At 43.3% G+C, this 57,671-nt stretch carries 52 protein-coding genes (2 of these 52 cut by a window edge); 29 read left to right on the top strand and 23 right to left on the bottom strand.

Features of this window, described 5'->3' with window-relative positions; genetic code table 11:
* From ACP8HI_RS21060 to ACP8HI_RS21050, 3 genes are all read left to right on the top strand, one after another.
* On the top strand, positions 1 to 66 hold the 3' end of the coding sequence (locus ACP8HI_RS21060) for a carbohydrate ABC transporter permease (RefSeq protein ID WP_438348106.1). The gene continues 780 nt to the left of window position 1, outside the view; 66 of the gene's 846 nt are visible here — the last part of the coding sequence; the start codon falls outside the window, past its left edge; it ends in the stop codon at positions 64 to 66.
* A gap of 30 nt (positions 67 to 96) precedes the next feature.
* Positions 97 to 1,287 (top strand): MFS transporter, encoded by a 1,191-nt coding sequence (locus tag ACP8HI_RS21055; protein ID WP_438348105.1) that lies wholly within the window; start codon positions 97 to 99, stop codon positions 1,285 to 1,287.
* A gap of 235 nt (positions 1,288 to 1,522) precedes the next feature.
* Entirely contained in the window at positions 1,523 to 2,572 is a 1,050-nt protein-coding gene (locus tag ACP8HI_RS21050) for an HD-GYP domain-containing protein (protein ID WP_438348104.1), read from the top strand.
* Positions 2,573 to 2,708: 136 nt separating this feature from the next.
* On the opposite strand, the gene ACP8HI_RS21045 is transcribed toward ACP8HI_RS21050, so the two are convergent.
* The 5 genes from ACP8HI_RS21045 to ACP8HI_RS21025 all read right to left on the bottom strand — a co-directional run bounded on the left by ACP8HI_RS21045 (position 2,709) and on the right by ACP8HI_RS21025 (position 9,474).
* A complete protein-coding gene (locus ACP8HI_RS21045; RefSeq protein WP_438348103.1) occupies positions 2,709 to 4,307 on the bottom strand; it encodes a response regulator transcription factor in 1,599 nt (532 codons plus the stop codon).
* A complete protein-coding gene (locus ACP8HI_RS21040; protein ID WP_438348102.1) occupies positions 4,304 to 6,016 on the bottom strand; it encodes a sensor histidine kinase in 1,713 nt (570 codons plus the stop codon). The genes ACP8HI_RS21045 and ACP8HI_RS21040 overlap by 4 nt, the downstream gene beginning before the upstream one ends.
* A 134-nt stretch (positions 6,017 to 6,150) precedes the next feature.
* Positions 6,151 to 7,038, bottom strand: a complete 888-nt coding sequence (locus ACP8HI_RS21035) for a carbohydrate ABC transporter permease (RefSeq protein WP_438348101.1) — start codon at positions 7,036 to 7,038, stop codon at positions 6,151 to 6,153.
* Positions 7,039 to 7,056: 18 nt separating this feature from the next.
* The gene (locus ACP8HI_RS21030; protein WP_438348100.1) at positions 7,057 to 8,004 is read right to left on the bottom strand and encodes an ABC transporter permease; all 948 of its coding nucleotides are present in this window, start codon (positions 8,002 to 8,004) and stop codon (positions 7,057 to 7,059) included.
* An 87-nt stretch (positions 8,005 to 8,091) separates the two neighbouring features.
* Complete coding sequence (locus tag ACP8HI_RS21025; RefSeq protein WP_438348099.1) at positions 8,092 to 9,474, bottom strand: ABC transporter substrate-binding protein; 1,383 nt, start codon at positions 9,472 to 9,474, stop codon at positions 8,092 to 8,094.
* Between the two features lie 371 nt (positions 9,475 to 9,845).
* On the opposite strand from ACP8HI_RS21025, the gene ACP8HI_RS21020 reads away from it, so the two are divergent.
* The 15 genes from ACP8HI_RS21020 to ACP8HI_RS20950 all read left to right on the top strand — a co-directional run bounded on the left by ACP8HI_RS21020 (position 9,846) and on the right by ACP8HI_RS20950 (position 27,295).
* Positions 9,846 to 10,604: a sugar phosphate isomerase/epimerase family protein gene (locus ACP8HI_RS21020; protein ID WP_438348098.1), complete on the top strand. Its 759-nt coding sequence runs from the start codon at positions 9,846 to 9,848 to the stop codon at positions 10,602 to 10,604.
* A 229-nt stretch (positions 10,605 to 10,833) separates the two neighbouring features.
* The gene (locus ACP8HI_RS21015) at positions 10,834 to 12,630 is read left to right on the top strand and encodes a sensor histidine kinase (RefSeq protein ID WP_438348097.1); all 1,797 of its coding nucleotides are present in this window, start codon (positions 10,834 to 10,836) and stop codon (positions 12,628 to 12,630) included.
* 17 nt (positions 12,631 to 12,647) lie between these two features.
* A complete protein-coding gene (locus ACP8HI_RS21010; protein WP_438348096.1) occupies positions 12,648 to 14,192 on the top strand; it encodes a response regulator transcription factor in 1,545 nt (514 codons plus the stop codon).
* 104 nt (positions 14,193 to 14,296) lie between these two features.
* Entirely contained in the window at positions 14,297 to 15,619 is a 1,323-nt protein-coding gene (locus tag ACP8HI_RS21005; protein ID WP_438348095.1) for an extracellular solute-binding protein, read from the top strand.
* Positions 15,620 to 15,658: 39 nt separating this feature from the next.
* Positions 15,659 to 16,534 carry a carbohydrate ABC transporter permease gene (locus ACP8HI_RS21000; RefSeq protein ID WP_438348094.1) on the top strand — a complete coding sequence of 292 codons (876 nt, stop codon included), beginning with the start codon at positions 15,659 to 15,661 and terminating at the stop codon, positions 16,532 to 16,534.
* 54 nt (positions 16,535 to 16,588) lie between these two features.
* The gene (locus ACP8HI_RS20995; RefSeq protein WP_438351929.1) at positions 16,589 to 17,434 is read left to right on the top strand and encodes a carbohydrate ABC transporter permease; all 846 of its coding nucleotides are present in this window, start codon (positions 16,589 to 16,591) and stop codon (positions 17,432 to 17,434) included.
* A 398-nt stretch (positions 17,435 to 17,832) separates the two neighbouring features.
* Positions 17,833 to 18,024 (top strand): hypothetical protein, encoded by a 192-nt coding sequence (locus ACP8HI_RS20990; protein WP_438348093.1) that lies wholly within the window; start codon positions 17,833 to 17,835, stop codon positions 18,022 to 18,024.
* Between the two features lie 139 nt (positions 18,025 to 18,163).
* Complete coding sequence (locus ACP8HI_RS20985; protein ID WP_438348092.1) at positions 18,164 to 18,733, top strand: RNA polymerase sigma factor; 570 nt, start codon at positions 18,164 to 18,166, stop codon at positions 18,731 to 18,733.
* Positions 18,705 to 19,838, top strand: coding sequence for a DUF4179 domain-containing protein (locus tag ACP8HI_RS20980; RefSeq protein ID WP_438348091.1), 1,134 nt, complete (start codon positions 18,705 to 18,707; stop codon positions 19,836 to 19,838). The genes ACP8HI_RS20985 and ACP8HI_RS20980 overlap by 29 nt, the downstream gene beginning before the upstream one ends.
* A gap of 718 nt (positions 19,839 to 20,556) precedes the next feature.
* Positions 20,557 to 22,302: a fibronectin type III domain-containing protein gene (locus ACP8HI_RS20975; protein WP_438348090.1), complete on the top strand. Its 1,746-nt coding sequence runs from the start codon at positions 20,557 to 20,559 to the stop codon at positions 22,300 to 22,302.
* 141 nt (positions 22,303 to 22,443) lie between these two features.
* Positions 22,444 to 23,268 carry a protein-glutamine gamma-glutamyltransferase gene (locus ACP8HI_RS20970; protein WP_438348089.1) on the top strand — a complete coding sequence of 275 codons (825 nt, stop codon included), beginning with the start codon at positions 22,444 to 22,446 and terminating at the stop codon, positions 23,266 to 23,268.
* A 186-nt stretch (positions 23,269 to 23,454) separates the two neighbouring features.
* Positions 23,455 to 24,459, top strand: a complete 1,005-nt coding sequence (locus tag ACP8HI_RS20965) for a sulfonate ABC transporter substrate-binding protein (RefSeq protein ID WP_438348088.1) — start codon at positions 23,455 to 23,457, stop codon at positions 24,457 to 24,459.
* A gap of 25 nt (positions 24,460 to 24,484) precedes the next feature.
* Positions 24,485 to 25,627: an FMNH2-dependent alkanesulfonate monooxygenase gene (gene ssuD / locus ACP8HI_RS20960; RefSeq protein ID WP_438348087.1), complete on the top strand. Its 1,143-nt coding sequence runs from the start codon at positions 24,485 to 24,487 to the stop codon at positions 25,625 to 25,627.
* Positions 25,628 to 25,646: 19 nt separating this feature from the next.
* The gene (gene ssuC, locus ACP8HI_RS20955) at positions 25,647 to 26,447 is read left to right on the top strand and encodes an aliphatic sulfonate ABC transporter permease SsuC (protein WP_438348086.1); all 801 of its coding nucleotides are present in this window, start codon (positions 25,647 to 25,649) and stop codon (positions 26,445 to 26,447) included.
* A complete protein-coding gene (locus ACP8HI_RS20950; RefSeq protein ID WP_438348085.1) occupies positions 26,399 to 27,295 on the top strand; it encodes an ATP-binding cassette domain-containing protein in 897 nt (298 codons plus the stop codon). The genes ssuC and ACP8HI_RS20950 overlap by 49 nt, the downstream gene beginning before the upstream one ends.
* Positions 27,296 to 27,647: 352 nt before the next feature.
* Here the strand turns inward: ACP8HI_RS20950 and ACP8HI_RS20945 are convergent, their stop codons facing one another.
* The 6 genes from ACP8HI_RS20945 to ACP8HI_RS20920 all read right to left on the bottom strand — a co-directional run bounded on the left by ACP8HI_RS20945 (position 27,648) and on the right by ACP8HI_RS20920 (position 36,377).
* Positions 27,648 to 28,445, bottom strand: coding sequence for a hypothetical protein (locus tag ACP8HI_RS20945; protein ID WP_438348084.1), 798 nt, complete (start codon positions 28,443 to 28,445; stop codon positions 27,648 to 27,650).
* A gap of 105 nt (positions 28,446 to 28,550) precedes the next feature.
* Positions 28,551 to 31,496, bottom strand: a complete 2,946-nt coding sequence (locus ACP8HI_RS20940) for a DEAD/DEAH box helicase (protein WP_438348083.1) — start codon at positions 31,494 to 31,496, stop codon at positions 28,551 to 28,553.
* Positions 31,493 to 33,142, bottom strand: a complete 1,650-nt coding sequence (locus ACP8HI_RS20935) for an SWIM zinc finger family protein (RefSeq protein WP_438348082.1) — start codon at positions 33,140 to 33,142, stop codon at positions 31,493 to 31,495. Before ACP8HI_RS20935 ends, ACP8HI_RS20940 begins: the two co-directional genes overlap by 4 nt.
* Positions 33,143 to 33,530: 388 nt before the next feature.
* On the bottom strand, positions 33,531 to 34,256 hold the full coding sequence (locus ACP8HI_RS20930; protein ID WP_438348081.1) for a Crp/Fnr family transcriptional regulator: 726 nt from the start codon (positions 34,254 to 34,256) through the stop codon (positions 33,531 to 33,533).
* On the bottom strand, positions 34,231 to 36,144 hold the full coding sequence (locus tag ACP8HI_RS20925; RefSeq protein ID WP_438348080.1) for a heavy metal translocating P-type ATPase: 1,914 nt from the start codon (positions 36,142 to 36,144) through the stop codon (positions 34,231 to 34,233). The genes ACP8HI_RS20930 and ACP8HI_RS20925 overlap by 26 nt, the downstream gene beginning before the upstream one ends.
* A 17-nt stretch (positions 36,145 to 36,161) precedes the next feature.
* Positions 36,162 to 36,377 (bottom strand): heavy-metal-associated domain-containing protein, encoded by a 216-nt coding sequence (locus tag ACP8HI_RS20920; RefSeq protein WP_438348079.1) that lies wholly within the window; start codon positions 36,375 to 36,377, stop codon positions 36,162 to 36,164.
* 187 nt (positions 36,378 to 36,564) lie between these two features.
* On the opposite strand from ACP8HI_RS20920, the gene ACP8HI_RS20915 reads away from it, so the two are divergent.
* The 8 genes from ACP8HI_RS20915 to ACP8HI_RS20880 all read left to right on the top strand — a co-directional run bounded on the left by ACP8HI_RS20915 (position 36,565) and on the right by ACP8HI_RS20880 (position 44,328).
* On the top strand, positions 36,565 to 36,945 hold the full coding sequence (locus ACP8HI_RS20915) for a V4R domain-containing protein (RefSeq protein ID WP_438348078.1): 381 nt from the start codon (positions 36,565 to 36,567) through the stop codon (positions 36,943 to 36,945).
* 355 nt (positions 36,946 to 37,300) lie between these two features.
* A complete protein-coding gene (locus ACP8HI_RS20910; protein WP_438348077.1) occupies positions 37,301 to 38,914 on the top strand; it encodes an ABC transporter substrate-binding protein in 1,614 nt (537 codons plus the stop codon).
* Between the two features lie 69 nt (positions 38,915 to 38,983).
* On the top strand, positions 38,984 to 39,934 hold the full coding sequence (locus tag ACP8HI_RS20905) for an ABC transporter permease (protein WP_438348076.1): 951 nt from the start codon (positions 38,984 to 38,986) through the stop codon (positions 39,932 to 39,934).
* Between the two features lie 4 nt (positions 39,935 to 39,938).
* Positions 39,939 to 40,784 carry an ABC transporter permease gene (locus tag ACP8HI_RS20900; RefSeq protein ID WP_438348075.1) on the top strand — a complete coding sequence of 282 codons (846 nt, stop codon included), beginning with the start codon at positions 39,939 to 39,941 and terminating at the stop codon, positions 40,782 to 40,784.
* A gap of 13 nt (positions 40,785 to 40,797) precedes the next feature.
* Positions 40,798 to 41,814 (top strand): ABC transporter ATP-binding protein, encoded by a 1,017-nt coding sequence (locus tag ACP8HI_RS20895; protein ID WP_438351928.1) that lies wholly within the window; start codon positions 40,798 to 40,800, stop codon positions 41,812 to 41,814.
* Positions 41,811 to 42,809 carry an ABC transporter ATP-binding protein gene (locus ACP8HI_RS20890; protein WP_438348074.1) on the top strand — a complete coding sequence of 333 codons (999 nt, stop codon included), beginning with the start codon at positions 41,811 to 41,813 and terminating at the stop codon, positions 42,807 to 42,809. The genes ACP8HI_RS20895 and ACP8HI_RS20890 overlap by 4 nt, the downstream gene beginning before the upstream one ends.
* A 25-nt stretch (positions 42,810 to 42,834) precedes the next feature.
* A complete protein-coding gene (locus ACP8HI_RS20885; protein WP_438348073.1) occupies positions 42,835 to 43,284 on the top strand; it encodes a hypothetical protein in 450 nt (149 codons plus the stop codon).
* 255 nt (positions 43,285 to 43,539) lie between these two features.
* Positions 43,540 to 44,328: an IclR family transcriptional regulator gene (locus tag ACP8HI_RS20880; RefSeq protein ID WP_438348072.1), complete on the top strand. Its 789-nt coding sequence runs from the start codon at positions 43,540 to 43,542 to the stop codon at positions 44,326 to 44,328.
* Between the two features lie 196 nt (positions 44,329 to 44,524).
* Here ACP8HI_RS20880 and ACP8HI_RS20875 read toward each other — a convergent pair whose 3' ends face one another.
* The 7 genes from ACP8HI_RS20875 to ACP8HI_RS20845 all read right to left on the bottom strand — a co-directional run bounded on the left by ACP8HI_RS20875 (position 44,525) and on the right by ACP8HI_RS20845 (position 50,995).
* Positions 44,525 to 45,757: a Zn-dependent hydrolase gene (locus ACP8HI_RS20875; protein WP_438348071.1), complete on the bottom strand. Its 1,233-nt coding sequence runs from the start codon at positions 45,755 to 45,757 to the stop codon at positions 44,525 to 44,527.
* A complete protein-coding gene (locus ACP8HI_RS20870) occupies positions 45,747 to 46,292 on the bottom strand; it encodes an L-2-amino-thiazoline-4-carboxylic acid hydrolase (RefSeq protein WP_438348070.1) in 546 nt (181 codons plus the stop codon). Before ACP8HI_RS20870 ends, ACP8HI_RS20875 begins: the two co-directional genes overlap by 11 nt.
* 22 nt (positions 46,293 to 46,314) lie before the next feature.
* Complete coding sequence (locus ACP8HI_RS20865; RefSeq protein ID WP_438351927.1) at positions 46,315 to 47,022, bottom strand: ABC transporter ATP-binding protein; 708 nt, start codon at positions 47,020 to 47,022, stop codon at positions 46,315 to 46,317.
* A 17-nt stretch (positions 47,023 to 47,039) separates the two neighbouring features.
* Positions 47,040 to 47,816, bottom strand: coding sequence for an ABC transporter ATP-binding protein (locus ACP8HI_RS20860; RefSeq protein WP_438348069.1), 777 nt, complete (start codon positions 47,814 to 47,816; stop codon positions 47,040 to 47,042).
* The gene (locus ACP8HI_RS20855) at positions 47,816 to 48,775 is read right to left on the bottom strand and encodes a branched-chain amino acid ABC transporter permease (RefSeq protein WP_438348068.1); all 960 of its coding nucleotides are present in this window, start codon (positions 48,773 to 48,775) and stop codon (positions 47,816 to 47,818) included. Before ACP8HI_RS20855 ends, ACP8HI_RS20860 begins: the two co-directional genes overlap by 1 nt.
* Positions 48,776 to 48,784: 9 nt before the next feature.
* The gene (locus ACP8HI_RS20850) at positions 48,785 to 49,657 is read right to left on the bottom strand and encodes a branched-chain amino acid ABC transporter permease (RefSeq protein WP_438348067.1); all 873 of its coding nucleotides are present in this window, start codon (positions 49,655 to 49,657) and stop codon (positions 48,785 to 48,787) included.
* 210 nt (positions 49,658 to 49,867) lie between these two features.
* The gene (locus ACP8HI_RS20845) at positions 49,868 to 50,995 is read right to left on the bottom strand and encodes an ABC transporter substrate-binding protein (protein WP_438348066.1); all 1,128 of its coding nucleotides are present in this window, start codon (positions 50,993 to 50,995) and stop codon (positions 49,868 to 49,870) included.
* 361 nt (positions 50,996 to 51,356) lie between these two features.
* Between ACP8HI_RS20845 and ACP8HI_RS20840 the strand changes: the two genes are divergently transcribed.
* Both ACP8HI_RS20840 and ACP8HI_RS20835 read left to right on the top strand, forming a co-directional pair.
* Complete coding sequence (locus ACP8HI_RS20840; RefSeq protein WP_438348065.1) at positions 51,357 to 52,193, top strand: alpha/beta fold hydrolase; 837 nt, start codon at positions 51,357 to 51,359, stop codon at positions 52,191 to 52,193.
* An 87-nt stretch (positions 52,194 to 52,280) separates the two neighbouring features.
* Complete coding sequence (locus ACP8HI_RS20835; protein ID WP_438348064.1) at positions 52,281 to 52,496, top strand: hypothetical protein; 216 nt, start codon at positions 52,281 to 52,283, stop codon at positions 52,494 to 52,496.
* Between the two features lie 71 nt (positions 52,497 to 52,567).
* On the opposite strand, the gene ACP8HI_RS20830 is transcribed toward ACP8HI_RS20835, so the two are convergent.
* The 5 genes from ACP8HI_RS20830 to ACP8HI_RS20810 are packed head-to-tail and all read right to left on the bottom strand — an operon-like array spanning position 52,568 to position 56,603.
* Complete coding sequence (locus ACP8HI_RS20830) at positions 52,568 to 53,119, bottom strand: redoxin domain-containing protein (protein ID WP_438348063.1); 552 nt, start codon at positions 53,117 to 53,119, stop codon at positions 52,568 to 52,570.
* Between the two features lie 11 nt (positions 53,120 to 53,130).
* Positions 53,131 to 53,844 carry an ABC transporter ATP-binding protein gene (locus ACP8HI_RS20825; protein ID WP_438348062.1) on the bottom strand — a complete coding sequence of 238 codons (714 nt, stop codon included), beginning with the start codon at positions 53,842 to 53,844 and terminating at the stop codon, positions 53,131 to 53,133.
* Positions 53,837 to 54,658 carry an ABC transporter permease gene (locus ACP8HI_RS20820; RefSeq protein ID WP_438348061.1) on the bottom strand — a complete coding sequence of 274 codons (822 nt, stop codon included), beginning with the start codon at positions 54,656 to 54,658 and terminating at the stop codon, positions 53,837 to 53,839. The genes ACP8HI_RS20825 and ACP8HI_RS20820 overlap by 8 nt, the downstream gene beginning before the upstream one ends.
* Before the next feature lie 23 nt (positions 54,659 to 54,681).
* Positions 54,682 to 55,230 (bottom strand): nitrous oxide reductase accessory protein NosL, encoded by a 549-nt coding sequence (locus ACP8HI_RS20815; RefSeq protein ID WP_438348060.1) that lies wholly within the window; start codon positions 55,228 to 55,230, stop codon positions 54,682 to 54,684.
* Positions 55,227 to 56,603, bottom strand: a complete 1,377-nt coding sequence (locus tag ACP8HI_RS20810) for a right-handed parallel beta-helix repeat-containing protein (RefSeq protein ID WP_438348059.1) — start codon at positions 56,601 to 56,603, stop codon at positions 55,227 to 55,229. The genes ACP8HI_RS20815 and ACP8HI_RS20810 overlap by 4 nt, the downstream gene beginning before the upstream one ends.
* A gap of 503 nt (positions 56,604 to 57,106) precedes the next feature.
* On the opposite strand from ACP8HI_RS20810, the gene ACP8HI_RS20805 reads away from it, so the two are divergent.
* Positions 57,107 to 57,671: the 5' portion of an SNF2 helicase associated domain-containing protein gene (locus ACP8HI_RS20805; RefSeq protein WP_438348058.1), read on the top strand. The gene runs 2,651 nt beyond the window's last position; 565 of the gene's 3,216 nt are visible here — the first part of the coding sequence; the start codon lies at positions 57,107 to 57,109; its stop codon lies off the right edge, out of view.

The raw sequence follows: 57,671 nt of genomic DNA, 5'->3' as shown, positions 1-57,671 counted from the left end.
CTCATTGTCTATGTCATCTTCCAACGGCAAATTGCAAGTGGAATTACGGCAGGTGCGGTCAAATAAAGTCAGTTATCCAGCAGGAGGATAGAGCATATGTCTACGGATATGCGTAAGCTGCTGATCATGAACACGATCAGTTCGATTATCGCGAGCTATATCGGGATATTCGTCAATTTATTTATTTGGGAGTATAATCATTCGATTGCGGAAGTATCCCTCTACAATATGTCTATGTTCGTTGCTTGGGGAATCTCATTCACGATTGCGGCGAAGTTACTGAATCGGTTCACGATACGTTTACCTTTGGCGGTTTCCGCATTATGTGGAACCGCTGCTTTCATGTATTTATCCATGGCATCGTCCGATAATCGGTTTCTATGGATACTCATATTAGGCATACCTGTCGGTGCAATGTTCGGTTTCTCGCAAGCTTCACAAAGTCTTAGCATCGCATTAAGAGCGAAAGGGAGTGAATATGCACCTTACTTCGCCACATTAATGGTTATCACTCAACTGATATCTGTTGCCGTTCCTTTTGTAGCGGCGAAAGTTATTGATGGGTATGGCTATGCAGGATCGTTCAGCCTGATGCTTATCTTCGTTGCGATGATGCTCATCTTTTCGTTCTTTATGCCACGAATTACGTTGTCTTCTGTAGATGGACAGGGCAACAGATCTCCTCTTGGGAAGTATAGCTTCCGTACGGCATTCGGTCGTCCAGGCTCCAAGTGGATTATACTTTCATTTCTTGCTGCGGGTATATTCATGCAGTTCCAGAATTTATTCTCGTTGCTCTTTACGTTCTCTGTCACACAAGACAAACTTTTGATCGCGTTATTAAATATGGTGTATACGATGTGCTCTTTGCTTGGATTATGGATGTATCGGAGAATAAAAATTGACGAGATGCGTTGGCTGTGGATTGGAATGATACTGATGTCTGTTGGCTTCATCATCGTGTTATTCCAGCATCCAGCAGCTCTTATAATCTCTAACCTACTTACTTCGATCGGTATGTTCTACTTCATGACAGTCTGGAACGCTCAGCAATTCCGATTTATCCAATATGCGAGCCCGATCAGTCAAGCCTCTTTCCTCGTATGGAGGGAAAGCTTGTTGGTAGCCACAAGATGCATCTTGCTCAGTCTGACTTTGCCTTTGAAGGAAATGGGTGGACTGGGGTTCACTCTTATTATTGGAGTGACGGTAGTTTGTGTGCTATTGATACCGTTCTTCCAACAACGAGCTAACCGCGCAGCAGGGATCTCTTCCTCACGTGTTTGATTGTAGGGAGAATTACGAATTCCAAAGCGACGACGCCCCTCTATATTGATCCGTTGCAGATCCATAGCCGAAGGCGGTTGTGGATTTTTTGCCTCTAATTAAATATTGTTAAGTAGTTCTTTTTTAGTAGACATCAATGGTACTATCTAAATATAATAAGATTATCCATAAATTGTGTGCATACGTAGATGAGGACTTTAGGGTTGGAAATACTTGACTTGAGGAAAGGGGGCAAATGACCATTCGAGACATACATTTTCATACGGAATTACTGGGCATGCAATTGAGACGGGATATGTTTAATAAAGCAGGGGTTCTTATAGTGCCTGCATCGACAGTGTTGAATTATACGAAATTAAAAATATTAGAATCACACGGAATATCGCTAGAGGAAAGTGACGTACAGTCCGCTACTTCGTCTGTATCACGGACAGTATTAAAGCAAAATGTACTTATTAACGAAAGTGTTTTACAGATTGAGGAGATTTTTGGGGAGATTCGGCATACGAAGGAAGTATCTCTTTTCGATATTCGCAATAGAATCATTCCAATGATCCATGAAACGACAGAACAACCGAATTTATACGGGTTATTTGCTTCGTTGCAATCTAAGGATGACTACACCTACAGGCATAATATTGGTGTTGGAGTCATTGCTACCATTATTGGGAGATGGCTCGGTCTGAAAGAAACTGAATTGATGGAGTTAACGATGGCCGGAACACTTCATGACGTAGGTAAGGTGAGAATCCCGCTAGAGATTCTGAATAAACCTGGTAAGCTGACAAAGGAAGAGTTTGCCTTGATGAAAAAACATACGATATTTGGTTACGAAATGATCAAAGAAACGCCGGGGACAAACCATAGATTGGCATTAGTTGCCCTTCAACACCACGAAAGACAGAATGGAAGTGGCTATCCATTTGGGATTAGATCAAATAAGATAGATTCTTTTAGCCGAATTGTTGCTGTAGCAGATGTCTTCCATGCGATGACTTCAAGGAGATCATATCGAAAGGAAACTCCCTTTTACGAGACCTTGAAACAAATGTACCAAGATGGCTTTGGTATTCTGGATACCCCAATTATTCATTTGTTTCTGGATAAAATGATGCAGTCGCTCATTGGAAATCAGGTGTTGTTAACGGATGGAAGAACAGGGAGCATTATTATGATTAATCGCCATGATCCGATGCATCCTTTGGTGAAAATTGCAGAAGTATTTCTTGATTTAAGTAGAGAATCTAGCGTGCATATTGAACAGGTCATTATTGAAGGGATATAGTTCGTACAGCCATCGAAATGTGAGATCACACTTACGAGTAACCGATCTCCGGAGTCGCGCCGTATCCACTATGCCCCGTCGCCCGCAGCATCCCCTCACAGCGCAATAGCTGCAAAAGTTATGCAACTAATGTCGCCTACTCCAGATGCTTCCCGTGCTCCTGACGGTATTCTACCGGTGCTAGACCGCAGACCTTTTTAAATACTTGCGAGAAATAAGAAAAGTTAGAATAGCCCACTTTGGAGGCGACGATATGAATCGGAATGTTAGTATTCGATAGAAGCGACTTGGCGATCTCCATCTTTTGCGTGACGATGAAATCGTTTAACGAGATACCCTGTACCTTTTTGAATAAGCGGGAAAGGTATTCTGGATTGAGATAAATGGCCTCGGCAATTTCGGAACGACTAAGGCTTTTCTCGATATTATGGTTGATATAAGCAATGGCCTTTTCAATGGGTGATCGAATTCCCATAAGTTCTGCGGTATTTGCTTCAATATAATCCATGGCGAAATCAATAAGAGAGATCATCTTATCGAGTGAGGAATAGGCTAATATATAATCTTCATAAGAGTATTGATTGAAAAAAATATCCTGCACATTCAATTTCAATGATCCTGCCACACTCAAGAACATCTGGATGAAGTCTTGATGGAATCTTGCTAGAAATTCTGCCGTGATGACACCGAACTGTTTCTGCTGTTGTAGATACTGATGCACTTGAACGCGTACCACGTCACTGCTGCCATGGCGGATCAGCATGGACCAGTGTGCCATATCGGGAACAGTATATATAAATTCCTTGATAGTACTCAGATGTTGAGAAGTATAGACCTTACTGTACCCTGCAACATCATTTTGGCGCATGAAACAGAGTGTTTGATACTGTTGTTTAAGTGCATCTAGAGAACAACGATCTGCGATATAGCAGGACGCGCTAATCTTCAGTTCTTGTGTAATCGCAGCAAGGAATAACTCCATCGTGTGCACTAAGTTTAGATCCACATACTGATTCTCATTGTCTGGATAGATAAGGACCATATAGTTAAGCCGGTCTAGTTGGACAAAGATCATACGGGATTGAAGTTCAAGAGACTGAGAGAGGATCGTCTTCAACTCATATTTAATCCGCGAATTCTCCCATTGATCCTGGCTGTCATCGTATGAGTTCAGTTGAATTAGGATGGGATAGAAATGAGTTTTGGATGATACTTGGATTTGTAGATTTCCCAGATCAATAAGCAGCTGGCTTAAATTGTTACCCGGATTGATCAGAAAACTACGGATATAATGATCCAAGATCGTTTCTTCATTTTGTTGCCAATAGACGCCATATTTATAGACCTGCTGAACTTGAGCAGTGGCTTTTATTTTATCAATAGCACGCTTAATGGAAGCCTGAATATCCTCATATCGCGCAGGCTGTAGAATATAATCAAAGCTTCCAAGCTGAATCGCCTCTTGGGCATATTCAAATTCCGGATGCGAAGAAAGAAAGATGCACTCGTTGGCAGGATAGTTTGCTTTGACCCACTTGAATAGTTCCAGACCATTGTGCATGGGCATATCAATGTCTGATAGCAGTATATGGATAGGATGACGGTAGAATAACGTTTTTGCCTCGTTTGCGCTATAGGCGGGATACACGTTTTCTACATCAAGAGCTTTCCAGTCGATTCCGGCAATGACGCCTTGTACAACATCAATTTGATCATCTACAACGAGAACATTCATTGGGGTTCCTCCTCTTGACTTGGACTTGGATCGATAGGAATGATGATTTCGGCAAGAGCCCCCAAGGGGGTGTTGAAAAAGGCAAGCATCGCTTTTTCGCCATAGAGTATAGTGAGACGATTACGCACATTGGTAACACCAACATGATTCTCCGCATATATCGTACGTTTGCTACCATTTAAATCACGAAGAATATCGTCTTCAAAGCCATCCCCGTTATCCTGAATCGTAATATCGACATAATTCCCATCCTCACTTTGGAGCAGCACAATTTTCACCTGAATTTGGAGCACTTGATGCGGTTTCATCGCATACTTCACTGCATTCTCGACAAAGGATTGAATGGACAGTGGGGGTATCTCGAAATCTAAGAGTGATGGATCCACCGTCCATTCACAAACCGGAGGTACATGAAGTCCCATTTGCTGAATTCGGATATAGTTCATGACATGCTCTTCTTCCTGACGTAACGGAACCAATTGTAGGTTATCTTTAAAATTGTATCGAAGATGATGGGATATTGCTAATATCATTTCCTGAATATTTTCAAACTTTTTACGCTGTGCCATTCCAAAGAGACTCTTTAAGCAATTGAGATAGAAATGAGGTTGGATTTGCAGTTGAAGATATTGCAATTCCGCCTTTTGCCGCTCAATTTCATGTTCATAAGCGATAATTGTCAACTCATTAATCTGTGTTTTCATATCGACAAAGGCTTCGTCTACTTGTTTGAATTCACGAATTCGATATTCTCCCTGAGTACTATCCTCCGAGCCCTTCCCAATGTTGCCAATAAGGCGTTCCATCGGAGATAGGACGGATCTCTGTAGGACAAGAAAGCTTAATGGAACGAGCAGCAGCGCTAGAATAGAGAGTATAAGTAACACGGATTGCATTCCATGAAATTGATTGAATATACCCGTCTGAGGAATCAGAAAAATTAAATTAAGTTCGCTGTTCTCGATCTGCTTTCCAATCGCTAGATAATTGTTCTTGGTACCCGTTACATAAGACTCTGATAAGTTACCTTTAAGATTGATCTCATTGGCGGTAATAAGGTCTCTATTGGTAAGTGGCAGGCCATCTGTCTTGCCATATACGATGAGGGTATCTGAATCGATCAGACCTTCCGGAACAATATGATTGAAATCGACCATCACTGCGGCGAAAATATCGCCCTTCCCAAGAATACGAAATAGGGAGTACTGGCCGTCAATCTCTAACGAGAGCCATCCTTGATTGTAATAGTTCTGGTTCCCCTGTGTCAGGGCACGCATGTAACGGCGAATGGTTTCCTTCGCCTCATAGCTGTATTCATTTGAGAAAATATCACGATAAGTGTTGTTAGAAGCACTATATATGAAAAATGCACCTGCGATATCATAAGAATTAATGGCTGTTATATATTGCTTAATAATTTCATGCGAAGCGATATGCGCTTGCAAGGGATCGGTCGTATTGGACAATGTGAGGTAGTTATAGTCGTTCAGTGCAAGGTTGGAGACAAACGTATCTACGGCTTCTAAATCCTTTTGCATACTCTGAGCATATAAATTAACCGACTGCTGATTGGATGCGACATATTTCTCGTTAATCGTTTGAAAAGAGTTGGCAATATAAAAGAGCAACATACCCATAAGTGGAAATGTTACAAATAGTAAGGCACGAACTACGTTCATTTTAAACGAAGAATTAACCCTTTTTTTCATGAATATTCACCTTTGTTATGTAGTAGCCAGATTATATTATATCATGAGACCGGACTAATACGTAGTTCATACGACAAAAAGGCTTACCACGGATTGGATCCATGGTAAGCCCTTTTATGATAGACGTATTCAAATTATCCCTTAACAGCTCCCACTGTGATCCCTTTAACGAAATACCTTTGGAAGAATGGATAGATAATCAAGATAGGTAATGCACCGACGACAGCAATGGCCATCTTGATTCCAACGCTAGGCATACTCGCAGCGATTTCACTAGCATTACCGCCGGCACCGCCGCTGGCAAGAAATTGAACATCCTGTAGCATGGTATTCAGCATATTCTGTACACTGAACAAGCTAGAATCGGTTAGATAATACAGACCGTTCTTCCAGTCATTCCAGTAGCCGAGTCCGATCAATAACGAAAGTGTAACGACCATGGGCAACGACATCGGGAGAACAAGTTTAAACAGAATATGAAATTCCCCTGCACCGTCCATTCTTCCAGCTTCGATCACTTCTTCAGGAATGTTCGTGCTGAAGTAGGAACGCATCAAGATCACGTAGAACGCATTGAGCAACAGTGCTGGAATGATCAGTGCCCAGATCGTATCTTTAATATGGAGATAACGAGTCCACATAATATAAGTAGGGACAAGACCACCATTGAAGAGCATGGTGAAGAATACAAAGAAAGCAACCTTATTGCGATGAGGTAAATCCGCTCTAGAAAGCGGATAAGCCATCAAAATAGTAAGCAGTAGACTGGTAACCGTACCAAATACCGTTACAAAAACGGTGACGCCATAAGCCCTGATAATCGTTTCAGATTTCTGAAACATGTATTTGTAACTCTCTAGACTGAATTTCTCCGGGAACAGTGAATAACCGTTACGAACTAACGTACCTTCATCTGTAAAGGAAGAAACAACTAACAGTATAAAGGGGAATAGACAAAAGATCATGAAAGCAAACATAAATATATGAGCAGCAATTTGAAATCCTCTAGAATTATCTACCATGAGTGATTCTCCTTTCCATTAGAATAGTGCGTTTTCTTTGCTAAATTTCAGAACGACGCGATTGGCGAGATATACGAGCGTAAATCCAACCAGTGATTGATACACACCAGCTGCAGAAGACATACCGACATCGTTGAGTCTGATTAAGCCGCGATAGACATAGGTATCAATCGTATTCGTAACATCGTACAACGGACCGGAATCCATAGGAACTTGATAGAACAAACCGAAGTCTGAATAGAAGATGGTACCGATCGCAAGTAGAACTAAGGTAATCATCGTAGCCTTCAGGCCTGGAATTGTAATATGAACGATCTGTTTCCAACGGTTCGCACCATCAATGACGGCAGCCTCATAGTAACTACGATCGATACCCACGACGGTTGCGTAGTAGATAATACAGCTATACCCGACCGTCTTCCATACATGAACAGTCGTTAATATATAAGGCCAGTATTTAGGTTCGGTATACCAAGATACCCGATCGATTCCTAAGGGGGCTAGTATACTGTGATTAACAAATCCAGATTCTGAACTGAACATCGCGAATACTAGATAACTGACAACGACCATAGAGATCAGATAAGGGATGAGAATGACCGTCTGATAGCTTTTCTGCCAGAACTTGGACCGAATCTCATTCAGAATAATGGCGATGGCCACACCCAGTATAGTTCCTATAATAATAAAAGCGAGATTATAACCTAAGGTGTTGCGGGTAATAATCCATGCATCTTTTGTCTTAAAGAGATATTCGAAATTACTAAATCCTGCGAAAGGACTATTGATAATGCCTTTATTCCAGTTGATGTTCTTAAAGGCAATGATGATACCTGCCATAGGAATATAGTTATTGATTAATAGATATATAAGACCTGGTAGCATCATGAGATACATCGGGATAAAGCGTTTATAATTATGCTTTATTTTAATTTTTTTCACCTTAGATGCAGCCAAATTAGCCATACTCCCTTCTCTCTCTCATTAAAATGAAACACTTCGCGCAATAAAGATAGCGCGAAAGTGTTCTATTATACAACGAATATTTACTTATTATTGATTAGCAGCCCATGTATCAAGCTGAGCTTGTTTCTCTGCAATGATATCATCGATACCTGCACTTTTAAGTTCTTTAATAAAGATTGGAAGGGTCTTCTCAGGATCAAGAGCACCAGTCATTAGGGCGTCGTGATATTTAGCAACGACGTTAGAAGAAGCTGTAACCTGATTTTTTACAAGGCTGGAATCATAAGTGAAACCAAATGCAGCTGATCTCTTAGCTGTGTTATTGAATTCCTTCTGAACTTCCCAGTAATCTGCAGGGTTTCCGTTCCAAACATGACCAATCGTTTGGTTAGGCCAGATCCATCCACCACTTGGGCGGTAACCAGTTGTTGTTGCATCGACACCTTCTGGATAGTCAATAATAGATTGTCCATTAGAAGCATCGCCGATCTTAGCATAGTGTGTACCCTCGATACCGTAGATTAATAGGTTCGAAATATCGGCATCTGTGTACATCAGATTCAATAGCTTCATCGCAGCTTCTGGCTTTTTAGTACCGTTGCTGATCGCCCAGGAAGCCATTTGGACATCTGAAGTGGTGATGTAGGCAGGAATGATCTCAGATACTACGATCTCCGTACCATAGTTTCTTGACTCCTGAACATCAAATCCAGGTTTTAAATTCATGAACCCACCGTACGCACTTCCGGCCTTCATCATCGTACCCACGTTCTCGGTGTTGTTGATGGCATCACTCATAATTAATCCGGATTTGTACCACTTGTGCATTCTCGTTACAAATTCTTTATAGAATTCAGTCTCATAGAGATTGGTTACTTTTAAATCTTGACCGTAGTCCATCAATACACCCAGGTTCGTCATATCGTCACCTAAGGTATCCCAACCCCAGTTACGAACGAGCTCCCCATTAGAAGGGACAACGGGGATCGTGTGAGGCTCCTTTTCATGAACCGTTGTTAGAGCTGCTTCCAGATGATCCAATGTAGTGATTGCGTTATTATCAATATTGTACTTATCATTCAGGTCTTTACGCATTTCAAAACCATAGGCCTTTGCAAGGTCACGTCCGGTTGTAATTCCGTAGATCTCATCACCAATACGTCCACTTTCGATGTATTCTTCACCAATCTCCTTCACTAAATCTTGACCGTACTTCTCAAGCAGATCGTTTAACGGAATAACTTGTCCGTTGTTCGCCAGAGTGGATAGAGGTGTCATATAAATAGGTAGTAAATCTGCTCCCTGACCAGAAGAAAGCATCATCGTTGTTTGTTGTACATAGTTTCCGTAAGAAACAAAAGTTAATTTCATCTCAATATTGAGTTTTTCTCTTGTGATTTTATTAACCTCTTCTACAACCTTGGCTGTGTCAGCCTTGTCGGAAGACATCATGATTACGTTCAGTGTCACAAGATCTTTCTCCTTGAGACCTCCTGTTGTTTCGACTGAGGAGTTGTTACCTCCAGAAGAACTATTGTTGGACCCTCCGCAAGCAGACAATATTGAAACCATCATTATTGCCGTAAGTAAACATAATAGAGTTTTTTTCATTAACTTAGGAACATCCTTTCCGTAATTGATTTCTCTACATCTTAGCAAAAAGGTTAAACATATATCTGTAAAAATAATGTCATATGCAGTTCAAAAAGTGACCTGTTTTCTATTATCGATCCTTTTTACATAGTTATCCCAAAAAGGAATACGCAAACGAAAATGATTGTGCTATTATAGTGCAAACCCTAATTTTCAGCATAAAACATATATGAATTGAGGCGAAAGTAATGACAAACCCAAAGGTAGCTCTACAATTATTCACATTACGCGATTATGATAAGGATGACTTCTCCGCCAAGCTTAGAAAGGTAAGCGAAGCTGGATATGACGGTGTTGAGTTCGCAGGATTTGCCGATGTTCCGGCAGAGGAAATGAGAGCGATACTGGATGAGAACCATCTAGTAGCTATGGGTAGCCACACTAATGTGGACGAATTATTGAATGATTTCGATGGAGTCATTGCCTATAATAAAGTTATTGGAACTTCATATATCATTATCCCTTACTATAAAATGGAGAGTATAGAGGATAAGGATCAATTGGTTTCTATCGTGAAAGAAATTGGCCCGAAGATTCAAGAAGCTGGCATGAACCTTCTCTATCACAACCATTATCATGAATTGAATCATGACTTTGGCGACAAGACGATTCTTGAGATGCTTAAAGAGGAAGCTAACGAAGGTGAATTGAACTTTGAGATTGATATGTTCTGGACGACTCACGCAGATCATAATCCTGCGGAACTGTTGAATGATTTCGGAACACGCTGCAAAACGGTTCATTTAAAGGATATGATTAATAAAGAGGAAAAAACGATGACAGAGGTAGGTACCGGAATTCTAGATCTACAAGGTATCCTTTCTGCATGTAAATCTGCCGGCTTCGGCTGGGTAGTCGTTGAACAAGACAGAATTACGATGGACGGCTATGATAGTATTAAAATTTCTTTGCAAAATGTTAAGAACGTTATGAAAGAATTGCAATAGAAGCAACTAGAGTCACTCCTACTGTTCAAAGAAACGCTTTCTGTCCTCGAAAAGGGCGGTGAAGGCGTTTCTTTTTTTTACAAAAGGGAGCCATGTCGATGTATACCCTGACCGATGAGTATGTTACCATTAAGAGAAAGTGGGATATTCATCCATATGAAACTTGCCTTATATAATAATTGGAAGCGTATACATAATGGCTAAGTGTAACTAAGATTGAGGTGTGAGTATGGAGAAATGGCTAGGGAGATCCCTTAAACACAAATTATCACTGTTAATCATCTTGGCTACACTTGTTCCACTGCTGTTTCTAGGATTCTTCTCATATAACATAGCGGCAGGTCTCACAGAGGAGAAGGCAAAAATATCAGGGATGAACACGTTACGCCAGTTGGAAGCTTATTTGGCTACGATGGTTAAGGATGTGGAGAACATGTCTCTATTTCTAATCGGACATAACGGCGTGCAGGATTATCTGAAGTCGCCTGAGGGTGACTTCTTCCAGCAAACGTCGATCATTAATTTCTTAACGAATCTAGCTTTTTCCAAAGATTATATTGCGAACATCATTATTGAACCCTTGGGTGCCAAACCGCCCATTTCGCATAAATCATTAGTTGGGTCTGATTTCACTGATATTACGCAAACTTTCCCCGATTATTATGAGCAGCAACCCAAATGGTGGTCCTCCGTACACAAGCAGTGGACCTTTGATGGGGTGCGTGAGGTGATTACACTTGCTAGACCGATCCGCAGTACAGATAAATACAAACTGATTGGGAAAGAGCAAATTAATCTTGATCAAGCCGTGATTGCACAACAAATCAGACAATCCGTTTTGGAGAAAAGCGGGTTTGTTCTACTCCTTGATGAGAGAAATCGAATTCTCGCCGGTCCTCCCGACTGGGAGACAAATCTTCCAATCTCGGACTATTATCCGGATATAGGCCCATTTGAAGGAGTCAGCGGGTTTATGGACTACGGAGAAGGGGCTGAGAAGAAAACCATCCTCTATAAAACTATGTCCAGTGTAAACTGGAAGTTGGTTGGTATTATCCCCTCGGAAGAATACCGTTCACAAAACCGTTATTTTCTTACTTTGACGGCCGTAGCTGTCTCGGTTGCGATTCTTTTCGTTATTATTTTCGTTCTCGTTCTCATCCAAAAAATAACGAAGCCATTGTCTGCATTAGCTAAATTTCTCAAGAATTCAAGCCCGGATGAGCCAATGCCTGCTATTCCTGTGAAGTCCATAGATGAAGTGGGTCAGCTCATTGTCAGCTATAACAAGTTAAGCTCACGGATTGTCAAACTGACGGACGAAGTTAAATGGAATGAATCGCTTAAAAAGGAAGCGGATATGCAGGCGCTACAAATTCAGATCAATCCGCATTTTCTGTACAATACCTTATCCTCCATTCATTGGCTGGCACTGATGAACGGCGATGCCAAAATTGCTGAAATGGTAGGGTCATTAAGCGACTTCCTGAGATTTAGCCTAAATGATGGTCAAGAGTATTGTTCCATTGAGCAAGAGATCATGCATGTCAAAAATTACGTAAGCATTCAATCTATTCGGTATCCAGATAAATTTGAACTTCAGGTGAATGTGGATGCTACTATACAGGAGAAACAGTTTATGTTGAAACTTCTGCTGCAGCCATTGGTCGAGAATGCGATGCTACATGGCATATTGAAACGGGATGGACAAGGATGTATTACGATCTATGCCGATTCCGATGATCAAGGCATCCATTTTACTGTAGCAGACAATGGCATCGGGATGACACAGGAGCGATTGAATTGGCTTCGCACTCAGCTGTCGGAGTATCCGACTCATGAGAAGGCAAACTCCACGAAAGGAGGGTATGGGCTGCGAAACGTTAATAATCGACTTGTGCTTCATTACGGCAAGGAGGCAGGGCTTCGTGTTGATAGTACAGAGGGTAAGGGAACGCGGATCATGTTTACCATCCCTATCCCTGTACAGAGTTCGGAAACAACGGACAGCACACAAGTAATGTAGCAAAGGTGATGATGAGAATGAAAGTGCTAATTGTTGATGATGAAGTGATTATCCGTACCGGATTAAGCACAGTAATCAATTGGAAAGATAGCGGATTTACTGTACTGGAACCGGCGGCTTCGGCTGAGGAGGCTCTATTACGTATTCCTAACGAACGCCCCGAGATTATCTTTACGGACATTCGGATGACAGGGAAAAGTGGTCTGGAGATGGTTCACGAAGTCAAAAGGGAGTATCCAGACATGGAAATGATCATCATCTCAGGTTTTGATGAGTTTGCCTATGCCCAACAGGCCTTGCGGGAAGGAGTCAGCGATTATCTGCTCAAAACAAGCCGGCCCGATGAAATTATCCAAGCTGCCCTCCGGGCCAAGCAACGACTTGAACAGCGAAGACATAAGGATGAACAGGGTAGAGCGAAGGAAACCGTAGTGAACCGAAGTTTCCTAAGACAACTGTTCGCGTCTGCTTCTAGTCCAAATGAGCAAACGGTAACAGAGCTATGGAACAGATACCCGGGATTGCTTGTGGACAAAGGGAAACAGCAACTACAGATCTGGGTCATCTCTGCGAAAGATGAGGATACAAAAGAGGTCCGAAATCCAGATATGCTACATACTGCCATTGGTGAAATATTAGCAGGGCTGCTGCCATGTGAGTGGTTGTCATGGAATCAATGCTTGCTGCTAATAGTGAAAATAGAGGTGGATAATAAAGGTTGGGATCTAGTGGAATGGGCGATTCGAAAAGCGGAGGAAGCGCTCTGTTGTCAAATATTTGCCGCTTGCGGTCGGAATATAGAAGACGCATACCAGTTACGTGAAGCTATAGAAACGGCCGTAGAAGCTAGCTCCTACGGTTGGCTACTAAGTCATGAACGGAGTGTACGTTATGAAGACATCGAAGAACGTAAGGGGCTCCGAATGGTATCTACGATAGAAGAAGAAACCACATTCTTCTCCTTATTGCGGGCAGGTAGTACGGATGGCTTACGGGTAGCGATTAGGAATATATTAGAGCGGATTAAGCAGGATGATCAGGCAACACCTAGTTCGGTTCAGACTTACATACACTCATGGCTTATTGCTGGTTACCGATGGTTGGAACGCGCCGCCTCTTCCATTGGATATTCCAATCTGCTACCTCATGGGGAAGTGGACAAGGTAGAGTTAGCGGAAAGACCGGAGCAAACGCTGATGGTTCATTTTGAATCGATGATGAAGCAGTACAGTCTGATGGTTTCCGGCACAAGCCCTGTTCAGCGGGCCCTTGCCTATATTCACGATCACTTGGATCAAAGCCTCTCACTGAGCCAAGTGGCCAGACATGTGCATATGAACCCGAACTATTTCAGCGAAGTATTCAAACGGGATACGGGGCAGAACTATATTGAATTCGTAACACAGGCCAAATTACGCAAAGCGATGGTTATGTTAAGCGAGACACCTGCCAAAATCAGCGAAGTGGCAAATCGAATCGGATATGAAGATATTAAGTATTTTAATCGTTTGTTCAAAAAGTTTACGGGACAGACCCCATCGGAGTATCGGGAAAAAGGCTGAGAATTGTCCCCCTATCCCCTGAAGTATATCCCCTATGTATACGCTGTCATCCTTATTATACTTAGGTTATTCAATTTTACAGAATGAACTAAGGGGGATTGACGATGAAATCAATACGGAAAATGAGTCTGTTACTACTGATTATGGCATTTATCCTTGCAGCTTGTGGAGACAGCGGCAACAACAAGGCTGAAGGAGTTACCAAAAAGGGTGAGAAGGTCAAGCTGACGATCTGGCATAACTTCGCTGGAGATGACTTGCGTGCCAAAACGGTAAGAGGGCTTATTGAGAAATTCGCTCAGGATAATCCGCTGGTAGAACTCGATGCGCAGGCGATTCCGCCGGATGGCTACCGTCAACGCTTAAGCACAGTTGCAGCTGGCAATGAACTGCCCGATTTATTCTTCGTCTATGCGGGAAGTCATTCCTCTGAATTATATAAGGCCGGATTATTACAACCTATTACAGAAGTTATTGATCAGAATCCGGAGTGGAAAGATAACTTCATGCCAGGCGCGTTTGATGCCTTCACATTTGAGCCAGACGAAATTTATACAGCTCCTATAGGGATGTCCGCAACATCTATACTCTACTACAATACATCCCTATTTAAGCAATACAACGTGAAGGTCCCTACAACATGGGTTGAAATGATGACCGCCATAAAGGTCTTTAACGAGAACAAGATTACTCCGATTGCCCTTGGGAATAAAGCACCATGGGTGGCGCAATCGACGATCATCGGTTCGCTTGCCGATCGTGTAACTGGAACGGAATGGTTCAAGAATGCATCAGCCCAGACAGGTGCCAAATTTACAGATCCTGAATTTGTTGAAGCACTGGGTTACTTTAAGCAACTTGTCGATAATAAAGCTTTCCAAGAGGGCGCCAACAGTATAGACAATACGCAAGCAGAACAATATTTCATTCAAGGAAATGCAGCTATGATGATTAGCGGTGCTTGGACGCTCACTAATTTGGCAGCATCAGCGAGCGAAGAACAGATGAAAGACATTGATGTCACTGTACTTCCATCTATTCCAGGAGGTAAAGGAGATGGGAATACCATTTCTGGCGGTGCAGGTGGTGGTATGGCATTGAGCAAGCGTACAGAAGGCGCAGTTAAAGATGCGGCCCTCAAACTTGTCTATGCTGTTAGCGGTCCGGATGCTCAGAAGGCGATTGCAGAGAGCAATTCTATGGTGATGTACAATACCGACATTGATCAATCCAAAGTAAGTTCGCTCTACTATAAAGCGTTTAATTTGGTTAAGAAGACCAACATCACACCGGTCTACGACGCATATTTGTCTGCAGAAGCGGCAGAAGTGATGAACAACGGGCTTCAAGAAATAATGACAGGTGGAACTCCACAAAGTGTCGCGAAGAAGCTTCAAGATGCGCAGGCAAGATCAGTTACCCCATAATAGTGCTATCTTGAGTCGACGTAAGGAGGGAGACTTACCATGCCTATCGCTCTACGTAGTAAAGGATTCATTGCACTCGCTCTGCTTCCGGCGCTTCTTCTGTTCGTAGTGTTTGTCATCATACCTATTTTTTGGTCCGCTTACTATGGGATGTTTGAGTGGAAGGGAATTGGAGCATCTAGATTTATTGGCTTCGGTAACTACAGTGAAATTATGCAGGATCACATATTTTGGAGAGCGCTTAGAAATAACTTGATTCTGGTTGTATCAGCGATTGTTGGGCAGATTCCCATCGCGCTTCTCTTAGCTTTAGTTCTGCTCAAGAACTCATTCTTTAGTCGATTTATTCGTTCTTCGGTATTCATGCCTATGGTGCTCTCAACCGTTGTTGTGGGACTCATTTGGGGATATATCTACCATTCGCAGTTCGGACTGGTTAATACAATCTTGGAGGCTGTCGGGCTTGAGTCTTGGACTCGAGCTTGGCTCTCCGAACCGAAAGTGAATATGTTGGCGATCACGATTCCGATTAACTGGAGTAATATAGGGCCGTATATGATCATCTTTATTGCAGCGCTGCAGAATATATCGCCAGAAATTGATGATGCCGCTCAGATCGATGGGGCAAGAGGTGGGAAGAAGTTGGTCTACGTAACGCTACCCATGATCTGGACCACCGTGGTTGTTACCCTTGTACTATGTATCTCGGGAAGCTTGAAGGCGTTCGACCATGTCATGGTGATGACGCACGGAGGACCAGCGCAATCGACAGAGCTGCTTGCCACTTACATGTACAACAACACGTTTCGTGTCTACCGTTATGGGTACGGTTCTGCCGTGTCCACCATCATCATGATCATTAGCGCCTTACTGATCGGGATGAACTATATCCTGACCCGGAGGAAAGCGGGATAACGAGAAGGAGGAAGGGGTGTGGAATTAAACACAAGTAGGACGACTAGAACCACCATGGATTCCCCAGTAAAAAAACTTGCAGGAAAGGGATTGTCCGGGCTTGGAAAGTTAGTTTTAATTGGATATGCCGTGTTTACGTTATATCCTTTGTATTGGTTGTTCATTAGTGCATTTAAGACAAATGAAGACTTTTTCAGACGTCCGTACGCCCTGCCGCAAGTTTGGATGACAGACAATATTTTTCGTGCGTGGGAACTAGGGAATATGGGGAAAGCGATGATCAATTCTACATTCGTGACGATAACTTCAGTGATTCTCACGCTTGTCCTTGGTCTGCTCGCAGGTTACGTGCTCTCACGATTCGATTTCCGATTTAAGAAGGTTGTTGTGGGATTATTCTTAGCAGGTCTACTGATTCCGATTCATAGTACGCTTGTGCCGTTATTTCTTATGATGAAAGAGATGAATTTGTTGAATACGTACGGGGCACTCATTTTGCCGTACACGGCGTTTGAGCTTCCGATCGCCATTTTCTTGGCTATGGGTTACATGGCTTCTATTCCGAAGGAAATTGAGGAAGCGGCCATGATCGATGGTAATGGTTGGTGGGGGATCTTCGGTCGGATTATCTTCCCGCTCTGTACTCCCATCATCGCTACGATTTCAATTTTAGCATTTCTGCGGTTCTGGAATGACTTCTCTTTTGCCCTCGTGTTCATTAACTCACAGGCGCTAAAGACACTGCCACTCAGTCTCGCCTTATTCTCAGACGGGTTCGGAACCGATTACAGCCTGACAATGGGCGCTATGTCGATCGCCGTCATCCCCACCATTGTTGTGTATCTAATTCTACAAGATCAGATTATGAAGGGCATGGTAGCAGGTTCGATTAAAGGTTAAGCCCGAGAGGGATGGGGTATTCAGCTAGTTGAATGTGGGTTTAAGAATGGATAGGGATATCAGATAACATCTGATTCTCTGTCTATTTTTGTTTAAATAATAATAGAAAGTATAAGTTTTTTGGAGGACTTCCTGCTCTACCCTTTATGATTTTTAAAAGTCTTTATAAGGTGTTGAAATCACTTGAATAGCCGATACGACACCCACCAAATTCCATAAAATATCTTAAATTTCGTATGTAATTCAGTAGAATTGCATAGAGTGACGACATTAGAGTGACGAACAATGCTTCGAGCATGAAGGTAGTGAAGGTGAGGCTAGAATAGATGCAGAAAGTACACTTAATTAGCAGGAAATGTAGGAAAAGAGAGAATTAGTTGTAAAAAGGACAGTTAAAAATGGCGATAACGCTGAAAAGTGGGATTTCCAGTAATTTAGATGTACTCTATGCAACTAAACTTAGCTTCAGAGGGATTGGGTTGAATGTAGTTGTACTTATTGCACTTAATAGTGAATGGTGGAGGCGGAAGATGACTATTGGTGATGGTGTTGCAGCTGTTTCTCTCACGCCTACCTTATCTTCTAAATAAGTGTACATTTTGCAATTACTCTATTTACTTCATCTGTAAACTCTTCATCTTTTGAAATATACAGTAAAATAAATAAAAACTATCAATGTCACAAAAGCCTATATTTTTTAGTTATATATGTAGGGAGAGGAGGTTTGGTATGAATAATTCACACCAGAAGGATATCGATATGAAGCTAATCTTAGACAAGATTCAGCTGGGAGATAAACGCTCCTATTCTATCATTATTGACCGCTATCAAAGACAGATATATCTGTACTGTTATTATTTACTTAGAAATCAAGAAGAGGCAGAGGATGCTACTCAAGACACTTTTATCAAAGTATTAGTGAATATTAACGGCTTTATTAACACTAATTCACTGTCAGCGTGGATATACAAAATTGCTAAAAATCACTGTACTGATTTAATTAAGAAAAAAAACAAAGAACATAAATCCTTTATAGAGTATCAAGTGAACCAACAACAAGAACAGAAATATATATATACGGAATTTATTCATGACTGTCTAGACAAGCTTAACTTAGAAGAACGGCAAATTTTACTCTTACGATCTCTTGAGGAGTACAGTTACGATGAGATAGCTTTTATTATGGAGCTTAAACCAACCACTATCCGCAAGAAATATGAACGTATTCGCAAAAAATTAATTCTTGAGAAAGAACAGGGGGGTGGAAAACATGAACAGTCATACCGATTTGGAAGATAACGAAATCCTAAAACTGAAAAGGCTAATATTGGAGACTCCAGTTGAAGTTGATTTAACGGATCGTATTATGGAACGTTATGAAAACAATAATATGAAAACGATAACCGTTACTCATCAGCAAAAGGGTTGGCGCAGGGCAATGATATTTGCCGCTACAGCTATTATTATTTTCACTGTTGTCACAGCTACTGGATTTATTTCACCGACGATGGCAGCATCCATTAAACGGATTCCAGGGATGGATAGTATATTTCAATTGGCTGGTGATCTTGGTTTGAAAGCTGCAGATGAAAAGGGGCTTTTTACCGTTCCTAATGCAAGCGATACTCATGATGGTTTGACAGTACAGGCAACGGCTGTATCGTTCGATGGTACTCGTGTATCGATCGGAATCGAACGTAAAGTTTCAGATAATCATTTGTTTGAGGAAACTTTAATAGAATCAATTAATGGTGTAAATCTGTCTATTAAAGGGGAGTCTTCTAAATCCTATTCTACTACAGGGGGAGGTAATCGTACTGGGGTTGTTATGCATCCGAGTCCGGATGCAAATTCATTGATTCTGGAATTTTCAGATCTGAGAAATCAAGGAGGGGAAGCTTTGCCACAAAAATTTGAAATTTCTTTGGATTTAAAAGTCTCGGGAATTCGAGGCCCATTTAAATTGAATATTCCAGTAGAAATGAACACCAAGAACAATGTAGTGCTTACCCCTTCCATAAATCGTAATGTTGAGGACATAAATTTAAAACTTGAGAAAATTGAACTTACACCAATAACAACTAACATCACTACACGGATAGAATTGCCCGAGAACATGAAGATTTCATCATTGGAGTTGATTGGCTACGATTTATTTAATGAAAAAGGAGAACAAGCGCAAGAAACTGGTGGTCAGGGATCTAGTGCAACGAACGGAAATGTTTTAATAATGGATACTCGATTTGAACCTTTTGAATCCATTCCGAAATCAATAACGTTAAAACCATTTCATTATGTTTATAAAGATTACCCTGCAAATGAATTCGAAATAGGCGAAGATGGACATGTAAAAGTAGAGTATATTCCCGAGTTGGAGATGACCTTGCCGGTAACCTCGAAATAAAGGATCAAGAGTGCAAGAACCACTAAAAAGGGAGAAGGCATTATCTTGAAAATCGGTATGCCTTCTCGTTGTGTGATAGGATAAAAACGGAAAAGTATCTGCTAATCCAGTAGTATTATAAGTCCTAATCAACAACACACAAAGGATGACGCAGATGCAGGTGAAGTTCATATAGAGGTAGCTCCGTTCGAGAAAAAACAATATCTTGCATGCATCATCATTCTTATGGCCTATAAAACTAGTGATATATGGAAAAAATGAAACTATTGAGCTATAGACCAATTTGTTTTAATCTATTACAATGGCTATAAATTACATCAGAGGTGTGACAGATTATTGAACACCTTTAAATTGATGTAGGTGATCAGATGTTGTCATCTATGCTGTTAGCAGAAATAAAATGAATTCCATCCGATTTAATGTAAACGCTACCAGTCTGCTTTCCTCTACGTATTACGTTGGTTCCATCCACTTTAGTTCCATCCCAACACGATTACACCGCTGCTTTATCACTGAACAACTCCTATACTTTCTTTCTCATGATCCTTTACGTGATACTCCTGTGCATGCTGCATATTTAATATACGCTGCATCTATGGCACTGCCTGTTACTTGCTTAACTTCTACGCTTTCATGATGTATATCTTGTAAATGGGAGGTGTGTTTCTTACTGCTTATTGTTTAAGAAACGGTAAGAAAAATTGTAGGAGGCGATGATATGAGAAAATTATTCATGGGAAGGGTAAAAGGGTTCAGAAGAGCACTTCCGCTTATGATTATTTTAGTAGTATTTGTTGGACTGTTGCCGTCCATGGCTTCTGCTGCTGACCGGGGCGCGTGGGCGCCTAATGTATCTTATGCAGTCAATGATACGGTGACGTATGGTGGGAACACGTATAAGGATATTCAAGCCCACACATCCCTGATAGGTTGGGAGCCCCCTATTGTACCTGCGCTTTGGCAGCTGGTTCCGGGGGGAGGAGGTAGCGATACCCAAGCCCCTTCCGCTCCTTCGAATCTACAAGCGACGGGTACCACAACATCCAGCATAACGTTGGCCTGGAATGCTTCGTCGGATAATGTTGGCGTAACGGGTTACGATGTCTATCGGGGTTCCACGCTGGTGGGAAATGTCTTGGGAAGCACTCTTTCTTATACAAATACAGGGCTCAATGCTAACACTACCTATATGTATCAAGTTAAGGCAAAGGATGCAGCAGGTAATGTGTCTGCCTACAGTAACCAAGTTAGTGCGACAACAGATGTTGTCATAGGAGTGGATACCCAAGCACCGACGGTTCCAACGAATGTTACTGTAAGTGAAATTACTACATCAAGTGTTTCATTATCTTGGACTGCATCCACAGATAATGTAGGTGTCACAGGGTATAACGTCTACAAAGGCACGACGTTAGCACAAGTGGTAACAGGTACAACAGTTACGGTGACAGGGCTCGCAGTTAGCACGCCGTATTCCTTTACCATTGTCGCCACAGATGCCGTAGGTAATGTCTCCCCCGCAAGCGTAGCGGTTACTGCAACAACTCATACCGCAGGTAGCGGTCAACTGCCTAAACATATCTTGACAGGGTACTGGCATAATTTCATTAATGGATCTTCAAATTTAAAAGTAAGTGATATACCAAGTCAATACGATATTATAGTACTGTCATTTGCAGATATGGACCTAACGAAACCGGGTGGAGTCACCTTTAATATTGATTCTTCCTTATCTGCTGCCCTTGGCGGGTATACCAATGCTAATTTGATTAGTGATATTCAGGCCAAGCGTGCACAAGGGAAAAAGGTTATTCTTTCCATAGGGGGAGAGATGGGTAATGTCAATCTAGGTAGCGCATCACCGAATGTATCTAATTTCGTTACCAGCATGTCCGGTCTGATTACTCAGTATGGATTGGATGGTATCGATATCGATCTGGAGAGCGGCATGAACGTGGCGAATTTAACGTCAGCGGTTCGCCAAGTACAGCAACAGTTTGGTTCCGGATTCATCCTGACCATGGCTCCGCAAACGATCGATATGCAATACCAGACTTCATCTTATATACAGCTATACAATAATCTGAAGGACATCACAACGGTTGTGAATGTTCAGTATTATAATTCAGGTTGTATGTTGGGGCGCGATGGACAGTGTTATTCACAAGGAACAATTAACTTCCTGACAGCCCTTTCCGATTTGACACTTCAGTGGATTGCTCCTTCACAATTGGGACTCGGTGTTCCAGCCGTTTCTTCTGCAGCTGGAGGTGGGTATATTGCACCTAGTGTGGTGAACAATGCATTGAATTGCTTGGCAACCGGTAGTGGTTGTGGAAGTTATAAACCTGTAGCTAAGTACCCGGATATTCGTGGTGCGATGACATGGTCCATTAACTGGGACAAAACGAGCAATTATAATTTTGCTAATACGGTTAAACCAATCTTAGTAACGTTGCCTTAAAATAGTGGAGCAGAACCCCTGACCGTCTCTAGGTCGGGGGTTCTCTTAAGATACGAGAACCGCTCAGTTACTCCGCACCAACACCGAAGAAGACACGTACAATAGACTATATTCAGAAAATGCAGTATGGAGGTACGTGCGATGATTCTGATCTCGGGTTTTGATGTAGAACAAATAAATAGTACGTTACAGCTATCGAATTTAGAAAAGGATATTGTGAATCAAAAGAAAAAGAGTCAGATCGTCTATCATTATGATTCCCCAGAGGCTCTAGAATTTGAGTTAAAAATGAGGACGGGTATTGTGGAATCGGCCAAAGCTTTAGGGGATAGTGATGTGAGCTTCGCCATCTTTAAGAACTCTCGATGCAATACGAAGTTATGGACGCGAACAGGAGATGGAGGTTTCAGATTGAAGGAAGGTATGTTGCCTTCAGATGGGATTAGTGATATTTTCGCAAATGGACATCTTTATGCCTTTGAATGTGCCACAGCTATGGTGATAATCTTATATAAGGCGACATTGGGTGCCATTCAAAAGGAAACATTTAATGTATATTTCAAAGATTTGTTCTTAAGGGATTGGCAATATGATAGCGACTTACAGTTAGTTATAATAAATCATAAGAATGAGGCTTACCCTGGAGATATCGTTTATTTCAAAAACCCAGACCATGCCCCAGAAACGCCGGAATGGCAGGGAGAGAATGCGGTCTTGTTAGCGGATAATTTATACTTCGGACATGGAATAGGGATCAGAACGTCGGAACAAATGATAGCATCACTTAATCGAAAAAGAATACCCGGGAGTGTGAAGTCGGCGTACCTTTCAGATGAAGTGGTTCATCCGGATTTTGAATATGTGCGTAAACTATCTATGAAGGAAACTCCTTTGAGAGTAGAGGATACTTATGTAGAGGGTGTAATTATTGTCAGAATAGGGACTCATGTTTATCGTTATAAATAAATAACCTCTTGACACTAACTTGTGTACAGTGTTAAAATTCCAATAAATCCTAGTTGTATTATCGGATTAATAAAATACTTTGGATTTACCGGACAACCGGAGGTCTCTCTTATCGCATATTTGTTGCGATTCGGGGGACCTTTGTTGATTCTAGGGGTCCGAAAGCAAAAGGGGAGTAGGTTTATTATGAAACGGAGAAGAAATTCATTCAATCGTAGATTGGCCATTTCATCGGTGCTGTTATTATCGTTGGTGCTGTCAGCCTGTAGTGCCAACGGAGGCCAGAGCGTCAAGGAGGCTGATTCTCCTCCCGGGGCTTCGGCGACAAGGGATATAACTATACGAATTGGCTTTCAGAAATACGGAACGATTAATATTCTAAAGGCGGATGGTGCACTTGATAAGCGTCTTGCTGACGAGAGGAATATCAAGATTGATTGGATTGAATTTCCTGGTGGTCCGCAGTTGTTGGAGGCGCTAAATGTTGGAAGCTTGGATGTTGGACATACGGGAGAGGCTCCGCCTATATTTGCGCAAGCTGCTGGTGCACCGCTCGTGTATCTTGCGCATGAGCCAGCAAGTCCTGAGAGTGAAGGAATCATTGTGCCGAAAGATTCTCCCATTCAGACGGTAGCCGATCTAAAGGGTAAGACAGTTGTTCTGAATAAAGGCTCAAATGTACATTATTTGTTAGTGAAGCAGCTTGAACAAGCCGGAGTCGCATATAAGGATGTTAATGTGAAGTTTCTACCGCCTGCGGATGCCCGCGCTGCCTTTGAGAAAGGCATTGTAGATGCATGGGTCATTTGGGATCCATTCCTGGCCGCAGCACAGACAGCTACAGGAGGTAAATTGCTAGCGGACGGTACGGGGGTTGTATCCAATCATGAATTTTACTTGGCGACTCGCGCCTTTGCGGAGAAGTATCCCGACATCGTCGATATATTGTTGGAGGAATCCAATAAAATTGATATCTGGTCGAAGGAGCATCCGAAGGAACTAGCTGAGAAGCTGTCCCCGCAGCTTGGCATTGATGTAGAATCACTTATTTTGGCAGCAGGTCGCCGAGCATATGGTGTTCAACCCATTGATGGCGAGCTCATCCAAATCCAGCAAGCTATTGCGGATACGTTCTATGATTTGGAGCTTATCCCGAAAGTTATCGATATTAATGACGCTATTCTAAAATAAAAAATGGTTACAAGGAGTGAGAGGCATGAAAGTATTCTGGTTTATTCCTACGCATGGAGATGGGCGTTATCTCGGTACGAGCCAAGGCGCTCGAGTTGTGGATGCTGAATATATGCAACAAATTGCTGGAGCTGCAGATCGGCTTGGTTATGAAGGCGTATTGATTCCGACAGGAAGTTCCTGCGAGGATCCGTGGGTTGTGGCGGCATCTCTTGTTCCTGTCACGAAGCGGCTGAAGTTTTTAGTTGCGGTACGTCCAGGCCTGATGTCGCCAACGCTGGCCGCGCGAATGACAGCTACCTTGGATCGGATCTCGGGTGGCAGGCTACTGATCAATGTGGTGGCAGGGGGAGATCCTGTAGAATTGGCGGGCGATGGTTTGTTCCTCGACCATTCGACGCGATACGAGGTTACAAGTGAATTTCTTGATATATGGCGCAGAGAGTTGTCAGGAGAAACGGTTGATTATGAAGGTGAGCACTTGCGGGTGCAGGGTGGACGCGTATTGTATCCAGCTATTCAGCAGCCGTATCCACCGCTGTGGTTTGGTGGGTCCTCGCCTGCTGCACAAAAGGTAGCGGCAGATCATATTGACGTTTACTTGACTTGGGGCGAGCCTCCGGGTGAGGTAGCGAAGAAGATTGCAGAAATGCGTAAGCTCGCGACAGCGCAAGGGCGTGAAATTCACTTCGGCATCCGTCTGCATGTCATTGTTCGGGAGACTGAAGCCGAAGCATGGCAGGCTGCGGATGATCTGATCCGTCATCTGGACGATAAGACTATAGCTGAGGCGCAGAGCATCTTTGCCCGTTTTGACTCCGTCGGTCAAAAAAGGATGTCGAACCTTCATCAAGGCAATAAGTCGCAACTGGAGATTAGCCCCAATCTATGGGCAGGTGTTGGTCTCGTCCGCGGTGGGGCAGGAACAGCACTCGTTGGCAGTCCTGAGATCATCGCAGAACGGATGAGAGAATATGAGGCACTGGGCATTGAGACATTTATCTTTTCTGGTTATCCTCATCTGGAGGAAGCTTATCGGGTAGCGGAGCTGTTGTTCCCGCTTCTGTCGATAGAGAGACCTGATTTAACGGGTCCATCCTCCATTAGTCCCTTCGGTGAATTAATCGCAAATACAGTTCGGCCTACACCGCAGGCTTCAGCTCATTAACGAAAGGGAGTGAGTCGTGATGAGTAAGATAAAAAGAGGGTTCATGCTTGCGGCGTTGCCCTGGTACATTCCTGTAGGTGTGCTCATAGTGTGGCAGGTGCTTGGCAGTATCGGCATTATTTCTGAACGCACGTTACCATCACCTGATAAGGTCATTTTAGCTGGTGTGGAATTGATTGGGAACGGAAAACTAATTGAGGCTATTGGTATTAGTTCTTGGAGAGCATTGATTGGATTTCTGATCGGTGGGTCGATAGGGTTTGTATTTGGAATGTTGAATGGTGTCATCCCATTGTCGGAGAAGCTGACCGATTCATCGATTCAGATGATACGGAATATCCCCCATTTAGCGATGATTCCGCTCGTTATTGCATGGTTCGGAATTGGAGAGGAAGCGAAAGTGTTTCTTGTTGCACTTGGCGTATCGTTTCCCATCTATTTAAATACGCTACACGGGATTCATTCTGTTGATCGAGGTCTGATTGAAATGGGGAAAGTATACGGGCTAAGCAACTGGCAACTGTATCGTAAAGTGATTTTGCCAGGGGCGATGCCTTCTATTCTAGTAGGTTTTCGTTTCGCACTCGGTATTATGTGGCTTACGCTCATTGTAGCGGAGACCATTGCTGCCGATTCCGGTATTGGCTATATGGCGATGAATGCCCGAGAATTTTTCCAATTGGATGTCGTTGTACTTAGCATATTGGTGTATGCGTTACTAGGTAAACTTTCAGATATGATGGCCAAATGGCTCGAAAGGAGATGGCTTAAGTGGCATCCGCATTTCGCAAAGGAAGTCTCGCTGTCGAAGACGTCATGACATATTCACTTGATCGGCAATACGAGGAGTCAAGCGAAACTACACCGCTCGAGTCGCTTACTCCACTCTCCGAGAGGACCCGTGGAGTATCCCTAGAGGTGGATGGCGTTGCCAAACAATTTGGCAATAAGTCGGTGCTAAGCGACATCCATTTATCGGTAGAACAAGGAGAGTTTATTGCTATCGTTGGCAGGAGCGGCTGTGGTAAAAGTACGCTGCTCCGTCTGTTGGCAGGGCTTGATGAGATTAGTAGTGGCTCACTGAAACGGCAAGGGCAGAAGGTGGCTGGAATGAATCCCGATACACGATTTATGTTTCAGGATGCACGATTGCTACCATGGAGTACAGTGCTAGATAATGTGAAAATTGGCTTATCAGGGGCAAGCTCACTTGATGCGGAGCGAAAAGCTTATTCAGCCCTCAGGTTGGTAGGACTGGAGGATCGAGGCAAGGAATGGCCTTCCGTACTGTCGGGCGGACAACGCCAACGCGTAGCTTTGGCTCGAGCGCTAGTTGGCAATCCGCGTCTATTGCTATTCGATGAGCCACTTGGGGCGCTTGATGCCTTAACACGTATCGACATGCAGCGATTAATTGAAGGCTTGTGGGAGCAACGCGGATTTACCGCTGTTCTGGTCACCCATGATGTCAGCGAGGCTGTTGCACTGGCAGATCGCGTTATTCTAATTGAGGAGGGCAGGATCGCTCAAGATATCTCGATTACACTGTCTAGACCACGAATGAAGGATAGTGGATCTGCCCATTTTGAGAAGATTATTTTGGATCGAGTTCTGACATCGGAGGGTCGGCAAGAAGAAAAACGAGACATACCCCTTTATGATATTTAGGAGGGGGGCCCTCCATTTGCAAGTAAGGCTCATGTTCGAATTGGATTCCAAGGTAACAATTAGCCTAGAGGTTGTTGGTAAATGTACCAAACTGACGTTGATTAATGATTAGTTTACAGAGAATCATCCATCGTTTAACAATGTTGAAACGGGTAGAACGCTAGATTTTGGCTGGTAAAAAAGAGGCTCTGGACAGAGAAGTTGCTCGATTCGGTTGACATCTCAACTATGACTACATCCATTGAAGCATGTATGGCAATGTATTCTTGAAGGACTTCCTTCTTTTCGTCCTCATGGGCGGAGAGGAGGAAGTCCTTTTTGTTCGGAATGCACATTAATCATATAAATTTCTCTAATCCTTTAATGCATGATCTTTGCCACCGATGTTGATGCCCAATTGGCCGTTATGACCTCCTAAATGACCCCCGATACCCAAGTCAACTCCATGTCCCCCACCCAACTGACTTTTAGCATGAGCACCGAATCCGTGCTCGCCACCGATATTCATTCCGGTTTTAAATCCAACGCCTTGGCTCATACCCAAGTGACCGTTGGCGTTAGCACTGAGACCGTGCTCACCACCGAGTTGAGCTTCGGTATTAAACTTGGCTCCTTGATTAATACTCAAGTGGCTATCAGCACTAGCGCTGAGACCATGCTCACCACCGAGTTGGGCTCCAGTATTAAACTCGGCTAGTTGCCCACCGCCCAATTGACCCTTTGCCTGAGCGCCCAGACCGTACTTTCCACCAAGTTGGGCTTCGGTACTAAATCCGAAGCCTTGGTTGCTGTTTAGGTCGGCCCCAGCTTGCACGTTCATTCCATATTGCTCGCCTATGTGACCATTAGCATGAGCACCCACACCATTGAAGGCTACATGTCCGTCCGTGTTAAATCCAACACCATGTTTACCGCCCAGCTCTCCTCCGGTATTGAGGCTAAGTCCTTGCCCTTTGCCTATATTTCCATTCATATACCCATTCACAACTTCCGTTGTCCCCAGTTGCCTGTCTGCTTGATGATCGTGCGGCTGGGGTTGCGAAGAATATTGTTGTTCAGGGAGAGGTACGGGCTGGTAAGCTGTACGACTTTGCGAAGGGGAGTGATGATAGTAATGAGAATACGGGTAATACTCTTTTCTAATGATCATGCGAGAAACCTCCAGTATAGACTTGATGATATAGCCTATTCATACATGAATTGAGATGACACCTATTCAGCAAGGATGATGAATATTGTTGTCGTGAACAATAAATCAACCAACCCAATCCCGCCGCAACGAGAAGAGATCTTGTAGCTCATCGGTCGATAGTTCGGTAATCCAGCCTTCGGAGCTTGAGATGACATTATCACTAAGCTGTTGCTTGTTCTCTAGCATCTCATCGATGCGCTCCTCTAATGTGCCAAGCGAGATGAACTTGTGCACCTGTACGTCCTTGGTCTGACCCATACGGTAGGCACGGTCCGTTGCCTGATTCTCCACGGCTGGATTCCACCAGCGATCGAAGTGAAAGACATGGTTGGCTGCTGTAAGATTAAGACCCACACCGCCTGCTTTAATCGAAAGAATGAACACAGACGGTTGCTCCTCAGAGGGTAGCGTCTGCGATTGGAACTGATCAATCATGGCATCACGCGCCGATTTAGACGTGCTTCCATTCAAGTAAAGTACAGGCTCTTGAAGCTCTTGTTGAAGTACCAGCTTAAGCAGTTGCCCCATCCCAATATATTGCGTAAAGATCAGACAACGTTCACCCTCTTCTCGCAACTCTTTCACCATAGCGAGAAGTCGTTCCAGCTTAGCCGATCGATTGATCAACGTCTCGGTATCCAGTGTGTCGTCGTGGTCTTTGGAAGCCACGGGTATAGGTTCTTTCGTCAAGAGCATCGGATGATCACAGAGCTGTTTAAGCTGGGTAAGTGCTCCGAGAATAGCTCCCTTCCGCTCAATTCCCTCAAGTTTCTGCATACGTTCCATGAGTTGAGTGACGGTAGTATCATAAAGTGCCCCCTGTTCGGCAGTGAGATGAATATAGGTCTTCATCTCGTTCTTGTCAGGCAAATCAAGCTGAATAGCTGGATCTTTCTTCTTGCGACGGAGCATGAAGGGCTTAACGAGCTTTTGTAAATCGAGCGTTCGCTGTTCGTTATGATCCTTCTCAATGGCGTTAATGAATCGATTGTTAAAGGCGCGCGCGCTCCCAAGATAACCGGGATTGATGAAGTCGTATAGAGACCAGAGTTCTGAAAGCCGATTCTCGATAGGTGTACCGGTAAGTACAACACGATGCCTCGCAGGGAAGCTCCGAACAGCAGTGGATTGCTTGGTCTGAGCATTCTTGATATTCTGGGCTTCGTCTAGGCAAATGGATGTCCATGTAAATTGTTTAAGTAGATCCTGATCCAAAGTAGCTGTCGCATAGGACGTTAGAATAATATCTGCTTGTGTAGCTTCTTCAAGAAATTCTTCCCCGCTATAACGCCTGCCCCCGTAGTGAAGCATGACCTTTAAAGAGGGTGCGAAGCGGGTCAACTCTTTCTGCCAATTACCCAACACCGAAGTGGGACAGATCAGAAGAGAAGGGAAACTAGAATCCGACTCTAAAGCCGTTTCCTTAATATGCAATAGATAGGCTATGAACTGTACGGTTTTACCTAGCCCCATATCATCGGCGAGACAGGCCCCTAATCCAAAGCGACGTAAAAAAGTAAGCCAAGCATATCCATCCTGTTGATATGAGCGCAAGTCTGCTTGTAGCCCCTTCGGCACGGCAAGTGTTGGCCATTCCGTCTGGCCTCTAAGTTGACCCATAATCTTCATTAGATGTTCATTCAGCTCAACTTCCAGTTGGACACGCGCGGAAGCCGCTTGCTGTTGCTCAGGTGTACCATCCGCAGGCTCATCAGTATTACCAAGTAGATGGAGTTGCAGTATATCTTGAAAAGATAATCCTTGTGAGCTGTCCATCCCTGCCATAGCTTGACGGATTTGCGCTAGTAAGGCTGGATCAAGCGAAATCCATTGTCCTCTAAAGCGAACTAACCGTTCATTGCGAGCGAGAAGTTCTTCGAATTCACTCTCGGTGAGTTGGGAATCTCCAATAGCAATCCGCCAATCGAAATTAACGATGGAATCAAGGCCGAATAGGGAGCCCCCGGAACTACCTTCACTTGAGCGGACTTTCGCACGAAGCTTAGGTCTCTTCCGACTAGCTTCTTCCCACCAAGCTGGAAGAAGCACTTGCCATCCAGCTTCCAGTAGAGTGTCACTATCAGACGTTAAGAATTGCCAAGCTGCTTCATCCGTTAAGGGCACATCTAATACATTTAGGTTATTCCCGCCGAAGCGATCATTACGCAGGCATGCCCGCAAACGTTCCAGCCAACTAGCAGAGCGCTCACGCACATGAGTTGACCAAGCACTAGGCCAAGTGCCGAATGCTTGTCCATCCTCATCAAGTCGAATAGGCGCAAGCATCACTGGATCGAGCTTGTCTTGTAGAACGAGCTGAAGTCGCCAAGCTAACTGGTCATCATCAGGCTCCAATAATTGCAAAAGAGGTCGGAATGGTGCTGTATCTGCCTTCCAACCCATGGCAATAAGCCAGCCTTGTTCATCTAATCCAGTAACAGTGGCGCCACCACCCGTAAATAACAACGGATATTCTCTACGTAGGTCGGAAGCGGTTGATTCCGTTCCATAGTAGCGTTGAGATACTGTTGCCGAGAATGCTGTACTTAATCCCTCGAGTATATGGGGATCATTTCCTATCCGCTCTAAGATAGCCTGTCCTTGGGACTCCAATGTCTCTTGATCCCAGACCCACTGCAATTTGCCTGACTGAAAGGCTGAATAGTTAGGGATATATTTCTTTTCTTCTATAGATATAGCCAACACAGGAATAAGCCCAATCCATTGCGCTACGTCCTCACCCCACACCCACTCGATATGATCAAGTAGCTTGTGTTCTGCAAAGAATGGGATGACCTGCTCAAAAGGGAGGACGACAAGCTCAATATCTTGAACCGTTTGTACCTCTAGTTGCGTCCCGTAAAAGGAAGCTTCATGCCATGCGAATAGACGATGCTTCAGGTATTGGCCAGATACGTAACTATATGTGTTGGTAGTTCCATAGATTAAGGCATCTCCGTAGGCACTCAAGTTGATGTGGAGAGTGATGGTTTCTGTATAATGGCTCATGATATCAGCTTTCCTCTCCGAAGCTCTTCTTGAAGTGCTCGTAGTCGACTATTGCGGGTGGCAAGTGCGGTAATGAACAATTCCCAGCGTGCTTCTTGCTTTGTTTTCTTGTATAGCTTGGATAGCCGTTTCAATAACTTGACAGCTTGTTTATAACTATCTCTATTCTTCTGAATGATGTATCTTTCAACAGCTTGATGATAGAAGGGAAGTAGCAATTCTGGTGCGTTCTTCTCAATAGGTTGAAATACGGTGACACGGAAATCCAGAGGGTCCCTGCCAGTACTCAATTGATAGTCCATCCATTGTTTCCATTTATCATGTGATAGTAATTTGTCTTCATATATGTTCCTTGAATGAGGTAACATGCTGATTAGCGTTGACCACATAGACTGCTCGGACTCAGGAAGATGTAGAATAGTAGTCTCCCAACATGTCCAATAATGACTTAGGTTAGTATTCCGGTAGTTGCTGAGCAGTGGACCGAGTTCAACTAACCAACTCTTCATGCGAGACCATGCTTCGTCTTTTAACAAAATAGACAGGAAAGGATAGAGATGCTCGGGATGGATATTGAAGATTTTGTCTGCCTCTTTTAAAAGAGACCAAGCTTGCTCGTCCTGGGATAGATAGAACTGCATCCAGCTCTGAGTTAGCATCCACGGAAGCCTTGAGAGCGAAGCTCCTAGCTCATCTTTAGCGGATTGTAAATATTCTAGTTCCTCTAGGCACATCTTCTTGTCGTCAAGATTAGGGTGAATCCATTTCAACCAAAGTTGATTGTAAACATATAAGAAGTATTGGAGATTCTGAGGCTCCGTTAACATTTGCTTACGTAAGATGGTTAAAGTGTCCGCAATATGGCCCCATTGTTCGGGTTCGGTTTGAAGAGAAAGCTCATTTGCTAAAATGTTCCCCATAGCATCCTGCATATCATCAGCAGCAACCTGTGTGTGAAATCCCATGAAAAAGTTGGAATAATTCACTTGATGCTGTGAGGGCGTCACCAGCTTATTCAGCACAAATAGGTGAGCATGAAATTGGTAAAGTAGCTCCATTACAGGTGAAAGCTGAGGTTGTATGGCGAGTATGGATGCTAAAGCACTTTGAGCATACTGAGCATTTGGAATCTTCATCCCTAATGGACCGATACATCGTTCAAATAGATCATGCCACTCTGAAATGGGCAACGTAGAGACTAGACTTGCTTGTCCTTTCAACTTGGCGGAAGCTTCTGCTTTGCGATCCAAAGTCTGAATCGCTGAGCGATTGGGCACTGGATAGGGAGAAGGCTTCACGACTTGCTTGAACATGGTTGATGAATGTGCATTTACGAGCGCATGAACAGACTGTCCTTGTAGATTGGCGTATTCAAGCAGGACGGCGATCATATGCTTGCAGTTGGCCGGAACCGGACAACTGCAATGATTGTTAGAGAAGGAGTCGAGATTGAGATCAACAGAGTAGTTCTCGTTACCTTCGACGATGGCCTCAATATGCGTTGCATAAGGCATTGTTAATTGATGGACATGTCCCTGTTTGAAATATTGGAACCCACGCTTTATCGTTAGGTCATCGAAATTCTGTGCCACATTGTGAATGAGCGCATGCCATTGCACATCATCTATAGTATAAGTTGGTTTCATTATGGTTAATTCTCCTAAGAGATAATATTTTCATATAAATATAGCTTATTATATCACTTATCGCGGAGCAAATAGGGTGATGGATAGAAAATAGGATATTACCGTACAACGACGGCAAAGGTTTCTGATGATGAAGATGACTGTTGCGATGCTAATGGTGCTAATAGCGGAGATGTTTGACGTTTATGGTCCGCCTTTAACAGCGGAGTTACAATGTTAATATAGGGAGAATAGTGAAAATCAGGACTTTTCGAGTAATTAAATGTTGTTTGAGCAACTAAAACGGGCAAAATAGGAATTGTGGTGAATGTAGAGACCCTTTTTGCAACTAACGTAGATCATTTGGTTGACTACTTATAGGTGATGAAAGGTGACCGTGTTAGATGTTCTATTCGTTAAACTGTTCAAGGCTCTCCCGATCAAGAATAGTAATTTGTCGTTGACCAACTAATTTAATCCAACCTTGTTCTTGGAAGAAGGAAAGCTTACGGCTTAACGATTCTTGGGAAGTCCCAATCATCACCGCAAGGTCCTTTTTACTTATAGGTAGAATTAGAGTATTGTCCTCGGTCTGATCCGTCTGTTGTTCTTCTAACATATCCAATAGAACTTTAGCAATTCGCTGCTCGATATCATATAGCGTGAGTTGTTCGAGCTTGTCTTCGGCCATTTCAATACGTTCTGTATATTTTTCGAGAAACTTGATTGCAATCTGGGGCTTTCTCAACATTAAATCATTGATGACTTTTCCTTGAATCAGACATATCTCTGTTGGCTCTAATGCCTCCGCGGTGCTAGTTAATATCGTGTGACTGAATAAGGATAACTCCCCTGTGAAATCGCCCTGGCTGAGAATACGTACAATTTGTTCCTTGCCAGTTGAGGAGAACCGAGAAATCTTCACACTACCTCGATGAACAATCCATAGATTAGCTGATGAATGGCCAGGGGAGAAAATAATCTCCCCCTTTTTATATTTTTTGCTAATGGACGTATTCATTACTTCTATTTTTTCTTCGGATGATAGAATATCTAGAATGGGCACATTGTTGATACAAAGTGATGGGGAATGATCCGCATCATACTGATCATTCACTTGATGATTGCATTCCATTACGAATCCCTCTATTCTTAGTCGATGATATAGATTGGCTAGTCTTCACACCTCTGTAGCGTGTTAAACGAATCGCGTTGACAATGACTAACAACACACTTAATTCATGCACGAGCATACCGGAAGCCATGAATACATTTCTAGTTAATACGCCGATTAACAGAGTCACAACAACCGCTACCGCGAAGTAAATATTTTGCTTCATATTGTTCATTGTAGCATGGCTAAGTCCGAGGGCATAAGAGAGCTTCTCTAAGCGATCTGACATGAGGACGACATCCGCTGTCTCGATCGCGACATCTGTTCCTGATCCTCCCATAGCAATCCCTACATCCGCAATGGCTAGAGCAGGAGCGTCATTCACGCCATCGCCAACCATGGCAACAATATATTTCTCTTGTAATTCTTTTAATTTGATGACTTTATCTTCAGGAAGCAGTTCGGCATAATACTGATCAATCCCGAGTTCACGAGAGACGGCAGCAGCTGTTCGTTCATTATCACCAGTTAACATAACAACCTTTTTTACGCCGGATTTCTTTAATTGACGGACAAGCTCATACGCATCTGCCCTCAACACATCGGCAATAGAGATCAGCCCTAAGACTCGCTCATGATTAGCGACAAAGACAACGGTCTGTGCTTTACCTTCCTCTTGAGCTACATAGTTAGCTACTTCTTCATCATATGGAATGCTGTAATCTGACATGAGTTTGCGATTCCCAATATAAAGCTCAGTTCCATCAACGGTGGCACTAACCCCTTTACCAGCTAAGGCCTCGAACTGCTCTGCAGGTATAATCTCAGATCCGAATCTCAGTTTAGCTTCTGTCAGGATAGCTCTAGCTAAATGATGCTCTGACGCATATTCTGCACGGGCTATTATATGAAGGAGTTCATCTTCGCTCATCTGGAAGGCACGAATCTGAGTGACCTGTGGTTTACCAACCGTGAGTGTACCTGTTTTATCAAAAGCGACTACTTGAACTTTCCCAGCCTTTTCTAACGTCTCGCCGCCTTTAAATAGAATGCCGTTCTTCGCCCCGTTACCGATTCCAGCGACAATAGAGACCGGAGCAGAGATAACCATGGCGCCTGGGCAAGCAATAACTAACAATGTCAGTGTTAATTCAATATCTCTAGTCAAGATATACACGATAATAGCTAATATAAAAATACCGGGAGTGTAGTATCGAGCGAATTTCTCAATAAATTTCTGCGTTGGTGCTTTCGATTCTTGTGCTTCTTCGACCATGTTCAGAATGCGAGCAAACGTCGTATCTTCTCCTACCTTATCTGCGATGATTTCCAAATACCCATTGTCAATGACCGTTCCACTAAATACAGTACCGTCCTTTTCCCTACTGACTGGAATCGACTCTCCCGTAATGGCGGCTTGGTTTATCGTAGCCTTCCCCTTGAATATGGTACCATCTACCGGAATATTCTCACCGGGACGTACAAGAACGATTTCTCCTTGGATTACCTCATCAGGCGATACCCTGACCTCTATCCCATCTCGCATGACAGAAGCCATCGTCGGTGCCAAATCAATCAATGCTTTTAATGAAGAACGCGTCTTCTCGATCGTTCTTGCTTCAAGATATGAACCAAAGACGAATAGAAAGGTAACCGCTGCCGCCTCCCAATACTCCTGAATCATGATGGCGCCGATCACGGCTATGGTAACAAGAGCTTCAATTCCTAATATGCGATAACGTAACGCTTGAATGGCATTCTTCATAATGGGATACCCTGCAATGAACACAGCTGTAATCATTAGACCATCAGAAATAGTGGATAACATATTCAAGGCCTTTAATAGAAGAGATATAGCAATGAGCAAACCTGCAATCATAACAACTTGCCCTTTTCTCTTTCTAGACATGATACACGCCCCCTTATCTATTTAGAATTCAGAATTTGAAAGCCTAGCTTGGAGATGACCTTAGCGACATCTACTGATTCGACAACATTCTCATCGTAACTAACTTTCACCTTGCTGGAAGTGAATAGAACCTTTACTTCAGAGACCCCGTCTTGGTTACCTAACGCCGTTTCGATTTTCTTAATGCAGCTGGGACAAGTGAGTTGCTCTAATTGGAAAGTCATTGTTTTCATTGTAATTCCTCCTCGTAAGTTATCTTCTTGCTAGTTTCAGTGTAGGTTGAATCTCATAATATTAAATTGATCTAAATCAATTTTGGAGAAAATAACATAATCATTTTGTTTATGACTAAAATCACAATTTGGATATGGGCTGAGATTATAATCAATATATCGAGAGAATTTAGGGGACGTAGTACCATTGGAACTATTTAGAACGATCAGACTTATTGGTCTATATCAAGCACTGCCTTCTAATGGAAAAGGTACGACGATGACCATAGGAAGAAAAATAGGGGAAGAGTTAGGTGTTTCTACGGTTGACGAACTATTCGAGTTATTTGAAAACATGAAAATAGGGATTCCTGAGATCGTGAGAGAAGATGAGAAGGGAATGACGGTTGCTGTACATGATTGCTTCTGTGAAGGGTTGCCAGTCATGGAGGGTAAAATGGTCTGTGACTTGGAAGGCGCTATTATGGAGGGAGCCCTCACTAAAATACGGGGTAAACGCGTCACTGTTCGCGAAGTAAAGTGCAATGTCCATGGTGATGAATACTGTGAATATGAAGTAAGATTTTAAGAGAAAGTTCAGAAAGTCATTGTTCTACTTTTTGAACACGCACTTTAAGCAAAAATAAATCAGAATCTACGAGGTGGTGTCGATATGAAACCGACGCCACCTCGTTTTGTCCATTCCCATGGAACAGTTGCTAAAGAAATGTGAGGATAACCGATGATGTGATGCGATTGCTATCGTATAGTTCTTACTTTGTAGGTTGTTTTGTGATATGTTAATATAATTTGAAACCAATCATCGAGATACAAGTGAATTATTCGAAATAGAATAATAAAATAATGGAGTTATTGCAATTCCGAGTATTCCGATGTACAATGTATATATAAACTGAGTAGTTACAGACATGGGGGAAAAGAGTATGCGTAAAGGGTTATCTGGAATTATTACTTTAATGGTGTTAACATTGTTGATCAGTGCGTGCTCTGGTGGAAATAATACAGCACCAACTACAAATCAGGAGCCTGCGGAATCGCAGCAACCTGCTACAAGCAGTGAACCGAAAGATGGCGGTAATTTGATTATTGGGGTCGCTTCTGATCCAGTTATTCTAAATCCAGTCTATGCAGGTGATCGAGTGAGTCTGACGATTGACCAGGCACTATATGCTCCACTGTTCCAAGTAAATGATGGAGTGAAGACATTCTACCTTGCAGACAGTCTAACACTCTCGGAAGATAACTTAACTTATACGCTGAAGCTGAAAGACGGTCTAACTTGGCATGACGGAGAGAAGCTAACCGCAGACGACGTTGTGTTCACAATCGACAGTATGCTAGATGAGAAGCAGAACAGTTTCTTGAGATCAAACTTAGTGATCAATGACCAACCAATTAAAGCGGTGAAGAAGGATGATCTAACCGTAGATTTCCAACTTCCACAAGTGAATCCTGGCTTCGAGGCCACTCTATTACAGGTATTCCCGATTCCAAAACATATTTTCGAGAATGAAACCGATATGGAGAAGAGTACCAAGAATGCTTCACCAGTAGGATCTGGACCTTTTAAATTCAAAGAGTACAAAACGGGAGAGTATTTGACAGTTGAAAGATTCGATAACTATTTCGGTGGCAAGCCTCATTTGGATTCTGTAACATACCGAATTGCTAAGGATACGAATGCTGCTAATCTCGCGCTTCAGAGTGGTGAGATCAATATTAAATATTTAGACCCGCAGGATGTTGGGACGATTCAAGCAACGAATAATTTTGAGATCTTACCATACAGTGAAGGACGTCTATCGTATATGTTGTTCAACGCGAACAGCGATACAGGCGCTCTTGCTAAACCAGAAGTCCGTCAGGCGCTTTCTCTAGCATTGAGTCGCGACGAAATCATTCAGACTGCGTACACATCAAGCGAATATGCAGATCCAGCGAAATCATTCTTAACACCGGACACACTATTTCATACGAATGATGTAGTATCTTTCGATAATGATGTGGATAAAGCGAAACAACTTTTAGAGTCTGCTGGTGTGAGCAATCTGAAGTTGAGATTTATTGTACAAAGCGGCAATAAGGCACAAGAAGGCATCTCGCTGTATGTACAACAAAAGATGAAGGCAATTGGTGTTGATGTTGAACTACAGAACATGGATGCGACAGCATTTGTACAAAAATTCATTGATCCGAATTCGACAGACTATGAACTAGCGATTACTGGTTATATTATGGGTTATGACCCTGATGCTTACCGGATATTGTACGCTTCAGATGGTTCTTCCAATTACTCGCATTATGCAAATGCAGAAGTCGATAAACTTCTGAGTGATGGAGCGGGTGAAGGTGATCCGGCGAAGCGCGGTGAGCTTTATAAGAAGGCACAAGAAATCATTGCAGAAGATGCACCGATTTATCCAATATCCTACACGAAGACCATCGTAGCTGTCTCCAAGAACTATGGCGGGATTGAAGAGGCAGTATTGAAGCCTGTCGTTATTTTTGAAGATTTGTCCAAACTATATCTTAAATAAGTACGTCAAAAAAATAAGCTGGTCCGTCCAGCTTATTTTTTGCCGATAACGAGCTAGGAGAATACGCGTATGAGACAGCTCATCGTTCGAAGATTGTTGCAAACCCTACCGATGCTATTTTTTGTGTCGGTTGTGTGCTTTACGATGGTTAAGCTGGCCCCAGGTGATCCAGTGCTTTCCTTTGTTACGCCGAATATGCACGCGGATGATATCGAGCGTATTCGGCATAACCTTGGGCTGGACAAACCAGCTTACATTCAATATTTTATATGGATAAAAGAAATCATGCAGGGGAACTTCGGTTACTCCCTTGTGAATCATCAGCCTGTTCTGCAACAGATTGTGGAGCGGCTACCTGCAACTGCGGGTTTAATGGGAAGTGCCATCGGACTTGCGGTTATACTTGCGATTCCGTTAGGTCTTCTTGCTGGTGCGAACCGGAACCGCTGGATTGACAAATTAGTCAACTTCGTCGCCTATGTTGGGATTTCAGTCCCTTTATTCTGGCTGGCTATTCTACTTATGTATTTATTCTCAATTAAGCTACAGGTATTACCGAGTATGGGGATGCGCACGATTGGTATAGAATCCGCGGTTGATGTATTGAAGCATGGTATCTTGCCATGCAGTGTGCTGGCTTTTAGTTTTCTCGCCGGTTACGTAAGGTATATTCGTTCCAGTACGATTGGACAGTTCAAAGAAGATTATGTGCAGATTCAATATGCCTTCGGATCGACGAAGACGACGATTCTGTTCCGGCATGTGATGAAGCATGTTCTGCTTCCTGTAATAACACTACTTGGTATGTCGATGGGTGAATTGGTGGCAGGTGCGATCGTAACAGAGACGGTATTCTCCTGGCCGGGTATAGGTTCGCTAGGGATGACTGCTGTTAAGGGAATGGATTACCCTGTTATTATGGGGATTACTTTGTTCTCTTCTCTAATGCTAATTATAGGTAATCTCGCGGCGGATATTTTATACAGTATTGTGGATCCACGAATTAAATTAACGAGGTGACCTCATGAATAGAAGTAAATGGAAAAGTGTTGGAAGTGAGCTGTTTACGAACAGATTGGGTGTCGCTGCCCTCATTATTCTAATCGTGTTTACGCTTGGGGCAATCTTTGCCTTCATATCCGGATATGATCCGAATGCAATGGATGTCATGGTACGTCTAGCGGCGCCCGGAGCAGATCATTGGTTCGGGACGGATGATTATGGACGTGATTATTTCACTAGAGCTTTGTATGGCGGTCGCGTATCGCTGTTGGTCGGCTTTGCTTCAATGATCATAGCCACTGGAATTGGCGTGACGGTGGGTGTAATTAGTGGTTTCTTCGGTGGCTGGATAGATAATTTATTGATGCGTTTTCTCGATGTTGTGATGTCTATTCCATCCTTTTTGATTCTGCTACTACTCAGCGTGTATTTGAAGCCGAAGGTCGGCAACATTATCATTATTATAGCTCTATTAATGTGGATGAGTATCGCTCGGGTGATCCGGGCTGAAACGATGACCATCAAGGAACGGGAGTATGTACTATATGCGAAGGCTTCGGGACAAAGTGCGTATGGTATTATTCTCAAGCATATTCTTCCTGGATTAGTGCCTGTTATTATTGTAGGAGCAACGAATAATATTGCTGCGGGAATTATGATGGAGTCCTCCCTGAGCTTTCTCGGCTTCGGAGTACAACCTCCGAATGCTACCTGGGGCAGTATGTTGAATAACGCGCAGGGATATATTGCGCAGGCACCATATTTAGCGCTGTTTCCAGGTTTACTGATTCTGTTTACCGTATTGAGTTTTAATGTTTTGGGTGATATTTTGCGGGTTGGCTTTGAACCGAAGCTGATCAAGAGATAGGAGTGTGAACATGATGACCGAACGGCTACTGACTATCGAGGATTTGAAAGTTTCATTCTATACCCAGGGTGGAGAGAATCAGGCGGTCCGCGGTGTTAGCTTTCACATTGATGCTGGCGAAACGATTGGGATCGTCGGTGAATCTGGCAGCGGCAAGAGTGTCACAGCCAAAGCCATTATGTCGTTAATTACACCTCCGGGTGAAATCATCGGAGGAGACATCAATTTTCGCGGTGAGAACCTCAGGAACTTGTCGGAGAAGCAGTGGAGAAAGCTGCGTGGCAATCAGATAGCGATGGTATTTCAGGATCCGATGACCTCGCTTAACCCAGTGAAGAAAATTGGTCAACAACTAACAGAAGTTATCCGCAGACATCGCGGATTAAATAAGCAAGAGGCTATTGCCGAAGCTGCGAACATGTTGCATCAGGTTGGTATTACTAATCCGGAGCAGCGGTTGCAGCAATATCCGCATGAGTTCAGCGGAGGGATGCGTCAGCGGGTGATGATCGCCATGGCGCTCTCTTGTAAGCCCGAGCTGCTTATTGCAGATGAGCCAACGACTGCGCTAGACGTAACGATACAGGCGCAAATTCTAGATCTTTTTAAACAGTTGAAAGATAACTCGCATACAGCAGTGGCACTCATTACACATGATTTAGGTGTGGTGGCACAGGTATGTACTCGAGTTATTGTGATGTATGGTGGGCTGATTATGGAGCAAGGAACCGTGGAGGATATCTTTTATCGTCCTCAGCATCCGTACACTAAGGGCTTGCTTCGTTCGATCCCCAAGCGTGATGGTAAATCGCGTGAACGGCTTATTCCGATCGAAGGCACACCGCCGGATTTGCTGAACCCACCTGCAGGGTGTCCGTTTATGGAACGTTGTCCGAATGCTTTCGACCGTTGCATCGAGCGCCCTCCGGCTTTCGAATTATCCTCGGGTCACCGCTCAGCGTGCTGGTTGGCTGACGATGTGCAAGAGGAGCAGATTGTTGATGGGCACGTAAAGGGGGAACTTCAGTGAGTGAGAGCAAGATTCTGGTGGATGTAAGAAATCTCAAGAAGCACTTCTCCAAAGGAAAGGACATCTGGGGACGCGACACAGAGGTGAATAAAGCGGTAGATGGTGTTAGCTTCCAGATCCGTCAGGGAGAGACCTTCGGTTTAGTAGGAGAGTCAGGGAGCGGCAAGTCTACGGTTGGGCGCTGTCTGCTCCGGTTGTATGATTATACGGATGGGGAAGTGTTATTTGACGGACAGCCGCTGAGCAAGTTGGACGAGAAGCAACTGAAGCCTTTCCGCAGACGTATTCAGTCGATATTTCAGGATCCCTATTCCTCTTTGAATCCGAGTCTTAACGTACTTGAATTGATTGGTGAACCGATGAAAATTCACGGCATACATCAAGGTGAGGAACGCAAAGAGGCTGTAGCTGCACTGCTGGAGAGAGTAGGGTTGAAGAGAGAACATCTATACCGCTTCCCCCATGAGTTCAGCGGTGGGCAACGCCAGCGTATTTCGATCGCTCGAGCACTGTCCGTCAGACCTGAGTTTGTTGTGTGCGATGAACCCATTTCTGCTCTAGACGTATCCGTTCAAGCGCAGGTGGTGAATATGCTTGAAGATTTACAGTCCGAATTCGGGTTGACCTACTTGTTCATAGCGCATGACTTATCCATGGTTCGGCATATTTCCGATCGGATTGGCGTGATGTATAGTGGTCATCTCGTAGAGGTTGCTGAGAGTGATGAATTGTACGAGCACCCTGGCCATCCATATACGAAGGCATTGCTTTCTTCTATTCTCGAGCCTGATCCGCATGCGATCAGCGAAAGAATTGTTCTGAAGAATGAGGGTGCAGGCGATAGGTTCAATGCTGACGGATGTCAATTCCGGTCACGCTGCCGTTATGCGACAGAACAGTGCGCGATTGAGGCTCCTGAACTACGAGAAGTAAGCCCGAACCACTACATTGCGTGCCACTTCGCGGAATCCATATTGTCGGAAAGTGATAAATAATTAGAAAGATAAGGGGGGGAAGGCTATGACGGATGCTTTGAACCGTGTAAAGCTATCTCAATGGGACGCGTTATTAATAGAGTCGTTACGGGCCTTTGGCTGGTCGGATGAGGAGTTGCTACGCAGAGTGGCAGAAGGTGATTTGCCACTTGACGAGAGCGAGTACGAGTTCGATTACAAGCAGTTGGCAGCTTTGTCGGTTGAGAAGCCGGAGGAATTCGAGCGGGCTGTACGACAAGGTTATCAGATAAAATATAGTACGATTCGTGGTATCCGTAGCTGGATCTCAATTGCTCTTCGCAAAGAGGCAGTATTGGAATTAGAAGAGGGTCAGGAGTCTGTGGAGGTAGCACTGACGGTGACCGAAAAGAGTCGGTTGGAATCTGTCCTATCATTTGGCTGGGAGATCCACACCGAACCGCAAGCAACAGAGGGCGAGAACGTAATATATCGGATCGAGCCTATTCAAAGATAGAGATAGCAATGAACAGCAATTTTTCTAGGGAATAGTTCTCACAGATTGCTCTGCGAGAGTTGAATAAACAGTTAATTCAGGGGACGGTTATCTTAATGATAGCCGTTCTTTGTGTTGGGAGGATATTCAATGCGGATATTGAAATAACAATCACTGCTTTGTTGTATTATCAAAGTCCTATTGACATTATCGGAAAAAGCACTGAACATAGTGACTATAGAAAAAATTACAAGTCATTTTGTGGAGGTTATCATATTGAACGAGAAGAAACCTCGCCTGATCCAGTCGGTAAAGCGAGCGCTAGATATTGTGAGTTGTTTCGATTCCTTGAATGTTCAATTATCTCTTACCGAGATCAGCGAGAGGCTGAATTTAAACATGAGCACGGTATACGGCCTTATTAATACACTTTGCGCCTATTCATACATTGATAAGAATCCAAACAATGGAAAGTACAGACTTGGCCTAGAATTTTTGTTGAAAGCGAATTTGGTTTCGAATAGTTTAGACTTAAAAGAAATCGGTCATCCCTATTTAACTGAATTGACCAAAAAGTATCATGAGACTTCCCATTTATATGTTTATCAGCATGAACAAGTCTTTTGCATCGATAAGGTAGAATCGCCTAATAACTATTTCATTATCAGTTCAAGAGCAGGTAGCAAACTGCCAATGCATGCCTCCGCTTCGGGTAAAATATTTCTGGCCCATATGTCAGATGCCGAACTGCAAAATTATCTTCACAACTATAAGCTAATGAAGCTTACGGAGAAAACAATGACAGATAAAGAGACGTTGATGAATAGTTTGCAGCAAATAAGGGATCAGGGGTATGGGATTGAGGATGAAGAGATCGAGGTAGGTGCCTATAGTATAGCCGCTCCGGTCAAAGATGCGGCTGGGCAAACAGTCGGCACGATCAGTGTGATAGGCTCGCTGGCCCGCATCAAGGAGAACGAGGATCTTATTCGTGCAGATTTACTCGCGGCAGCCCATTCCATATCGAATCAATTCGGTTATCAATTGAAGCCAATCCATAGTTAATTTTAAATGATAGAAGTGTATACTCAAAAGACCCCTTTGAAATGCTATGTGCATCAAAGGGGTCTTTGATTCTTCAAAATATAAGAAAGTATAAGTTTCACTTGATACTCTATTCCTTATATTTCCGCTGAAACGGGTGCCGTCTTTGAAAAAGGACGGCATTGCCGTTTCTACTTGTCAACATCCAGCATCAATACTATCCGTTCGCCAATTGAAGAAGCGTATGATAAAGGACTTCCGTTCCAACCCCGCAGTCATCCTGAGAGCTCCATTCCTCCGGAGAATGACTGATTCCTTCCTGGGAACGGACGAATATCATTCCGATCGGCCATGATGAGCTAAACTGCATGCCGTCATGGCCAGCACCGCTTACCACATACGGTAGATTAGAAAGTCCGGCTATTCTTCCAGCGTGAGCAATAGCCTCTTGTATATCAGTGGAGCAGGGTGCTGGTGCTACTCTTTGCAGTAAGTCGATCTGGAATTCGATATCATACTTCTTGCATACTTGGCTGACATAGTCCCCAATCCGGGTTTCTAACAAATCACGGGCTGACTCATCAATATCTCGCAAGTCTAGTGAGAATTGAACTTGTCCTGGGATGATATTCACCCCTCCTGGAACGATTCGAAACTTGCCTACCGTAGCTACTGCATTCGTAAATTGCTTCGCTTCCCGATAAATATAACTTAATATATCTGCAACGGCCTGCATGGGATCTCTTCGCATGTTCATCGGTGTCGCTCCGGCATGGCCTGCCTGACCGGTCAATGTAAACTGTTGCCACAGCGGACCAGCGATTCCCGTCACAAGTGCTACCGGCTGGTTGTGGTTCTCCAGTACTTTCCCCTGTTCAATATGCAGTTCAACGTAGGCATTCACTTCATGCGTCGGCTTAGCCGCTTCTCCGATTCGCTCGGGTGCAAAGCCAGCTGCTCGCATTGCCTCGGCTATGGATATGTGCTGCTCGTCCTGATGTTCCAAATCCTCATGTCGCAAAGTTCCGGCTATTGCACGACTCCCGATCATCCCGAACCCGAATCTCGAGCCTTCCTCATCGGTAAAAGCGATCACCTCAATCGGACGAATCGTCTGTACCTCGAGTTCTTGCATACGCTGAAGTGCTTCGATAGATGAGAGTACGCCAAGCGCTCCATCGAACTTTCCTCCGTCCGGAACCGTATCGATATGAGACCCGGTCAGAATGACAGATGCTTTAGAATCTGTGCCTTCTCGGCGACCGATAATGTTCCCTATAGCGTCTTCTCGAACAGTAAGTCCTGCTTCCTTCATATATGCGATGACCAGATCCTTGGCACGGCGCTCATCCTTGGTAAAAGAAAAGCGGGTAACGCCTCCGTTATCCCGCACTCCGATTTCACCCAATGCCATTAGCCTCGTCCACAAACGGTCGGAATTAATCTCCATTTTCCTCACTCCCAGATTCTTTTTCAGATGTTTTCATCTGAAACCTGAAATGGCAATTTCCTTCTTTGAGCAAATATTTGTCATGCACCACTTCGAAGTCCGGATTGTACCCTCTGGCAATCGCTGGATCAATCATCTGGCAGTATAGAATCCCATACTCTTCCATTCCATCCGCTTTCCACTGATCACCGAACGCACATTTTGTGAAATTCTGCTCGATTTCAACGGGATGGTACTCTGTTTCATACTCGAATAGATCACTTCGTCCCATATCATAATTCGGCAAATAGTTATGAATATCATTCGGCTGTCCAGCAGCAGCGGCCCGACGAGCAATATCCCGTCCCCGTTCCTCACCGAAGGTACGTACCCCTTCGCGAATAGCATCTCTTCCTTCTTCTCCGAAACGATCTACTACCGACTTGGAGAGATGAGCAAACAACTTGGCCATAATCGTATACGGTGATGCTGGCTCCAAACTCTCGTCATGATTCAGGTTTTGCTGTGTTTCTTCATGATTGTCTTCTTTCATCATAAGACGCCTCCCTCATTAATCTCTAATTGATTCCTAAATAAACGGATTTCACGACATCATTATTTCTCAATTCAGCAGCGTCCCCTTGGACGACAATGCTACCTGTTTCCATCACATATCCTCGATGGGCTGCCGCTAGCGCCATAGTGGCATTTTGCTCCACTAGCAAGACGGACACACCATCCTTGTTAATTTGCCGGATAGCTGTAAATATCTCCTTAACAATCAAAGGAGCTAATCCCATAGAAGGCTCATCCAGCAGTAGTAGTTTCGGTCTAGCCATCAATGCGCGGGCAATCGCAAGCATCTGCTGTTCTCCGCCACTCATCGTTCCGGCCAGCTGTCTTTTTCGTTCGGCAAGACGTGGAAACAATCCAAACATATGTTGAATGTCCGAGGCAATTTCTGCTTTATCCTTGCGGACGTATGCTCCGAGCTTAATATTTTCAAGAACAGTTAGATCAGGGAAAACTCCTCTGCCTTCGGGAACTTGTGAAATGCCACTCCCTACAATCCGGTGGGGCTCAAGCTTTGTAATGTCGTTTCCTTCGAACATAATCTGTCCCTGGACATTCTTATTAAGGCCGGAAATACTGTGAAGTGTCGAGGTTTTGCCAGAGCCATTCGTACCGATTAGTGCAACGATCTCCCCATAATGAATACGAAGACTCATCTTTTTCACAGCCGTGATTACGCCATAATTGACACTTAAGTCTTTGATTTCCAGAATAACTTGGCTGTCATTTATCAATCCCAATCGACCTCCCCGCCTAGATAAGCGCTAATGACGTTAGGGTCATTCTGAATTTCCTTCGCTCCGCCTTCAGCGATCTTCACACCATAATTTAGAACAATAATTCGATCAGAGATATCCATAATCATACCGATGTCATGCTCGATCAATACGATTTCAATGTTAAATTCGTTGGACAGTTGTCTGATCTTCTTTATTAGCTCCACTTTTTCTGACGAATTCATTCCCGCAGCCGGTTCATCCAATAGCAAAATTTCACAGCCAGTAGCGAGTGCCCGGGCAATTTCCAGCAGTCGTTGTTCTCCGTAAGGGAGGCTTCCAGCAAATACGTCGAGCTTGTGCGCGAGACCAACCACTTCTAGCTTCTCAATACATTCCTGGACAATCGCAACACGTTTGCGATTTACTGAACCGAATGAAAAGACGGACTCTAGCAGGCCTTCTCCATTACACTGTGAATGAGCAACGAGGACGTTTTCCAGCACCGTCATGTTTTTGAGCAGCCTCGTATTCTGGAATGTACGCGCAATGCCGAGATTGACTCTTTTATAAGGTTGTAGTTTGTTGATAACCCGATTTTTGTAAATGATTTTTCCGGAAGTAGGCTGATATATGCCGGTCAGTAGGTTGAAAAGCGTTGTCTTCCCTGCTCCGTTCGGTCCGATGATGGATAAAATTTCGCCACGGCGCACATCCATATCGACCTTATCCAAGGCAATCAGTCCACCGAATTGAACCGACACCTTCTCTAATTCCAGCACCTTTTCCATCACTTGTCCTCACCTTTCTGTACCATTCCGTAAAAGTTATACTTTCGGTGCTTCTCTCCCCAAAATCCGGTAGGCTTAAAGATCATCATCAGAACAATTGCCAGCCCCATCAACATCATTCTGTAGTCACTCATATACCGAAGGAGTTCGGGTGCGAGCACTAGAAGAGTAGCACCCAGAATTGATCCGGGAAGACTGGCTGTTCCGCCCAAAATGACCATAGCCAAAATATTAACCGAATCTAAGTACCTAAAGGCGTCTGGGCTGACAAAGGAAATGTAAGATGCCCAGAAGGCTCCGGCAATTCCAGCAAAGAAACCTCCCACCGTAAACGCGAGTAGCTTGTATTTGTTTGGCCGAATGCCGATGGACTTCGCAAGTGTCTCATCTTCACGAATGGTGAGCAGACTTAGACCAACTCCTGAATGGACAATTCTATTAATTACGAAAAATGTTATTAGAACAAGAACTAGAATCAAGTAATAGAACTCTATTTTTCCGCTAAAAGTGTATCCGAACAGGGTTGGTGCTGGAATGCCGGGAATTCCCATAGGACCGCGAGTGACATCGATCCAATTGACGAATATCAATCTCACGATTTCACCAAATCCCAGCGTAACAATACCTAAATAATCCCCTCGTAGTCGAATGACCGGAGTTCCCAACAAGAAACCGAACAATCCTGCAATGACAGCGGCAGAAGGAAGCGCGATCCAGAAAGAAAGATGAAAATGAATCATCAGTAGCGCCGCAGCATAAGCTCCAATTCCATAAAAAGCGGCATGCCCAAGCGCGAATTGTCCGGCGTATCCGATAATGACATTGAGGCTCATCGAAAGGATAGAAAATATCCCGATCATGATGACAATGTGCATCCAATAATCATTGATTTGCTGCAGCAATAAAGGCAGAATAATCAATAGTGCAGCCATCGCCATTTTTATCTTTTTATTCCTCAAGTTTATCACCTATACCTTGTTAATATCTTTTTTGCCAAGTATGCCTGTTGGCTTGATCAGTAGCACAATAATAAGAATAGCGAAAGAAATAACACTCTTATATTGCGAAGAAATATAGGCACCGCCCAAGGTTTCAACAAGTCCTAGCAAAACTCCACCAAGCATAGCTCCTGGAATATTCCCGATCCCCCCAAGAACCGCAGCCGTAAAGGCGTTAATCCCTGCCATATAGCCCATGCTTGGATATACCGCATTGTAGTAAATACTCACCATAATTCCCGCACATGCAGCAAGTGCAGAACCTATCCCAAATGCAATACTAATCATGAGGTTAGTATTAATTCCCATCAAAGACGCATTGGTCAAACTCATAGAAGTAGCTCGCATCGCTGTTCCTGTTTTGCTCTTTTGTACAAACAAGTGCAACCCAAGCATCAATACAAAAGACAGAACCAAAATTAGAATTTGAATCTCCGAAAATGTTACACTACCGAGCGTAAATGTGCGGCTGCCGAATGTAGTCGGAAAAGGACGCATTTCTGTTCCCCATAACTTCTGTGCGAGGCTGATCAGGAAAGTTGATACTCCTAGCGCGCTGATTAGAGGAACAATACGATCTGCCAGGCGAAGCGGCCGGTAAGCCAACCGTTCAATGATCATCCCGAGCACAGCGGTTACAACAGCAGATGATAGAAAAGCGAGATATAACGGCATGTTTAGCTCTTTCATGAAGAATAGACCAAGAAAGCTACCCATCATAAAAATATCACCATGAGCAAAATTTACGATTTTCAAAATGCCGTAGACCATCGTATAACCAAGAGCGATCAGGGCATAAATGACCCCGATCGTCAAACCGTTTGTCAACTGTTGAAGGAGCATAGTGTTATCCTTTCGAAGCCAGGGAGCAGGAATTGAGATTACTGTTCCTGCTCCGGATTTGCTAATTTAGTGTTTATTTAAAATATAAGGAAGTATAAGTTTCACATGATACTTTCTTATATTTCCGCTGAAACCGGTGCCTTAAAGTGATACGAAGCATCGCTAGCATCGGAAGCATAAGCTTTTTGAAAAAGGACGGCGAAGCCGTTTCTACTTGAAAAGTTCAAACTTACCATCTTGAATCGTCAAACGTGAAGGAATGGTTTCGACGTCCCCATTTGCATCAAAGCTCAGTACGCCAGTAGCACCCTTATAGTCCTTCAATGATTCCAAATAAGTCTTGATGCTCTCCCGATCTGCACCCTTTTCCTTAATCGCTTCAATGACAACTGAGGTAGCGACATAGGAGTAAGCAGCATAGGTATCTGGTTTGCTGTTATAAGTTGCTTGATAATCATCGGCAAATTTAGTTGCCGCTTCATTGTCTCCACCTGGATAGAAGAAGCCGATCAGTTTTAGGCCTTCCACTGAGTCTCCACCGAGTTCAAACAATGCTTCAGAATAGAGGCTGTCCACACCAATAAAGTCCACATCCAGATTTAGTTTTTGTGCCTGCTGGGCAATTAATGCCGCTTCATTGTAAAAGCCGCCAATAAAGATCGCTTCGGGCTGCTTATCCTTGATCTTCGTTAAAATAGTGCTGAAATCTTTATCTCCGGGATTATATGCTTCCGCAGCAACGATGTTGATGTTGTTATCCGGAGCTGATTTTTGATAGACATCAAGTAAGCCTAACCCAAAGTCAGATTGCTCATAGATGAGTGCGACCTTGCCATAACCTAACTCTTTAGACCAGTCTGCCAAATAATCCGCCTGAAATGCATCTGTCGTAATAACACGGAATGTGTACTCACCCGCATCAGTTACACCAGGAGCACTTGAAGACGGTGAGATCTGTACAATTTTATTCTTGTTATAAACCGGAGCCGTTGCTAATGTAGCAGAGCTGTTGAAATGACCGACCACTGCCAATATACTTTTATCCGATACTAATTTGTTAGCTACATTAACTGCCTCATTAGAATCTCCTTTATCGTCCTGAATGACGATTTCTACCTTCTTGCCATTGATTCCACCCGCATCGTTAATTTGAGCAGCCGCCAGTTCAGCACCGTTCTTAAAGGCTTGCCCATATTGCGCTTGAGTTCCTGAAATTGGAGCAGCAAGTCCGATCCGAATTGTATTACTCTCAGCCTTCGATCCGCTGTTTGTAGAACAACCTGCTAACAGACCTACTAGCAATCCTGCCAGAATGACTATCAAAAATGACCTTTTCATTGTTATCCCCCTAAAATAAATTATTCCTATGAATTAACTATGATTTAATTATATTGATTTCATTTGAAAAAGCAATAGTTATTTTTGTATAGTCGAAGTCACTTTGACAATGTCGAAATAGATACAGGTACTTCCAATTTTAAATAAACATCCTATTGAATGAACAAAGTCGCGCACAGACGAGTTTACAGTAGCGACACCAGTGTCATTGGGAAAGACTATGTTGGAGGATTTCATCGATCAATATCGAGGATCGACCACGAAGAAGGAATAATTAAACGTAACGAATAGGTATTCACCTATTGATGTCTAACTGAGTATCTTGATTTTGATGAGACTTTTACGAATCGGGGGAATCAGGATGGGATATTATGTTAAGGTTGAGCCTGATGTAAGAGTTTATGTGGAGGATGTCAATCGATCAGGTGACAAGACGATACTGTTTATACATGGTTGGCCGTTAAACCATAAGCAGTTTGAATATCAATTCAATGTGCTCCCAGCTAAGGGATATCGGTGCATAGGCATCGATATGAGGGGGTTTGGTCAGTCAGATAAGCCATGGGATGGCTATACTTTGGACCGAATGGCAGATGATGTTCGTTGTGTGGTTGAAACACTCCAATTGCAACATTTTACGCTGGCGGGTCACTCGTATGGGGGAGCGATTGCTGTTCGCTATATGGTTCGTCATAACGGGTATGGAGTGTCTAAACTTGCTCTTTTTGGGGCTGCTGTGCCGAGTGTAACGCAGCGATCCGATTTCCCTTATGGTCTACCGAAAGAGGATGTAACTAAATTTGTTCAAGAAACGTACAGTGATCGCCCGAACATGCTACGGGGAATAGGAGACTTATTCTTCTTTCAGTATGTTAGCAAGCCATTCTCTGAGTGGTTCTTCCAATTGGGACTTGTGGCATCTGGGAATGCGACGGCAAAGGTGGCTGTTTCCTTTAGAGACGAAAGTCTGTTCTCTGATCTCGCTCACATCCATGTTCCCACTTTAATTCTCCATGGGATTCACGATAAGATTTGCCTACCACAATTAGCTCTGGCACAGCAACAAGGTATCAAGAATGCAAAGCTCGTGTGGTTCGAATTCAGCGGCCATGGATTATTCTACGAGCAGCGGGAACAATTCAACAAGGAATTAATGGAGTTTATTGAAGGCGCTAAAAGCGATACGAAGTATCGCTAGCACCGGGAGCATAAACTTAAGCGATACGAAGTATCGCTAGCATCGGAAGCGAAAAATCCTTGAAAAAGGACAGCACAGCCTTTTCTAATGGACACCAGAAAGTATAAGCCTTTAGGAGAACTACGCTTTGGAAAAATACTTCTTACATGGAGTTGGATAGAAGAAGGAATAGTTGTACAAACGGTACTTACTAAGAAGGAAAAGGGTGGTAGGAGAGAAATAGTTGCACCAACGACAGTTAAAACAGGGGAAATAGTGAAAAAGGATGATTTTCCAGTAATTAGATGTCCTTTGTGCAACTAAACCTAGTGATAGGGGAATATGGCCGAATTTAGGTGTGCTTTATGCACCTATTGATGATGGGATGTGGATGGCTAACGTGAATACTTAGCATCTTCTAACCATCCCCTTAATGATGCATTATCCGTCACCTCACCCACAATAACCCTATTAAATGTTCCTGACTTGTCAATGATAAAAGTTGCGGGCAACCCTGTAATCCCATACAGACCCGATACCTTTCCAGTGATGTCTATTATAACAGGGAAGGTAAATTGTTGATCGTTCATGAATTCATTAACGGTACCTTTGGTATCTCCGACATTGATGAATAATGTTTCTACATCTTTATCCTGTGATTGGAAAACACTATGAATAAGCGGCATCTCCCTGATGCAAGGTATGCACCATGAGGCCCAGAAATTAATTAATACGACCTTTCCGCGATACTCAGACAGGCGAACTTGTTGTCCTTCCATATTCGTTGCCACAAAGTCAGGAGCAACCGCTCCAACCTCTATCTTACTTGGCCCTGAATGTTCGAAAGACGGGTTAGATTGAACTATAGTCCACACTACCGTAGTCAGAGCGGCTACAATAACCAATATTGTAATGATACGTCGAATATCTATCCTTGTACTCTTCAAATAACACACCTTCATTTCAGACCAAGACTATGATTAAATGCAGCTTGAATGGAGCCATATTTGTCACGAAGATGCTCAATAGAGCCTTCCCCAACATTTCTACCATTGTTCAAGAAAACAACGTGATCAGCTACTTCATCCGCAATTTCAAGTTGATGCGTCGAGAAGGCAACTGAATGACCCTCTTGCTTGATATTTTTTAATAATCGAACAAACTCATTCATCCAGAATGGATCTAATCCATTGGTGGGTTCATCCATAATAAGCAGGGGTGGCTTCGCTAATATCGCCTGAGCAAATAAAATACGCTGACGCATCCCCTTTGAGAATGTGTTTACCAACACTTTTCTTTTATCTTCTAAACCAACGATAGCGAGAACCTCTTGTACCCTCTGTTTAGGAACTCTTCGAAGTGCCGCCCAAAAAGATAAAGCCTCTTCTGCTGTCAGCCCCTGGTTAAATTGATAATCATCAGGCATATACCCGATTTGTTGAGAAAAGAGCTTCCTTTCCTTGCTCCAGCGTAAGTTGTTTACGATGATGTCCCCCGAAGTAGGTTGCATAATTCCAGCAAGCATCCGCAAAACGGTGCTTTTTCCTGCTCCATTCCCCCCGCATAATGCCAGAACTTTGCCTGAAGCGATATTGAAATTGATATCTTGAACGATGGTCTGCTTCTTTATCATTTTGGATAATCCAACGACCTCAGCTATAATTTTATCCACGGGAACGTCCCCTTTCCCAAATCCAATGCACAACGATAATGGAGCCTACAATCCAAAGTAAGCAGAACGTTGCAAATAGCAAGCTACCGCTCGGTTTCTGAATCCATTCTACCCACTGATAATATTCAGGACCTAATACGGAACCTCCACCAAGCTTAATTACGACAAATAGACGTACCAATTCAGCGGGATTGATAAGAGTCAAAGCCACCAGTAATGGTTTTATCCATAAATACGGCAACAGTCCTAATACCGATATAAGAACGGTCGGCCAAGCAATGATGGTGAAAAACCATATCGATACAGAGGTGGTCAACGCTTGCCAACGGTTTCTAGATAGAGATCCAATAAACAAAGCCACGGTTAAAAATAACAGGACTAATCCACATGAAAAAACCAAAAGGAGGAAATACGTCATTGAATCAAAACTTGTCCCAATGAATCCACTCATGAAACCCATGAGGCCATATCCGAAAGCCACGATAGTCAATAATACGATAGATAAACCGATATATTTCCCAACAATGAAAGACATGGTTCCTATAGGATAAGTGGATAATAGCTGCCAGCTTCCTTCTTCCTTTTCTGAGGTTAATGAAAAGGATCCGAGGAAAAGGGTCATCAGCGGTAAAAGATATAAAATAAGGCTTAACATGGACCCTGTAATTCCAGAGTATCCCTCAACGATATTTTGAGAATTAATAATTAGTAAACTTAGACTAAACGTACAAAAGAGGAATAGAAAAGAGTATGCCCAGGGATTACGAAATCCCATTTTTATTTCTCTTCTTGCTACTTGCATCATATCAATCATGATCACATCTCCAGCTTCCTTTGTTACTTGTGGTTTGAATCGTCAGTCATTTCACTATGACTGTCCATACCTTCACTCATATGTCCTTCACTGGTATGCTCTTCATCATGCATCATGTTCTGACTTTGTTTCCAATCATGGGCCAAGAGGTCTTCAGCGTTCATTATTTTCCCTACACCTTGCTCTGCAATAAAAGCTTCCGCAGACTTTTCGTCCTTAAAGTTGACTATGCCATAGGCCATTGGAGTACGAAGTGAATCATCGTATACATAAGTTGCCTTCTTAAACTCAATCCACTCATTGTCGTTATAGTCACGAACATAATCCATGCCAATATTTTCAGTTCCATTTTGTTCTTTCCATTCGTTCATACAACCAATATCATCAAATTTATAGGTTTTACCATCTTTCGTCGTCAATTGTGTCGCAAAGGCATCATCCTTGATCTGCATTTTGCAAATAGTACAAATATCAACGTCTTCGTTAATCGGAAGTGCCTCGTACCTTTGCCCACAGGCAGCCAGTAATAACATCACAAGTACCAATACCAAAGCAGTTTTAATTTTTTTCATGAACGTAATACCCCCATATAAATAATGATAATAATAGATATAAATAGTAGCATCCAACCGGTGACCATCGCAGTCCCGTCCTTCTGTGCAGTCTCCATTGGAGTCGTTACATTCCATTTCATTAACGGCGAGCTATCCGCAGACCAATGCTCTCTTCCACCCGTAAACATATCACTCAAAAAGGTCATCCCAGGTGACTGGAAAAACAGCTGGTACGCAGAATTTCGACTGATTAAATTTTGATAGAATGGGTTAAGCGCATAAGGAATATCACTTGTTCCATCATGATCCAAATCTAATCCCTGAAAGGAATCCCAATAGTTACCTTTTATTTCGTTATCTTTGCTGTCAACCGCCTCGGCTTCAATGACATTAGCGATAAATGCGTTACTATGAATTCGGTTGCTTTCAGCATCCTTGAGTTGAATGCCTATGAAATTTCTAAGCACAGCGTTATCCATTAATTGATTCTCTGATGATTGTTCCATGTAAATACCTACACGATTGCCCTCAACAACATTTCTTTCAATAGAAGACCTATGCACGTCATACAACAGAATACCTTGTGCATGAACATTCCCACTTTGTTTGCGGAAGGAATTACCGGACACGACTACATTCGTGACTCCCATAACCATAGCGCCCGTCATATTGTACTCACCTTCATTGTCAGTGACATGAGAACCATCAATAAACATACAATGAATACCGTAGCGCAAATGAAACAGCTTGTTCCCATTCACCACTGTATTGTGGCTATTCTCTAGATAGATACCATCCCGTAAATAAGAGATTTCATTGTACTCAATCTGATTGTCATGGGAGTTGTAAAGATCGATTCCGTTGCCCCTTTTTCCAGCCTCCGCACCCTTAGGTATGAACCACTTAATGTCGTTATTCTGAATTATTCCTCTGTTTGCTTCACGAAGCTTGATCCCATATCCTCGCGTATGGATTCTAAGTTGTTCTAATGTTACTTCATCCGCAGTTACTTCGATTGCTGTTGATTCGCCGTCAGCATTGTGCTGAATGTTTATTCCTTGTAGCGTAACCCCATTCGAATGAATCGCGATGGCTGATTGTTGCGTGTTGTTTAACAGAGTCACAGATCCATCCCCACGAATAGAAAGCTTTTTATTAATGATGACTGGGCCTTGATAAGTACCCGATTCAAGAACGATGGATGTCCCTGGACTGGACTGATCGATTATTTCCTGAAGGGAAACCATGGGTTCATTGGAAGACGAGCTTGCAAAAGTTATGAAAGAAAAGGAAGGTACTAGACATGCTACACTTAGCGGGATCAACAAAACGACTATATGAAGTATGCGCCGGCGATAAATACTCATATCAATGATCATTATGTGACGCAATCGTAGGTAGGGCTCCCGAATGTTGCCACCAGACATTATATAAGGAACTTTCTTTCACTGTGAATTCCCCCTCTACTTTATGTGCGTATTCGCAACGAAACACAACATAACCCTAGACTTCCCTACAAAGTTGCATGTCCCGAGTCCTAGGATTATCTGAAGTGTTAGCATTCATATTCTAGTGTACCCAATAAGATATTTTTTCCATATAGCCCGATATAGCTATAGTCTTGAAGAAGTTGTGTCTAATTTATAACAATCATGATAAAAATAGCTTTTATAAAGAGAGTCCTGCAAAATCCTCAATGATTGTATTTAAATGAATGTAGGAATGAATCACTTCAGTTGGGAAATTGGCTTGAAAAAATGTAGGTGATCGTCTGCCATTCTGGAAATAAAATGGTGTATGTATGCCAATAATTAAGTTATCAATAAATTGAAAGGGTAGATATCTGTTATCATTAGAACTAATATAAAGTTCTTTTGTCAGGAGGATTAGATTAGTGAATGTTCAGTTGACGCCAAGCCTCATTAAGCTATGGTGCGGAAAGACCTCCTATGATAAAGGAGAAGCCTACTACAAAGCTAGCAAAGTGACTTTTACATATACCGATTCTGAAACTGGATTATATAAAGCGACCGTCAAAGGAAAAAGTAGCGAGCAAGTTACGGTGAGAACAGATTCTAGCGGAGAGATGTATGCTGAATGTACATGTCCCACATTATCTTCATATGAGCTTTACTGCCAACATATCGCTGCGGTGCTACTGAATATCTATGAACTACAGCAGCGTGAGAGTGAACAGGGATTCGTAGAGACTTCGAGTAAGGAGAATCAACTGGCCCAATCTATATTGGATCTGTTCACAGATAGGCCTCGTCGCTCTAGCCGTGTGCGGACTTATTTCGATTCAAGAACCCCCCTTCAAGTGGAGTTCACTTGCCGACCGGTCCCCTCAGGGTATGACAAGCTCATGTTCGGCATGGAGATCAAGGTTGGAATGAATCGGCTGTATATTGTAAGGAACGTCAGAGAATTTCTTGAAAGAATTGAACGGGGAGAGTCGT

The sequence above is a fragment of the Paenibacillus sp. FA6 genome, from assembly GCF_051550225.1.
Taxonomy (GTDB): domain Bacteria; phylum Bacillota; class Bacilli; order Paenibacillales; family Paenibacillaceae; genus Paenibacillus_AQ.
Note: the sequence above shows the minus strand (reverse complement) of the source record. Positions and strands in the feature narration are given on the sequence as shown.

What these genes read in the sequence shown, in the direction of transcription:
- ACP8HI_RS21055 (WP_438348105.1), top strand. Translation starts at nt 97, where the DNA reads ATGTCTACGGATATGCGTAAGCTGCTGATCATGAACACGATCAGTTCG.
- ACP8HI_RS21050 (WP_438348104.1), top strand. Translation starts at nt 1,523, where the DNA reads ATGACCATTCGAGACATACATTTTCATACGGAATTACTGGGCATGCAA.
- ACP8HI_RS21045 (WP_438348103.1), bottom strand. Translation starts at nt 4,307, where the DNA reads ATGAATGTTCTCGTTGTAGATGATCAAATTGATGTTGTACAAGGCGTC.
- ACP8HI_RS21040 (WP_438348102.1), bottom strand. Translation starts at nt 6,016, where the DNA reads ATGAAAAAAAGGGTTAATTCTTCGTTTAAAATGAACGTAGTTCGTGCC.
- ACP8HI_RS21035 (WP_438348101.1), bottom strand. Translation starts at nt 7,038, where the DNA reads ATGGTAGATAATTCTAGAGGATTTCAAATTGCTGCTCATATATTTATG.
- ACP8HI_RS21030 (WP_438348100.1), bottom strand. Translation starts at nt 8,004, where the DNA reads ATGGCTAATTTGGCTGCATCTAAGGTGAAAAAAATTAAAATAAAGCAT.
- ACP8HI_RS21020 (WP_438348098.1), top strand. Translation starts at nt 9,846, where the DNA reads ATGACAAACCCAAAGGTAGCTCTACAATTATTCACATTACGCGATTAT.
- ACP8HI_RS21015 (WP_438348097.1), top strand. Translation starts at nt 10,834, where the DNA reads ATGGAGAAATGGCTAGGGAGATCCCTTAAACACAAATTATCACTGTTA.
- ACP8HI_RS21010 (WP_438348096.1), top strand. Translation starts at nt 12,648, where the DNA reads ATGAAAGTGCTAATTGTTGATGATGAAGTGATTATCCGTACCGGATTA.
- ACP8HI_RS21005 (WP_438348095.1), top strand. Translation starts at nt 14,297, where the DNA reads ATGAAATCAATACGGAAAATGAGTCTGTTACTACTGATTATGGCATTT.
- ACP8HI_RS21000 (WP_438348094.1), top strand. Translation starts at nt 15,659, where the DNA reads ATGCCTATCGCTCTACGTAGTAAAGGATTCATTGCACTCGCTCTGCTT.
- ACP8HI_RS20995 (WP_438351929.1), top strand. Translation starts at nt 16,589, where the DNA reads ATGGATTCCCCAGTAAAAAAACTTGCAGGAAAGGGATTGTCCGGGCTT.
- ACP8HI_RS20990 (WP_438348093.1), top strand. Translation starts at nt 17,833, where the DNA reads ATGGCGATAACGCTGAAAAGTGGGATTTCCAGTAATTTAGATGTACTC.
- ACP8HI_RS20985 (WP_438348092.1), top strand. Translation starts at nt 18,164, where the DNA reads ATGAATAATTCACACCAGAAGGATATCGATATGAAGCTAATCTTAGAC.
- ACP8HI_RS20980 (WP_438348091.1), top strand. Translation starts at nt 18,705, where the DNA reads ATGAACAGTCATACCGATTTGGAAGATAACGAAATCCTAAAACTGAAA.
- ACP8HI_RS20975 (WP_438348090.1), top strand. Translation starts at nt 20,557, where the DNA reads ATGAGAAAATTATTCATGGGAAGGGTAAAAGGGTTCAGAAGAGCACTT.
- ACP8HI_RS20970 (WP_438348089.1), top strand. Translation starts at nt 22,444, where the DNA reads ATGATTCTGATCTCGGGTTTTGATGTAGAACAAATAAATAGTACGTTA.
- ACP8HI_RS20965 (WP_438348088.1), top strand. Translation starts at nt 23,455, where the DNA reads ATGAAACGGAGAAGAAATTCATTCAATCGTAGATTGGCCATTTCATCG.
- ssuD (WP_438348087.1), top strand. Translation starts at nt 24,485, where the DNA reads ATGAAAGTATTCTGGTTTATTCCTACGCATGGAGATGGGCGTTATCTC.
- ssuC (WP_438348086.1), top strand. Translation starts at nt 25,647, where the DNA reads ATGAGTAAGATAAAAAGAGGGTTCATGCTTGCGGCGTTGCCCTGGTAC.
- ACP8HI_RS20945 (WP_438348084.1), bottom strand. Translation starts at nt 28,445, where the DNA reads ATGATCATTAGAAAAGAGTATTACCCGTATTCTCATTACTATCATCAC.
- ACP8HI_RS20940 (WP_438348083.1), bottom strand. Translation starts at nt 31,496, where the DNA reads ATGAGCCATTATACAGAAACCATCACTCTCCACATCAACTTGAGTGCC.
- ACP8HI_RS20935 (WP_438348082.1), bottom strand. Translation starts at nt 33,142, where the DNA reads ATGAAACCAACTTATACTATAGATGATGTGCAATGGCATGCGCTCATT.
- ACP8HI_RS20930 (WP_438348081.1), bottom strand. Translation starts at nt 34,256, where the DNA reads ATGGAATGCAATCATCAAGTGAATGATCAGTATGATGCGGATCATTCC.
- ACP8HI_RS20925 (WP_438348080.1), bottom strand. Translation starts at nt 36,144, where the DNA reads ATGTCTAGAAAGAGAAAAGGGCAAGTTGTTATGATTGCAGGTTTGCTC.
- ACP8HI_RS20920 (WP_438348079.1), bottom strand. Translation starts at nt 36,377, where the DNA reads ATGAAAACAATGACTTTCCAATTAGAGCAACTCACTTGTCCCAGCTGC.
- ACP8HI_RS20910 (WP_438348077.1), top strand. Translation starts at nt 37,301, where the DNA reads ATGCGTAAAGGGTTATCTGGAATTATTACTTTAATGGTGTTAACATTG.
- ACP8HI_RS20905 (WP_438348076.1), top strand. Translation starts at nt 38,984, where the DNA reads ATGAGACAGCTCATCGTTCGAAGATTGTTGCAAACCCTACCGATGCTA.
- ACP8HI_RS20900 (WP_438348075.1), top strand. Translation starts at nt 39,939, where the DNA reads ATGAATAGAAGTAAATGGAAAAGTGTTGGAAGTGAGCTGTTTACGAAC.
- ACP8HI_RS20895 (WP_438351928.1), top strand. Translation starts at nt 40,798, where the DNA reads ATGACCGAACGGCTACTGACTATCGAGGATTTGAAAGTTTCATTCTAT.
- ACP8HI_RS20885 (WP_438348073.1), top strand. Translation starts at nt 42,835, where the DNA reads ATGACGGATGCTTTGAACCGTGTAAAGCTATCTCAATGGGACGCGTTA.
- ACP8HI_RS20875 (WP_438348071.1), bottom strand. Translation starts at nt 45,757, where the DNA reads ATGGAGATTAATTCCGACCGTTTGTGGACGAGGCTAATGGCATTGGGT.
- ACP8HI_RS20870 (WP_438348070.1), bottom strand. Translation starts at nt 46,292, where the DNA reads ATGATGAAAGAAGACAATCATGAAGAAACACAGCAAAACCTGAATCAT.
- ACP8HI_RS20860 (WP_438348069.1), bottom strand. Translation starts at nt 47,816, where the DNA reads ATGGAAAAGGTGCTGGAATTAGAGAAGGTGTCGGTTCAATTCGGTGGA.
- ACP8HI_RS20850 (WP_438348067.1), bottom strand. Translation starts at nt 49,657, where the DNA reads ATGCTCCTTCAACAGTTGACAAACGGTTTGACGATCGGGGTCATTTAT.
- ACP8HI_RS20845 (WP_438348066.1), bottom strand. Translation starts at nt 50,995, where the DNA reads ATGAAAAGGTCATTTTTGATAGTCATTCTGGCAGGATTGCTAGTAGGT.
- ACP8HI_RS20840 (WP_438348065.1), top strand. Translation starts at nt 51,357, where the DNA reads ATGGGATATTATGTTAAGGTTGAGCCTGATGTAAGAGTTTATGTGGAG.
- ACP8HI_RS20835 (WP_438348064.1), top strand. Translation starts at nt 52,281, where the DNA reads ATGGACACCAGAAAGTATAAGCCTTTAGGAGAACTACGCTTTGGAAAA.
- ACP8HI_RS20820 (WP_438348061.1), bottom strand. Translation starts at nt 54,658, where the DNA reads ATGATTGATATGATGCAAGTAGCAAGAAGAGAAATAAAAATGGGATTT.
- ACP8HI_RS20815 (WP_438348060.1), bottom strand. Translation starts at nt 55,230, where the DNA reads ATGAAAAAAATTAAAACTGCTTTGGTATTGGTACTTGTGATGTTATTA.